This window comes from Pontibacter akesuensis (assembly GCF_001611675.1).
GTDB classification, from domain to species: domain Bacteria; phylum Bacteroidota; class Bacteroidia; order Cytophagales; family Hymenobacteraceae; genus Pontibacter; species Pontibacter akesuensis.
The window spans coordinates 3,975,378-4,033,048 of sequence record NZ_CP014766.1; the positions used below are offsets into that span (position 1 = coordinate 3,975,378).

Sequence of the window (57,671 nt, forward strand, 5' to 3'; positions counted from 1 at the left end):
CGCGTAAGAAGCCGTTCAGTACTGATCAAAGCACTTTTGAGGCCATACTTGGTACAGCAAATGATGAAGTAGCCGTAGCGCCGGGCGCTTTAAAACGAACCTGGACAAAAGGTGACCGCCGCTACTTCCACTACAAAGCTAATGTACCTATTGGTGGGGAGTTCGCCATCTTATCCGGAAAATATGCGGTGCAGCAAAGTAAGTGGAATGATGTCGCGATCAGAATTTACTATCATCCAAACCATGCTCAAAACATAGGCCGAATGCTTAGGAGCGCAAAAGCGTCACTAGCGCATTTTACTGAGCAGTTTGGGCCTTACCCCTTTAAGCATTTCACGTTGGTAGAGCGTGCTGGTTCCGGATTTGGCGCAACTGCGGATGCGGGCATCGTCTATTATGGCGAGCAGTATCCGCTTATGAATCCAGATGACAGTCAGGATGGCTTTGACCTTCCTTACTATATTATGGCGCATGAAGTGGGGCACCAGTGGTGGGGGATGGCCCGATTAACACCAGCATACGTCGAAGGAGCCGGCGTCCTGATTGAAGGTCTTGCCGTTTACGCCGGCATGCAGGTTCTGGAGAAGAACTATGGAGATGTCCATCTGCAGCAGTACGTGAATTTTCTGCACTCGACCTATGAAATGCCACGCTCTCTTGCCACAGCCTCTTTGCTGCAGGCAGACGAAGATTTTTTATACTATCGAAAAGGGGGGCTTGCCCTACATGCCCTGGCAAGATACTTAGGGAAAGACAAGGTCAATGGGGCGCTTCGGAACCTGCTCCAAAAACGCACTGCGGGAGAGATTCCCCATCCAACAACCCTGGACCTTTATCAGGAGCTGCAAACAATTACCCCAGACTCCTTGAATTACTTGTTACACGACCTGTTTAAGGAGAACACGTACTGGCGCCTCAAGACAAACCGATTTGAAGTAGAACAAACAAAAGAGGGCAGCTGGCAGGTAACGCTGGAGGTGCAGGCTCAAAAGGCGATAGTGGACCGTACAGGTTCTGAAAGGGAAGTGCCGATGAATGATTGGCTGGAAGTTGGTATTTATGAGGAAGGCAAAACATTAAGGGAGCCGCTCTACCTTCAGATGCACCGCATCCGGTCTGGAGAGCAGACCATAAAAGTGACAGTGCCCCGAAAACCTGACCGCGGCGGCATAGATCCGAACCACCTGATGATTGACCTTAGACGGGATGATAATATTAAGTGATTGTACAGGGGAAAGGCCCAATCCACAGCATAAACTTGTACTGAAGTCGAACTTCATCAGCACAGCATATGCCGCGCTGGCCTTGCATCTAGCAGTGGGAGCGTAGAGTACCTGTCTGTCCTGCTGAACATGTGGGGCTTTAAGTCAGTACTTGTTCTCTGTTTCTTACTTAACTTAGTATTATGCCGCAACTACTTCATAAGCTACCACCATTACTTGTCATGAGTAATTACTGCACAGCATAACAATTCTTCACCCTGTCATGAAATAAAAAAGAAGCAGAAAGCAGTATTCCAAGTGTCAGTTACCGTAACAGGAAATACTATGTTTGGAGTAAGTGATATACCGAAGTTTTTTCTCGCCTTCTTTCTGGTGCTTCCTATCATCTCATTTGTGCACGAGGCAGGGCATGTTTTCTTTGCCTGGCTGATGGGTGGCAGGAACATCAAAGTAACCGTTGGCTCCGGTGATGTGCTGTTTAGAGCTGGGATGCTGGAGATACGCAAGTACTATTTCTGGTACGGCCTCTGCTCATTTGACAACCTGAAGCGCAATCACCGCTTTGCCAATATCCTGATCTTTGCCGGGGGAGCGCTGTTCAACGCCATTGCCGCGGTGGTGGTGATTTACCTGATAGAGAACAATATCTTAAAGCCTAACTTGGCCACTTACCAGTTTACCTATTTTTCGCTTTACTATATTTTTTTCGCGCTTCTGCCAATGCCATACCCTGGTGGAAGCGCCAGCGACGGTAAGATTATACTTGACCTGATCCGAAACAAAAAGCAGCTGGGAGAGAGAACGTATCGTGTACAGTGGAACGAGGAAGAGAAGCAGTGGCATGTGTTGAACGACGACCACGAACTGGTGCAGGCGTTTGAGGATGAAGAGCAGGCCCTCACTAAAGCACATGAGGTAGCCCAAAGCAACCGCCCCAGCCGCTTGGTTAACAGCCAAAACGGCAAAGAAGTGGAGGTACAGAACTACCCAAGAATTCCTTTATAAGTTTTTTTAATGGAAGTAGTTCTTGTATAAAACACTGTAGGGTTGCAGGTTACTCCTCTCCAGAAGATGGTCTGGAAGTATGATGGCATCGTCATAAAAATCTATACTGGCAGTGCTCCGTAACAAAAGGACGTCAACTCATACCTGAATCTATGATTGCAGTCATCCTTAGTTTCCTGGTCATGCTCAACCCCTTCGCTCTTTTCCTGTACCTGAAACCTGTTATGAACGATTTATCGGACGCAGATTTCCGGGCGGTGTTTCTGAAAGCAAGTATGATTACCTTCTTTATCTACCTGGTTTTCCTGCTCTTTGGTGACATCGTTTTTCAGAAAGTGTTTCGCATCAACTTTGAGTCCTTTCGCATATTCGGTGGGATTGTGCTCTTCTCTTTTGCCTATATCTTTATCGTGCAGGGCAAAAAAGCCTTTATCCAGATAAAAGGAGATTTGCACGACCTGGCATCAGAAATAGCCTTGCCTTTTATGGTGGGGGCAGGCACCATCTCTCTCACTATCCTGATGTCGGAGCAGCTCGTGCTGTGGCAGGGCGTGGTGTCGCTGGTGCTTATCATGCTCATTAACTTCGGTATAATAATGGGACTCAAGCAAATACGTCGCGGAATGCGCTCTAAAAGTGTCCAAACCGCATTCGACAAGAACATGGAGCTGCTGTTGCGCATCAACGGCTTTTTTCTGGGTGCCATCGGTGTCGACATGGTGGTGACCGGAATCAGTAACCTCGTGACCGCGGCGAGTCAGGGTTAGGCTATAGCGTGCCGCCTTTTACTTGATAACTTCCTCCGAATACACCAGCCAAAGCGGAGTGTCAATGTCCATGTTATAAATTTTTGTTGGTACGCTGCCCAGGCTAAGCGACGGGATAGGGTTGTTTCCCTTTAAACCTAGCACCAGCAGATCGTGCTTTCCTTTACGCAGCTGCAGGCTAATGCGCTCTGCCGTGCTTTTCCCGGCGGCACGAACTAAGGTATAAGGCACTCCAGCTACTTCCGTGTGTCGTTTCTGAAGCTCCTTGAATTTTCCGTTTACCACCTCTTCCGCCTTTTTAATGGCTTTCTCTTCTGATATCAGCGGGAAATACTGCGTGGGCAGTTTATAAACATGCATAATCTCCAGGCTAAGCCTAAGTTCATCAGCGAGGCTCTTACTAAGCCGTAGCGCGTGCACCGAGGCGTCGGAGAAGTCAATAGGTGTCAGCACCCGTTCGATATTAAAGCTGGCTGTCTCCGGAAATACCAGTATGCTGCAGGGCAGGATGCGCAGCAATTTGGTGCCCAGAGATCCTGTACTTTTGTTACTCATCCGCTTGCCGAGTAAGGTCAGCTTTACGTCATAACGTTTCACCAGGTCTGCCATCATCACCTCTGTATTCGGTTCTTCGCTTACGAGCACCTCATGGTCGCAGCCCCCGGCAAAGTGCTCTGCCACGATGTCGGATATGTTGGCCTCCACCTCTTTGCTCAGGTCTATGTCACCGAAGGTTTCCCTGAAATCCTCGCTCAACTCTGATGTCTTGATGTTATGTACAAAATAAACCTTTTTTACCGGCAGCCGCTGGCATATTGAACGGGTAAAGGCCACCAACTTCTCGTCTATGTCGCTCAGGTCAAGGCAAACCATCATGGCGTCAATTATAATCATGTCTCTGCTGTTTTAAGTTATAGCGTGTCGTTTCTTTTATCTTCCGGAGTAAACGTCTGCTGCTTTGCGGCACGTTTTGCCAGCAGTTCCGTAATCTGCTGCTGGTAGTCTTTCCGTTGCTGTGCTAAGCCCAACCTTTTTTCTTCTTCCAGCTCCTCGCTCAGCCCTTTGTACAAACTGTAGCACATAGAGAGCAGAATAAACGCAAAGGGCAGACCCGTGATGATAACGGCTGTTTGCAGGGCCTGCAGACCGCCGCCAATCAGCAGCACCGCCGCTACAGCTCCCTCTGCCAAGGCCCAGAATATGCGCACGCCTACTGGAGAGTCCGGTCTTCCACCCGATGTCAGGCTGTCGACAACCAGAGAGCCAGAATCGGAGGAAGTCACAAAAAAGCCTGTGATCAGAATAATGCCGATGATAGAAAGCACCGTGGAGAAAGGAAGCTGCTCAAAGAAAACGAATAGGGCCGTAGATACATCGGCAGCCACTGCATCAGAAATAGCAGTTTCGCCAGCCAGTACCTCCCGCAGGGCAGTGCTGCCGAACACGGTCATCCACAGAAAGGAGAGCAGGGACGGAACGATCAGTACTCCCAGCACGAACTCCCGAATGGTGCGGCCTTTGGAAACACGCGCAATAAAAATGCCCACAAAAGGCGCCCACGAAATCCACCAGGCCCAGTAGAACACCGTCCAGCCCCCCTGCCAGTTTCGGGTGGAGTAGGCCTCGTTCCAGAACGACAACTGCAGGAAATTGCTAATGTAAGAGCCGGTATTCTGTACATAAGACCCAAGTATAAAGACTGTCGGTCCTAAAAAAAGAACAGCCAGTAGCACCAGCAGGGCAATGCGGATGTTCCACTCGCTTAAAATACGAACACCCTTGTCTACACCCGTTACCACGGAGACGGTGGCGACGCCGGTTATACCTGCAATTAGCATCACCTGCGTCGTTACGTCACTCGAAATGCCGGGGAACACGTGGTGCAGTCCGGCCGCCACCTGTTTCACGCCCAGCCCCAGGGAAGTGGCCAAGCCAAAGACTGTTGCCAGCACAGCCAGGATGTCGATGATATCCCCGATAAGCCCGTGGATGCGCTCCCCCAGGAAAGGGTAAAATGCCGAGCGGATGGTTAGGGGCAATTTGCGGCTATAGGTGAAATAGGCCAATGCCAGGCCTACCAGTGCGTAAATGGCCCAGGCATGGAAACCCCAGTGCAGAAAAGTGAAGTTCATGGCCTGCCTCGCCGCAGCAGGAGTGCCCGGCTCCCCGAGCGGTGGCGTTTGAAAGTGATTGATGGGCTCGGCAATGCTCCAGAACAAAAGCCCGATACCCATACCCGCGCTAAAGAGCATGGCAAACCAGGAGGAGGTGCTGAACTCCGGCTTCGCCTCCTTGCCGCCCAGCCGGATATCACCGAACTTGCCGAAGGCCATGTACAGGCAGAAGGCCACAAATATATTTACGCTTAGTATAAACAGCCAGCCCATGCTGGAGGTAACAGCCGCCTGTACATCGCTAAAGAACGTTTCGGCACCCTCCCTGAAAATAAGGACAAGCGCTATACTTATGATCAGGATGATGATAGAAGACCAGAAAACAGGCCCGTTCACTTCCAGCCCCAGGGACTTCTTTGTATCACTTCTTGCTACTTTACTCATCAATCAGAAATTTTAAATCAGAAATAATACCCCATGTTCATGTTAAAACGCATGTGCCAGTCCGTGTCTCCGGGTGTTCCCAAGGCAAGGGAGTTTGTCCATTCAGGGCCAAGCCAGGGCTGGTTATAGCCAAAGGCCGCATCTGTATAAATGTACATAGGGCCTGCGGTAAATAAGGCTCCCAGCACGTTCATGTGGGTGTTTTCAAAGCCATCTACCTGCTTGTTATAGTAGCCGTAGTTGTTGTAAAAGGTAATGCCCTGCAGCAGGCGGGTATCGATGGGCAGGTGATAGGCTACGCTGGCGGTATACATTTCGCCTCTGGTGGCTACGTTGTAACTTGCGCCGTAGGCACCCATTTCTACAAAATCCAAGTCTGCCCCGGTTGCATAGCGTGGGTTTATGCGGTAGAGCATGGCTTGTAACTTTACATTCCAGGGGCTGTAGATTGGTTTATACTCATAATGCAGAGCTGCAGCGTACCTGTTGCCGTTACGCTCTGTGTCCAGGTTGTACAGGAGCCCGCCCTGCAGGGAGGCGCCCAGTTCATGGGCAAGGCTGTCGCCCATGCGCCGTACCAGCTTAAAGTTAAGCTGATTGTTCTCTTTGTTGCGCCCGGTGATATCGTAGGAATAGCGATTGGGGCTGGGCTCCGCAAGGCCAAATAAAAACTCCTCGGCGCTTTTGTAGTAGGCTGCCTGCCATTGCCACCGGCCGTTGTCGTGTATGTATTTCACTCCCATGTCATGGTCATCCTCAAAACCAAGATAGTAGGTGATGTTGAAAAACCAGTTGTTGGAGTTGTACTGCTGAATACCAAACGGTACCTGGTTCAGCCCGACCTGTACCTGTGAATTCTCAGAGAAGTCGTGCTGGAACCAACCCTGTTTTAGAAAGCCTCCGCCAAAAGCCTCGGAATAGTAACGAAACTCAGCGTTAAGTTTTATACCCTTATAGGCTGATTCAACATTGAGGCGGAACACATCATAACCAAAATCACCGCCTCGCTCAAGCTGGTCTTTTTTCCAGGTGGAAAGGTTGTAGTTGAAACGCAAAGCCCCGCCTATTTTTAAAACTGGCTCATCAGGGTCTTCTTCCGGATACTGTGCATAGCACAGTGTGCTGATGAGGCAGGTAACTATAAGTAAAATAAATTTTTGCATATAAATGACATTGCCACAAGTATGAAATCTTCCATTTGTTTGACGGGTTCAAAGCAGAAATGTTGTTCCAAGGCTGATTTCAGGTGTTTCTTTCCACTGTTTGAGAGCTTTGATACCTTGATGATCTATGAGATGAGGGTGCTAATAAAGTACAGCTTCCCTTTGTTTCGATTGCCATCTCTAGAGTCAAAATAATGATTATGATATTGCTGGTGAGGCCATTTGAGCTAATTAAAATGAGCTTGCCGAGTATGACTACTACATTGGGGTAAGAAGCAAGCTGATGGGGCAAGCGAACTTAGTGCGTATCGGGCAGATTTATCTGTACCCGAACGGTTTCATCACTTTGTCTACTGGTATCCTGGCAGACGACCCAGTTATCATAACTGCAGGCGCATCGCTAGTAAATGGGGGATATCCATCTTTGTGAAAGCCGTTGCACTTGAAAAAGGAGTTGGGTTACCTGGTGTGGTGGAAGGCACTTATCAATAAAGACTAAAACATTAAGCATTATTCAACCCCGAGGCGCAAAGTTATCAACGGGTATGTGCAATGTATCAAAGGAAGAGGGAATGGCGAAATAATCAGGATCTACGAATAGTGTCCGAAGCAAATAAAAAAAGGCCTTCAGTGTTAGCTGAAGGCCTTTCGTGTAGACCGAAGGAGTGAATTATCGAACTTTATCCACAGTGATTTAGTGGCTGTGGAAACTTATCTTCAGTTAGGAGAGGAAGTTTGATATACATTCGCCTGTTGAACATAACTGTTGGTATAGGTAGCACATGGCTCTTTTTCACAGTTAGAAAGATTTGATAGCTAATTACGGGAGCCTGTACAAAGTAACGCTTTTACTCCGCCTTGCTTTCGGGGCTGGATTATGCTTGTTGTCATAGATTGTGGTAGATGCTGTGTCTAGGTTACTTTATCTGCCTTCGCAGCAGCTGCGCGTTGACGGCGACAATAACAGTGCTGAGACTCATCAGAGCGGCCCCGACAGCCGGGGATACCATGATGCCCTGGTTATACAGTACGCCTGCCGCCAGCGGAAGTGCTACAATGTTGTAACCTGTGGCCCAGATAAGGTTCTGAATCATCTTGCGGTAAGTGGCTTTGCCGAAGAGGATAAGGGAGGCGATATCCTGCGGGTTGCTGTTGACCAGGATAATGTCGGCTGTCTCTGCCGCCACGTCCGTTCCGGAGCCTACGGCGATGCCCACATCAGCCTGGGCAAGGGCAGGGGCGTCGTTCACGCCGTCGCCTGTCATGGCCACGAACTCTCCCTGCTGCTGCAGCTCCTTTACCTTCTCCTGCTTCTGGTGCGGCAGCACGTTGGCCAGGTAGCCGTCCATGCCCAGCTTGTCGCTCACGCTTTTAGCCACGCGCTCGTTGTCGCCGGTCAGCAGCAGGTTCTTGATGCCGTTCTCCTTCAGCACTCGGATGGCGCCGGCAGACTCAGGGCGTATCTGGTCCCGCAGCGTGATGTAGCCTGCCACCTGCCGGTCTACCAGCACATACACCACCGTCTCCACGCCTTCCTCCGCCTGGCTCTGGGGCACCTGCACGTTGAATTCTTTGATATAGTTAGGCCCTACCACCTTCACGTCTCTTCCCTCCACAAGGCCTTCCAGCCCTTTTCCTGGCAAGTAATTAAAGGAATCTGAGGCAGGGACTGCGATGCCTTCGGCCTTTGTTTTCTTGAGGATTCCCTGTGAGATATAATGCTCCGAGTGCTGCTCCACACCGGCCGCTAAACGGAGTAGCTCCTGCTCATTAAATGCCTGCTGAAACACCACTACCTGGGCCACCTCGTGGGAGCCTTGGGTAAGGGTGCCCGTCTTGTCAAAGATGATAGTGGTGATGTTGCGGGAGTTCTCGAAGGCAGTTCGGTTGCGGATCAGCAGGCCGTTGTTGGCAGAAACTGCTGTGGAGATGGCCACCACCAGCGGAATGGCCAAACCAAGGGCATGAGGGCAGGAGATCACCATCACCGTCACCATGCGTTCCAAGGCGAAGTCCAGCTCGGCACCGGCTATCAACCAGGCGGCAAAGGTGGCAAAGCCAGCCGTCAGGGCCAGGTAGGCCAGCCATTTGGCGGCTTTGTCGGCCATGCGCTGCGTCTCTGACTTTGTCTTCTGGGCGTCCTGCACCAGGGTTATTACCTTGTTGAGGTAGCTGTCCTTGCCGGTGCTCTCCACGCGCACCTGCAGCGAGCCGTTGCCGTTGATGGAGCCGCCGATCACCTGGTCGTCCTTTGCCTTCTGCACCGGCTTGCTCTCGCCAGTCAGCATACTCTCGTTCAGGTAGCTATCGCCCTGCACGACCACGCCGTCAGCAGGCACTTTCTCTCCCGGTTTCACAAGGATGATGTCTCCCTGCCGCAGTTCCTCCACCTTTATAGTATAGGTTTGCCCGTCCCGGATCACCTGCGCCTCGGCGGGCATCATGCTCACCAGTAGCTCCAGCGCCTTGGAAGCACCTAGCACCGAGCGCATCTCGATCCAGTGGCCCAGCAGCATCACCACGATCAGCGTGGCCAGCTCCCAAAAGAAGTCCATGCCCTCCAGGCCGAAGGTGACGGCCGTGCTGTAGATATAGGCCACGGAAATGGCCACGCCGATCAGCGTCATCATGCCTGGTGATCCCTTCTTCACCTCCTCAACAAGCCCTGTGAGGAAGGGCCAGCCGCCGTAGAAGTAGATGACGCTGGAGAGCACGAAGGCGATGTACATGCTGTAGGGCACGTCGAGCGTGTAGCCCAGGATGTGCTGCACCATGGGGCTTAGCACAATCACCGGCACTGACAGCGCGAGCGATACCCAGAAGCGCTTTTTGAAGTCCTCGATCATCATCCGGTGGTGGTCGTGCCCATGCCCGCCGTGCCCCATGTGCTCCTCATGCGGCGGGCGCGTCCCTTCCCCGTGCGGCATGGCGTGGGAGTGGCCGTGGAGGGTTTTCTCCTCCAGCCGCTCCGCTGCTTTACCTGCTATGTCCTCAATCTTCCTGCTTGGACTTTTGTGGTTATGGCCATGGAGCTTGTGGTCGTGATGATCGTCTTGCATAGCTTTTAAACAGTTAAAGGTATGGTTTACAAATACTCGTACAGGAGCAGATTGGTTAGTTACCTAACAGCAAATATCGGAAAGAGGCAAAGTTGGGCAGGTACCCAAATGGGTAGATACACAAAACACATTTATATTATGAGCTATATACTTCCTGCCAGGACCAGCCGTCCATCTCCAGCAGGGAGGAAAGCATCATCTGCCGGTGCCTTTTGTCCGGGGACTGGCTCTGGCTTGTTTCCTCAGCGTTGCGCAGCGGTACTCCCTTCTCCTGCAGTTGCCTCACATCTGTTGTTGGGGCCTGCTGCTTGGGTAAGTGGCCTTTTACGGTTCCCTTCAGCACGTCCAGGTAGGTGTCAAGCGCGGTTTGAAGCATCTCTATGCCCGTGTCATCCTTCACTGCTCCCTGGGGCACCCGGTACCTGAGGAGCCGGTGCGCCTCGTACAGCTGCACGATAGCCGGTATGGCGGCGCGGCCCGGCTTGCTGTTGTGGAAGTAGTGGATAACCGGGTAAGAGTGGTGGTTCATGGTGTGCTGCATCAGCATCTGGCACAGGTTTGAGGTCTTGCCGAAAAAGGAGGAGAAGTCCTTCCCGTTCCAGCCGTTGGCCAGCATCTGCTGGGGTGTTTTGCCCATGCCGCTGATGTAGAGGCTGAGCGTGCTCTGCAGCCCCACGGCAGAGAGCACGGGCACAAAGTAGGTGATGGAGAGCGTAAGGGAGGCGAAGCCGCAGAACGCCGCAGCGCTGGTGACAAGGCGCCACGCATCGCTGGATGCCTTGTAGTCCCCCATGCCCAGGGTGGAGAGGGTAAAGCCGGCGTAGTAGAGCTTCTCCAGGGGCCCGGCACTCACCAGGGTCTTGCTGTTAACGACGGAGCCCGGATCGGACAGCAGCACCAGGAACAGCCCCGACCAAAGGCCGAGGACCCAGGTCAGCAGGATGGACACCAGGATGGCAGGGCCGGAGTAGCTTAGCAGCTTCGATGTGCCGCTTTTCCCCGCCATAAGGAAGAAAACCTTCCATACCCCCTTTGTCACGGCGTTTGTCACCCTACCTCCGCCGCTGGAGGAGAGCGCCGTCTTGATGATGTCCAGTATGATTAAGGTAAATACAAGTATGCCAAGGCACAGGTACAGGATGTTCATGATTCGTGTAGCAACAATGGTTTGTTCTAATCAACGAGGCTGCTGCTGCTTGGGTTAGGAAGCTCAACGGACAAGAGGCGAAGAGAGCAGTCAGAGTGGGTTTTAGTGGGGCCTTGGCGGAAATTATGTAACGAATATCTAAAATTGTATAAAACCCCAGGCGCCTGTTCGGGTATAATACAGCATACATGAACATTTAAACATATAAACATCAGAACTATGAACAAGGACTTGATAAGAACACTGGCCGAGTGCGCCGCCGCCTGTAACAACTGTGCCATCTCCTGCCTGGGAGAGGACGATATCAAAATGATGGTGCCCTGCATCAGGCTGGACCTGGACTGCGCCGCCATCTGCAAGGAGGCCATAGACTACGTGTCGCGCGACTCCCGCTACGCAGGTGAGATCCTGCAGCAGTGCGCCAAAATTTGCAGGGACTGCGGCCAGGAATGCCAGCAGCATGAGGCACAGCACTGCAAGGATTGCGCCGAGGCATGCTTCAAGTGCGCCGAGGCTTGCGAGCAGTACCAAACTGCTTAAGCCTTAGGAATAAACATAGGTAAGGCAAGAGCGCCTGCGATGATCGCGGGCGCTCTTGCTTTTTGAGCCTTATTTCACCTGGTAAGGAGAACTTTTTCCGCCTCAAGGTTTCTGTAGCTTTCCCAACCTGTTGCTGTTCTGGTATCACTACAAGAAGAATTGATGCGAAATACCCTCTTGTAGGGGAGTGCTTTTAAAACTGCCGGTTAATGTGTTAATTAGCAGCCTGAAGCCAATCTACTGTAAGTCAAACCCGCACATGAATAAAGGACTCCACCACTGCCTGTTCGCTCTGGCCTTTTGCTTTTCACTCTCTTCTTGTAGCCAACAGGAGGCAAACCGGGAAGCGCCGGAACAGGAAAACCAACATGCTGCCCATGAAGCCAAAGCAACGGAGGGCACGCTGGCCATACAGGCGCAGTCCGAGCCGGACACTTTGAAAGGGAGCCTGAAGGCCGAGGCACACGGGATGATAGGCCCTGCGCATCTGACCATCGCCTATCATTCTCCAGCTGTGCGGGGCCGAATGGTATGGGGTGGTTTGGTGGCTAATGATCAGGTGTGGGTAACCGGTGCCCATTCAGCCACCAGCTTGCAGACAGACCACCCGATCATGCTCGGTGACGAGGTGATAGAGGCAGGAAAGTACGCGCTGTTCACCATTCCGGGGGAAGAGGAGTGGACGGTAATCATCAACAAAAACTGGAACCAGCATCTTGCGGACGACTATTCCGAGGCAGAAGACGTGGTGCGGTTCAAGGTAAAGCCGGAAATTCTACAGCAGCATCAGGAGCGGCTTCGGTACGAAATCCTATCTCAAGGAGAAGAGCAAGGTGCAGTTGTGATAACTTGGGACAAGCTAAAACTGGCGGTTCCGGTGAGTGCGCCTTCCATATAGACGAGTGCGTGCTGGAGAGGACTAACCCTCTCTGCTGTTTATTACTCTCTTCTACGCCTTGTGGTGTCCCAGAAAAAGGCCGTTTTAGCGATACTGGTAAGCAGTATACAAGTTTTGTGTATAGTGAGTCCCAATTTGCCGTCTCATTAATCAAACCGGTATTTTGATTAATGAGATGAGTTGGTGATACAGTAGAGCGACTTTACTTCTAGAGCATATCAACGAACATTCAATAGAGAGGGGAGGCCAAGAGAATAGGAGCAGGTTGCGCTGGAAGGTGGAAAGAAAAGTAAAGAAACATTAGCTCCCGTTAATGGTCAATTCAGCCTACTTATGGGGAGCGCATGACAGAGATGCGCAGCTTTAGTGTCCGAATAGTGTCCGAAGTACACGAAAGGCCTTCAGGGTTAACTGAAGGCCTTTCGTGTAGAACCGTAGGATTGAATTATCGAACCTTATCCACAATGATTTAGTGGCTGTGGAAACGTATCTTCAGGTAGGAGAGGAGGTTTGAAACACACTCTCTTGTTGAACATAACAGCTGTTATAAACCTCCTTTAAGGACAATCAACCTTATGCTAAAGGCGGAAAAGCTGTAGAGCCTGATAGAACTTTGACCTAAAGCAGCGCCTTAACTGTCAACCATGCCCAATGCGGATCTTTATACAAGCGTGGCTTCTGCACATTAATAATAACGACACTTATGCTCGGCAGAGATAACCGGCTTCTAGATGCATTACAAGTCTAAGAACTTCCTGTTGCACCTGGTGATGATAGCGGGTATTCCGGCTCCGGACTTCATGCCGACTTTGGCTGGCTTATTCGGATTTACCGGCAAGAATACTTCTCAAGAAGTGCCCGTAAACAGAGATTCCTGACTCCAGGGAAGCGACGGGTATGCGCTCATTTGAGCTGTGGATGGTGCGCAGCAGCTCCTCTGTAAGGTAAAGCGGCAGCAACCCATAAGCGGGAACCCCGTGCGCCCGGAAGTGGCTGTTGTCGTTTGAGGCCGGAAAAAGGATCGGCACCACCACCGCGTCCGGGTGTACCCGCTTGACCGCATGGCTCAGCGCATTGAAGAAAAAGCCCTCTGGCTTCGTGAACGGCCCCTCCTCAAAGCCCGACAGGACCTCAAGCTCAATTTCCTTGTTGCCGAGCGTATTTCTAAGTTTGCGCATAAAGCTCCGCTGGGTTGTTCCCGGCAACAGCCGGCAGTCCAACGTGGCTGTCACGCGCTGTGGGATCTGATTCACGCCCAGCCTGGGGTTTGAGATATTGGTGACAGTGGCCGTGTTGGTGACCAGGGCCTGGATGAGGGGCTCCTGCCGCAGGTACCTGCCCCCGAACAGCTTCAGCAGCCACGTGTGGCGCATGGCAACGCCCCTTAAGCCGCTTTCGTGCTTTCCCAGCGCCTCAAACATGAGCTTCGCAGGGTCTGAGAGCTTTATGTCCGGGTCCCGGTCCAGCAGCCTGCCCAAAGCGGCCACCATGGCCTTGTTGGCGTAATCGTGCGGGGGCACGGAGCCGTGACCGGCAGAGGCCACGCGAAGGCTCAGCCGCACCCTGATGCCCCGCTTCTGGGCAATCTCTATTCCAAAGACCTGCCTGTCCGGGGCAGACTTCAATACACCGGAGACGCCGGACCCTCCCTCTCCCAGCACCAGGACCGGGTTAAGTTCCCCTAAGTACCTGTCGGCAACAAGCCCGGCACCAAGCGCTCCCCCTGTCTCCTCCGACGAAACCGACAGCATCGTCACGTTGTAGGGCAGGTCACGGGCGGCGGCAAGCCCTACCAGGTCCGCCACCGCCAGCAGCTGCATGATGGCCATGCCCTTGTTGTCCAGGGCGCCCCTGCCCCACACCATGCCGTCGGCCACGGCCCCCGAGAAGGGAGGGTACAGCCAATCAGCGGAGTTGCCCGCCACGGGTACCACATCCAGGTGGTTCAACAGGATGATATTGGGTTTGCGGCTTTCCAGGGGATAAAGAGAGGCTGTGAAGTTATACGAGTCGGGTGCGGAGGAAAGCACTTTCACATGCAGGCCTTTGCCCCTGCAAAGCCCGGAGAGGAAAACCCCGGCCTCCTTTTCCGATCCCGTCACGGAGGCCAATTGAATGTATTGGTTTAGGAGTGCGGCAGGCTCGGGAAGCTTCGCTGCGCTGCCTTGTGAAAAGGCAGCGGGGTGGCACGCGGCAAGCAGGCAAGTCAGCAAAAAGAGTGTTCGTGTCATATCTTCTTTCCCTTGGGTAAGCGCAGCCGGCGTCAGCGCAAGGGTGCGGCACATTTGGGAAGTTTATGTAACTGCTGCTTCGGGCAATAGGTTTTAAACTCTGCCTTTGGTACTCCCGTTTGAAGCTTTACCCGGTTGTCAGAGTCGGTCAGGGCTGCGGGGGAGCTGTAGCGCCCTATCTACGGGGTACCCGGCAAACAACCTTAGCCCGTCTTCTAAAACATAACAAACCTCTTAAAATGGAGATACTAGTACTAATCGTATTAACCCTGCTGAACGGCTTCTTTGCCCTCTCCGAGCTTTCCATCATTTCGGTCAAGAAGAGCCGCATGGAGCAGGCGGCCCGGCAGGGCAACAGCAACGCCCGTACCGTCATGGACCTGCTCCGGGACCCCGAGGATTTTCTTTCCGCCATCCAGGTGGGCATTACCCTCATCGGGATTGTTTCGGGCGCCTACGGCGGGGCGGCTTTGGCTGACGATGTGGGGGGGTGGATGCGCAGCGTCGCTTTTCTGGCACCGTACGCAGACACGCTTTCCCTGGTGCTGGTCATTGGGCTGATCACCTATTTCACCATTGTCATCGGAGAGCTAATACCTAAAACCATCGCCCTGGGAAACGCTGACAAGATAGCCCTTTCCGTGGCTCCGCTCATCAGCCTGTTCACCAAAGCCACCATGCCGCTGGTCAAGCTGCTTTCAGGCTCCACCAACCTGGCTGTCCGACTGCTGGGGGTAAAGGAGCCGTCGGAGGAGAAGATGTCGGAGGAGGAGCTCCGGCAGATTATCCGGACGGCGGGAAAGCAAGGGATACTAGCCAAGGAGGAGAGCGAGCTGCACCAGAACATTTTCATCTACGCCGATCAGCGGGCAAAGAACCTGAGAACCCACCGCATGGAGGTGGAGTGGGTGGATATCAACGCACCGCTCGAGCTCATCAAGCAAACACTGCAGGCGAGCGCGCACTCAAAGTTCCCCGCCGCCGACGGCAGCATTGACAACCTGGTGGGGGTGCTGCATGCGCGCGACTTTTACGAGTACCTCATCTCAGGGGCGCAGGGTTCCCTGACCGGCATCCTGCAGCAACCGATTTATGTGCCGGAGTCAATGCTGGCCAACTCTGTGCTGAACACCTTCAAACGGCAGAAGCAGTACATGGGCATCGTCATAGATGAGTTCGGCGCCATAGAGGGCGTCATCACACTCCACGACATTCTGGAGTCGATTGTGGGCGACTTGCCGGACCTCGATGAGGTGGTTGCGCAGACAATTGTCGAAAGGGAGGATGGATCCCTGCTGGTCAGCGGCGCTGTCCCCATCCGCGAGCTGAACCGGGAGCTAAGGCAGGAATTTATCCCCAAAGACACGGACGGCTACGACACCTTGGCCGGATTCATTATCCAGTACCTGGACAGAATTCCTGTGGAGGGGGAGAGGCTGGTGCACAAAGACTTCACGATGGAGATTGTGGACATGGACGGCGTTCGCATAGACAAGGTGATCCTGATCAAGCGGCCAACTGAACAAGCAGGGGAGGGGTTAGGGAGCGGTACGTAAGTTCCTGATGCAAATTCTTTATTGAGGAGGTAAAAGGTTGTGGCGCACCTCAGCGTGCCATGTACACAGACTTAGCAAAAGAAGGGGGAGGATAGCCTGAAAACGAAACACTAGTACATTAGGAACACCTTCAGCAAAGCGCCTGTAGTCGGTTCTCAAAAACTGTAACCCGGAAGCACTGCAGGCAGGCACCTCCCGTTTCAAAACCAGAGGAAGAGGGGAACTACCTTCTGAACATCCTGAGTATGAAGTACCCGATGGCAACGATGATGGCAATGATGATGATGGCGGTCCAAAACCCGAATTCCAGCACGTCACCGACAAAGTCACAGCCTGTGAGTGTGAGGGAGAAGGTTAAGAAGAGCAGGCTAAGCAGCCAGTTGAGGTTTAGTTTTTTCATAACTTTATTTATTTCGTTCAGGGACAGACACTTGCCACCCTTTGATATATACCCGCATGGGGCCTGACGGGTTGCATTGCCCAGTCCTTGCGTCGGGCACGGCACATGTTGCAGGGTTAGCGAATAAGGGAGTACCACGAAAAAGGAATCTTTGCGCGCTGGGTAACTAACCTTCACAACATAGCTTTGTGCCTATACTCAATTTACTAATCGCAGATTTAACTATTGAAGGCAGTGGGGCCTCGATAAACTAACACTTAGAGACCCCGTAGACTTTAATAAGACCAAACAAACCAAACTATGAAAAAAAGTACCATCATGATGATTTTAGGAGTTGCGGCTTTTACAGCCTGCAACGACCCGCAGGGAAATGTAGAGAACGATACCATGGCCGATGCGACGGCCGATACAGCCGTTGCTTACCAGGATGAACGCGGCGCAGTAGAAGCTGACGGCGTGCAGATAAAAGACGTTGGAGAAGACTTCTGGGCAGGCATCGACTGGGATGCGCCTGTTGTAGAGGATCCTGAGATGACGAACGCCGGCGTGGAGGTAAGATCAAACAACCAGTACAACATCTATACGATGGATGACCGCGTGCTGTTTGACACCGACAAAGCACAGATACGCTCAGAGGGTGAGCAGAAACTGCAGGAGATCGCGAATGAGATAAAGAACCTGCCGCAGAACGGACAGATCCGCATATTTGGCCATGCCGACGCCCGGGCCAGCAACGAGTACAACAAACAGCTCTCCGAAGAGCGCGCAAGAGCTGTGCAGGACTGGCTTCAGAACAACGGGGGCATCGACGGGAACCGTTTATCAGTAGAGGCGATGGGCGAAACCGAGCCGAGAGCCACAAACGAAACAGCCAGGGGCCGCCAGCTTAACCGCCGTGTCGCCCTGGTGGTAGTTACCCAGCAGCAGTAGAATACTTGCAAGCCAACAGAAAAGCCGCTGATTGAACATCAGCGGCTTTTCTGTTGGCTTGAGGCTAAGCATTTCAAGTGATTCCGGTAAATGGTACCCAGGCTAAGCCTTCTGACAAAGCGGTTGATCTGAGGGGCAGTCCGCCTTACAGGCTGTCAATCCACTCTTTCACCTCGTGCTTTGCCTTGCCGAGCTTCTGCTGCAGCTTGCCCAGCCACTCATCCTGCTTGCCCTCCTCGTAGGTAAGGTCGTCATCGGTCAGGTCGCCGTAGCCCTGCTTCATCTTTCCCTTCACCTCGTTCCAATTGCCCTTTGCTCTATATTCTATCTTGTTCATAGTTGTTATAGTTTGTTTGTATGTGATGTCTTGTTAAAACTATCGCGGCGTGGCCGCAAAAGTTTGACCGCTCACGATCCTAAGCGCTCCGGGCGCGAGTGACGTTTAGCTGAGCAAGATGCTTCTTTTCAAAGACTGCAGCTACCTTCCCCGGAACTTCTTGGCGACGAAGTAAACGAGCAGGACAAGGATGACGATGATGACAAGGGCCGTCCACATACCCAGCTCGAAGACGTCACCGACAAAGTCGCATCCGCCCAGCGTAAGGGTGAACAACAGGAACAAAAGGCTGTAGAGCCCGTTCAGAGATAGCTTTTTCATAGTTTATACTTTTTAACAGTTTTTCTTCACAAGGGCTCTCCTTCTGACTTTCAGTGGGTACCCTTTCTAAAGATACCCTTTTCAGAGGGTGTAGGTTATGCTCCTCCCCCTAAGACGCCCCTTGCCCAGGTCCCTGTGGGCTGGCCAGCAGCTCCAGGTTAAGGCGGCCTTTGACAGGGGAAGCAGCAAAGTTTCCTGCTACGTGCGGGCAGGCTTCCGCAGGGCCTGGGAACGTATAAATTAAACAATTGGGTTTGGCTCCCGTTACTTATAGTACATCACATGCAGCAATGAACATGTCTGCATGTAACTTTTTGTTCCACTTTTCACACTAATGACGAGAACTATGAAAAAGATATTTTCACTTGCAATCATGCTAGCCGCTGGCGCTCTAAGTGCCTCGGCCCAGGTTACGGACGAGGTGCTGGACCGACGGCCGCAGACCACGGCCCCGGTGTCAGGGGAGGCCATCCAGCAGGGCAACTGGCTGGTGGGTGCCGAGATCGGCAACATCGGCCACAACTTCAAATCGGAGACCTTCACGCTTGACTTGGCGCCGCGGGCGGGCTACTTCGTGAGCGACAACGCCGTGATCGGCGCATCAGTGCAACTGGGCCTGTCCGTGTATGACGGCGGGGAGTCCTTCCGCTACGGCCTGACGCCTTTCGTGCGCTACTACTTCCCGGAGGGCGCCGCCCCCACCCACCGCTGGTTTGGTGAGGCCGTGCTTGGACTGGCGGGCAGCTCCGAGGAAGACAGCGACGGTGACGCCATTTTCTCCAGGGTGTACGGCGTAAAGGCAGGGTATGCCCACTTCGTGGCCTCCAACGTTGCCCTGGAGGGAACCCTCAACCTGATCCGCAGCAGCGCTGACATTGACACGGGCAATTCATCCACCGGGCTTTCCCTGGGGCTGGGCCTGCAGGTGTACCTGCCGGGAAGGAACAACTGATAGCCCCTGTTTCCTGCAATCATTGAAGGGCCTCCCTTACCAGGGGTGGCCCTTTTTTGCCCTGGATTCACTTTAGCCGCATGCTTGCGGGTAGGCTAGAGAAGGAGGTTGTTCTAAAATGCGAAGAAGTATGGGAATGACTCCCCTAGAACACCGGCTTCAAGGGAAAACAGCCGCAGGGACATTAGTAGTATGGTTACCTTCCCCTCCTTATTTTCCGGTCCGCCTTCTTTAAATCAGCTTTGTCTCCCTGTGGCCTATCCTGCGCATTATCCGTAGCGAGATGAGGATGGGGAAGTGGTCTGAGCCGAAGCTGTCCAGCCGCTCCATCCAGATGAAGCCGAAGTCGTCAGAGAAGAAGACGTGGTCCAACGGGTAGCGCAGCAGCGGCACCTTTGCGTTAAAGGTGTTGTACATGCCGCGTCCCTGCCTGGGGTCCAGCAGGCCACTGTAGCGCTGGAACAGCTCGGAGGTGCGCGACCAGGCCACGTCGTTCAAGTCACCCGCCACCACGGCCGGGCGGCCCCTCTCCCTGACCCGCCTGCCCACCAGCAGGATCTCGGCGTCCCGCTCGTAGGTGTCCGTTCCGGGCTTGGGCGGGCGGGGGTGCAGCCCGTAGAAGTCAAAGTTATCCCCCGAGGGAAGCATTACCTCGGCAAATACCGACGGCACGTCCGGCTCAACAAGGAAGTTCAACTCCTGCTCCCGTAGTGGAAGTCGGGAGTAAAGAATCATGCCGTAGGTGTTTCCAAGCGGGTGCTTGATGCTGTAGGGATAAGCCTCGCCCAGCGGCTGCAGCTGCCGCTCCCACCAGTCGTCCGGCTCGTTTATGAGCAGTATGTCGGGGTTGTGGCGCCTGACCAACTCCAGAAAATCACCTGCCCTGCGGTTGTCCATCAGCACGTTGCTGACCAGCAGGCTGAAGCTGCGCTGCTCCGTGGCCCGGTCGCTGTCAAGCGCCTGCTTGACATAGAGCGGCATGTAGACGATAATTTTGCTTGCCTGGTACAGGAAAGAGGCTGCCAGCAGCAGGACCAAGCTGAGCTTCAACCTCGGCCTGACCTCCAGGAAAACAACAGACAGCACGAACGCCACCAGGGAGGCGACGGCGACCTGGGTCCTTGGGTAGTCGAACACGCGCACCCACCACTGCGGACCTGGAACCAGGGACAGGAGCGTGGCCAGTAAAGATAGGCCGCTTAGCAGCAGACTAGCCCAACTTAGGACTTTCGATCTGTTTTTCATTGAGTTACTTTATTTTTTTCGCGGGTCGTGCTGACTTACCGCCTGAGGCGCCTTTCGGGGAGGCTCATCGTCTGTGGCCCTCCCGGTCGAAGAAGTTCACCTCGGGCTTTTTGCTGGTCTTGTCCTTTGTCTCCGGGCCAGCTTCGATCCTGGTCCCGCGCGGGGTGTCGTACACCCACGTCTTCCTGCCCCAGCCCTTCACCTTAGAGGAGTCGTAGACCTCGTCCTGCCCGCGGCCGCCCACGATCTTGACCTTTATTCCTTTGTCCGCCTCGCCTGACACGCGGAACACGTCGTTCTCGGCCAGCCCGTGCAGCACGATTTCCTTTGTCTCACCGGGATAAAACACCCTGTGGTAGCGCACCTCCCCATCCGAATCCCTGCGCACCGTCACCTCAGTCTCTCCGCCTTGTAGGCGCCTTACCTCGAAGATATCCTCCCTGTCGGTTCCCACCACAAGCACTTCCTTCGAGAGGATTTTGTAGAATTCCCGGGCCGCCTCGTCCAGCTTGTCCCTTCTGCTCTTTAGCTTGCGCACCATCTCCTCTCCCTGCTGGCGGTATACCGGCTCCGGCAGCCTGAGCACGGCCCGCTCGATCACTTCATCGGTGATCTGCTGCTGCAGCACATGGGCGATGGAGTCGAACTGCGCCCGCGTGAGCTCGGGCATGGCGCGGGCGTCGATAAAGGCGGAGTTGACCATGAGAGCCTTCACGTCGCGGTAGTCGGCGGTGAAGCTCTCAAACTTGCGGAAGGCCCACCTGCGGCTGAAAAGCCAGGAGAACAGCCCGTCTCCGAAGCGGTAAAAGGCGTTGTCGCGGTCCTTGGGGATGGGGCGGTATAGGTGCTCCCCGTTCTCTTTATACTCGGCCCACTCCCACTGGCCCACGTGCCGGTCCCAGTCGCCGATGAGCAGGTCCAGCAGGCGCGCTCGGGCGAAGGCCTTCTGGTCGATGAAGTGGTCGTCCTTCCCGTAGCGGTGGTTGAGCATCTTGTTGGGCCCCGCGATGTCGTGTGCACGCTCCAGGTCACCGACCAGTGCCCGCTTGTCGTTGTACTTCTCCTCGAGCATGTAAAGCTGGTCGCTTAGCCTTTGCGCGTGCTCGCCCAGCGCCTCCTCCTCCGGCAGGACGTACACTAGCCGCGGGGTGGCGTGCGGTAAGCCCGCCGCCTCGGCGAGGGGGGCCACCACCAGCGCCCCATAGGGGTTGAGCGCAGAGGCCTGGTCCCGCACCAGGTTAGCCACGAAGGTTTTGCGGAAGGGGAGCGGGAGCACCTTCTCCGAGCGCTTGTCCACTGTGCGCAGGGAATAGGTCATGCCGTCCCCGCCCTCCATGGCCGCGTTGATCGTCTGCATGCCCCCGCCGATCTTCTCCACCTCCAGGCCGCCCTTTGCTGTGTCCAAGTCCAGCACGGGCACCCGCACCGGTGTGGTCCAGGCCTTGCGGTTCCTAGCTCCCCAGAGCGTCCGGTGCAGCAGGCCGCGCCCGTAGTGGCTGCCGGCCTGCACCGTCACGCTGTCCACACCGCCCGCGCCGCCCCTGAGCTGGCGGTAGGCTTCAGGGTCTGCGACGGGGGTGTCGGCATAAAAATTCTTCTTGGCGCAGCCAAAGGGGAGAAGTAACAGAAAAAGGGAGAACAATATGTTGGATGCGCTTGGAGTGCGCTTGTTTGTGTCGGTGCTCATGCTGTTTATAAACGATGCTTGGCGGAATTGTTTTCTTTTAACTCACCGCTGGTTGTGAGTGCCTACTTTAAAAGCCTTAAGTTGAATGCAGACATAACCTGCATCCTTGACTTGGGGAATGGACAGTAACACAGAGGGTTTGGGACGGCTTCTCCGCTGGCCCCGCGCAACCAGGTTTTCGTGTCGTTTTCCTGCTTCGGATTAAAAGATAAACCCGGGGTTAAGGCCAAAGGTAGGCGGTTAATGGGAGGGGCGTGTCCTACTATAGACGTATTTCCTAGACTACGCATGGGCAGCCATAAAAAAAATACGAACCAGTTAATTTATTTTGGGGTAGACTGTAAGAAACGACCATTAGGCATGCTGATAGAAAAGAGAATCCCCAAGCGCTATATTTTCAACAAAGTGAAATACGACTTGCTGCGGGTGTTGCTTTTTTCGGTTGCCTTTCACCTGCTGAAGCACTTTTTCTCCGAGCACCTGCCCCATGTCCCGTTCCAGCTGCCCGCCATCCTGGGCACCTCCATCTCTTTGCTGCTGGCTTTCAGGCTAAACCAGTCGTACGACCGCTGGTGGGAGGCCCGCAAGGTGTGGGGTGCCATCGTGAACGACTCGCGCTCCCTGGTTTTGCAGCTGAAGGCCTTCATCAAGGATGACTTTCTGCACCTGGAGGAGGGCAATATTCTGCTCCGCCGGATGGCCTACCGGCAGATTGCCTGGTGCTACTGCCTGGGCCAGTCGCTGCGCGGCCTGGAGCCCGTTTCCCAAGTGCAGGAGGAACATTTGCCGGCGGAGGACCTACGCTTTATCAAGGGGCAGAGCAACAAACCCTACGCGCTGCTGATGCGGCACATGGTCGATCTGAAGTACCTGCACCAGCAGGAGGCAATAAACGCCTTCCAGCAGGTGCAGCTGGACAATACCCTGGTCCGGCTGTGCGACTCCATGGGAAAGGCCGAGCGCATCAAAGGCACCGTCTTCCCGGTCACCTACAGTCTGTTCGTGCACTTTTTCATTTACCTGTTCCTTGTCGTGCTGTCGCTGGCGCTGGTGGAGACCATCGGCATCTACGAGATCCCGGTGCTGATGCTCATTGCCTCCACCTTCTTTCTGCTGGAGAAAACTTCTAAGCACCTGCAGGAGCCCTTCAGGAACAAGCCAACAGACACATCGGTCACTGCTATCGCCCGTACCATAGAGATCAACATCAAGCAGGTACTCCAGGAGTCCGACGTGCCGCAGCCGCTTGCCCCGGAGGAATTCTACATCATGTAAACCATAACCGACAACATATGAGAACACACACAAAAGAAACGCAACAGAGTTTGACGCCCGACAAGGCCCTGCTGTTCCTCAAGGAGGGAAACCAACGGTTCGTGGGCAACCTGAAAGCCAACAGGAACCTGCTCCAGCAGGTGAACGAGACCTCCGAGGGACAGTTCCCCTTTGCCACCATCCTTAGCTGCATAGACTCCCGCACGTCTTCCGAGCTTATATTTGACCAGGGGCTGGGGGATGTTTTCAGCATCAGGATAGCGGGAAACATACTGAACCAGGACATACTGGGCAGTATGGAGTTTGCCTGCAAAGTAGCGGGGTCCAAGCTGCTGCTGGTGCTCGGGCACACCCGGTGCGGCGCCATATACGGTGCCTGCAACCATGTGGAGATGGGTAACCTGACGGCGCTGCTGGAGAAAGTGAAGCCGGCCATGGACGCCGAGCGGGAAACACCGCCGCAGGAAAGAAACGGGGGCAACGACAAGTTCGTCTACAACGTGACGGTCAACAATGTGCACTGCGTGATCGACAGGGTCAGAAGGGAAAGCCCGGTATTGGCAGACATGGAGAAAAACGGAGAGATAAAGATAGTGGGCGGCCTGTATGATGTGGAGACGGGGCAGGTAACCTTCTACGGGGAAACTGACGAGGGAGGACAGCCCGCATAAACAGTGCGGAACGGCGGCAGCGGTTTTGTGGCAGCTGCCGGCCGGTAAATCAGGGGGTGCTACCCGAAGGCAAACTGCAGGGGCAGCAGGAGGTACGCCTTCTGGATGGCCGAATGCCTGCGCAGCAAGTCCATTAGGGACTTCTCGGCCTTGTCCGACAAGTCCAACTTCTGCTCTATGGATCCCGTCGCCGATGAGATCTCCAGCGTTTTATCAGTTGACAGGAAAAACAGCACGCAGAACACGGCCAGGCTCACAGAGGAGAAGGCTACGCCCTCTGGTCAGTTTAGAAGCAGTGACACCGGCGCAAGCGTGAGCGCCGTGGCCATTCCCACGACCCAGGATGCGTTTCTGCGGTGCACAACCTCACACCCGTAAACCTGCTTAAGAAAAACATGATTCCCGTAAGTTGGGGGGATGTCACTCGTTTTTTGACTTACCCTAAGGTTTGTCAGGATCAGTTCTTGCTTGGGTGTGATCAGTAGTATCTTTTCTCCTTCAAGTAGCTTCATAGCGTTGGTTTTTGCAAAGCAAGCCTTTCGCCCCACCCGCTGTTTGGGTCAGGTAGCACATGGCAAAGATTGATGGGCCCTGCAGCCCGGGGCCTTGCTGTTGTGGCTGTACGGCACGTTCGCGACTGTTGTACTTCCCTTACAGGAACCCTGATGCCAAGGTTGTATCAGGTTGCGCTGTTATCAAGGGAGCGGGGAACCAAAGGCAAAAGAGGCGCAGGGGCTTACCGCATATTGGTCTTTGGAAACATGACCTTGTCGGGCTGGCGCCTGAGCTCCTCCATCATCCTGGTGAAAAGCCTGCCTTTCACCGCGCCCGACTGCTTCGGTTCCACCAGGTAGCGCACCGTCACCTGAATCCAGGTGTTGTCGTGGGCGCTGAAGGAGACGGATCCTCCCGCACGCACCTCCACCTCATCCACAGGCGTCTCCAGCAGGATACTCCGGTAGAGCTCCACCCGGTGGGCCATCTCCGGCCCGATGCTTTCCTGCACGACTTTTTTCAACGTATCGGCGACCCACCCCAGGTCGCTCTCATAGGATACGAACAGCTTTATCTCTTTCCAGATGTAGGGGAACAGCGGCCAGGAGTAGTTGATCACATAGTCACTGAAAACCCTGGAGTTGGAAAAGCGGATGATTCTCCCGCTGGGGTGGTCCCCGGAGACGTAGTCGCCGCTGAACTCCCAGAGGGTCGTGTCCAGGTACCCCAGCTCAATCACATCCCCCGTGGCATTGCCGATCTTGATGCGGTCCCCCACCTCGTAGGGCTTCCGGACAAGGATGTAAACCCAGCCGAAGAAACTTGTGATGGGGTTCTGCAGCGCCAGGCCCAGCACCAGGGAGGCCACCCCCAGCGACACGGCGGCAGCGTACCAGTTGGCAAACAGTATGGAGACGAAGATAAGGAAGATTAGCAGGGAGACGGCAAGGTCCATGATCCGCCCCAGGTTGTAGCGGGTGGCTGCGCTTTCCAGCCTGCGCTCCAGCAGGAAACGAATCAGGCGGGCAGCCGCCAGCACCACTGCCGTCAGCATGGTGCCCGCCATCAGGTTCTGCAGTAGCGGGAGGTAACGGCTCCTGATGGGAAAGGCCTCTAGGCGGAAGAGGTAGTAGAGCACACCGGCAACCAGCAATAGGGCACCGTATACCCAGAGAACCGAACGCTCCCGCCCAGCGGTTATGGGAGCGCCCTGGTGCCCGTCCCTCTTTGGCCGGTACTCCCCAAGTGCCTGCCGGACACGCGGGTTTTCCCGAAGCGTCTGGGCTTCTGTTACCTTTCTTTTCTCCAATTTCCTTGAATCCTGTCTTTGCCCTCCCACCAAAAGAGCCCCTGCCGGGGCGGGGACTCCTTCACTATGGGTACTGGAGTTAACGCGGCACCCCGCTGCGGGTTTCGTTTTGAACTTGCGGGAACCCTTCTGTTGCTTTCCAGCAAGTTCAAAACCAAGCAAAGGCGAAAGGAGTAGGACATAGGGGCAGGACTGCTTTGCCGTACCTTATACTTAACACCATCCCTATGACTGATATCTACACCTTCTCCAAAAAGGCTGCCATCACAGCATTTATTGCGCTGCTCATAGCGGCGGCGGCTTACCTGTTGACCCAGCACGGGCACTTCTTCCTGCTGGTGTTCTCCGGGGTCCTGATGGCTGCGATGTTCAGCGGCATGGCCGACTGGGTAGCGGCAAAGACAGGATGGAAGCGTTGGGTAGCGCTGTTGCTCTCGGTGCTGTTCTTCTTCGGTGCGCTGGTAGCCGCCTTCTGGCTCCTGGCCCCTACGGTGGGGGAGCAGGTGAGCCAGATGCGGGAGACGCTTCCGGAGTCAGTCGACAAGGCACGGGAGTGGCTCGGGGAGCGGGGCTGGGGGGAACGGGTGTTGGAGCGGGTGCCCCAGAGTGCGGAGGGCGTGCTTCCGGAGCGTTCCAGCCTCGTCTCAGGACTTGGCGGCGCCTTTTCCTCCACACTGGGGATACTGGCGGACCTGCTGATCGTCATCGTCACTTCCCTTTTCCTGGCCTCCAGCCCATCGCTCTACACGCAGGGGCTGGCCAGGCTTTTCCCGGTCCGCAACCGGTCAAGGGTGAAAGAGGTACTCGGCAAATGCTATGACACCCTAAGAAAGTGGCTGGTGGGGATGCTGTTGGCCATGGCCGTCATCGGGGTGAGCACCGCCGTCGGCTACAGCCTGATAGGCCTGCCGATGGCCTTTGCCCTGGCCTTCATTGCCTTCCTCTTTGCCTTTGTGCCCAATATTGGCCCTTGGATCGCTGGTATTCCGGCCGTCCTGATAGGGCTGATGGAGGGAGGTCAGATGGCGCTTTACGTCCTCCTTATCTACGGGGGCATACAAATGGTGGAGAGTTACGTGCTGACTCCTATCATTTTCAAGCGAACAGTGAACCTGCCCCCCGCCCTGCTGCTATTCTTTCAGGTGCTGCTGGGGCTGCTGCAGGGCGGGCTGGGACTGCTGCTGGCGGCGCCTATCCTGGCTGTGCTGCTGGTGCTCGTTGAGGAGCTGTACGTGAAGGACGTGCTGGAGGCCCAGCCGCTGGACGCGGGTGCTGCCGATAACCCAACGGTCATAAGGTAACGGCAACAGGAATCCATGACTGACATCGCATCCATTTTCCCCTCTGTTCCCCACAAATGGACCAAGCGACTCGCCCGCGTAGGCCTTGCTGCCAAAGGCGCCGTCTACTTCCTGCTGGGGGTGTTGGCTCTTATGGTGGCCTTCGGGCTTGGCAACGGCAGGGGTGTCAGCAGGAAACACGTCTTTCTCTTTATAGAGGAACTAGCCTTTGGTAGGCTCTTGGTGGGGCTCTTGGCCATCGGTCTTGCGAGCTACTGCGCCTGGAGGCTGCTGCAGGCCTGTGCTGACACGGAAGGAAAGGGGACTGACTGGAAAGGCATCCTGTACCGGTTGCGGTACGCGGCCAGCGGAACGTTTTATAGCCTACTTGCCTTTGGGGCCGGCAAGCTGGCTCTCGGCGGCGGCGGGTCCGGCATCAGACAGGCCGTGATCGGGCAGCTGCTGCAAAGGCCGCTAGGACTGCTGCTGGTGATAGGGGGTGGCTTGGTCGTCGCGCTAGCCGGTGTTTTCCAGATCTACCAGGGCCTTTCAGAGCATTATACCACCAAAGTGCGGGAGCAACAACTTAGTCCAGGGGTGGAGGAGACAATGATTAAAACCGGCAAGGTAGGCTATGTGGCCCGAGGGACTGTGTGGGGCATCGTCGGTTATCTGCTGCTGCGGGCTGCCTTTACGGCACAGCAGCGGCCAACCGGAGGGGCTTTCCAATTTCTAGAGAGTATGCCCTATGGGTCCTATCTTCTGGGGACCGTGGCCGTGGGCCTGATCTGTTACAGCTTTTTTGTTTTCATACAGGCAAGGTTCCGGTACAGCAGCAAGTAGGATGGTGCTGTTTTCCCAGATCATGCTCAATCTTAGTAGCCGATCATCCAAGTTCATACTCTTTGTTCAATGTTTAGCTTTATTTGATACAAAGCACCCTTACTCTTTTTATTGTTACTATTTCATGGATGATAACATTTACAAGCGTTTGATTAATATTGGTTGCTGTAGTAACACACAAACAGAAAAGAATTACTACCCGTAGACAATAAAGTAGTAAGTTTGACTTGAAGCTTACTATTCAATTGTTTACCACTTTACTAGACGTTTACAGCTATGAAAAAAGGCAAAGCAAAACTTTTGGCCATCGCAGGCACCATAATTTTGGTTTCTTCCTGTGGAACCCCTTCCGACTTGCGTCCTGAAGACAAGGTTTCGGTGGAGTATGTAGAACCCGGAACACGCAGCACTTATAATATCGGTAAAGTAAACGAAGTGCACCCACCCTCGGATGAGGGGGAGGTTATGCCTGACCGTGACTTAGGGGGCAACCACATGGTACAGCCTAATGACAGCATTAAAGAGACAACTGAAACCAACACAGTGTTAGGTACAACCAAAGAGTAAGCCTTCCTAAGGACCACATGTTGCTGCAAACCATTTAACGACAGGCGCTATTGTGCCAACAAATAAGCAGAGTGGTGACTTGAGCCAGCACTTCGTTAGCCGTCTGTGGAGAAAGGGAACGTTGTCTAAAATTCCATAAGTGAAGATTGTAATATGCGGGGAATAGGTGTATGTTAACTTAACAACTAATGCTGCCTTGTTGACAGGCGCTGTCCCAAGAGCGGCCATTTTCCCACTACAGGTTTTGAAGGTCATCCCCGGTATTGCTTCCGCTTGCTCCTGCTTGTTTTTGCTTGCCTATGCTTGTTATTGCTTGCTCTTGTCCCGGAAAAATGAGGGTTAAATGAGACGAATTGGGTGAGGGCTTAGCATAAGAGAAATTTCAATTACAGCCTCTAAAAACTAATATGGTACATTATATATAGGTAAAGTAGTCAGGGAATTTGCCTGGCTGCTTACAGCCTACATAAAAGACTAACAGGCTTTTTACCTGAGAAATATCTTGAATTTACTTCCTTCCCCTACCTTACTTTCAACTTCAATTTTCCCGTGGTTGCCCTCTACTAGTTTAGCAACCAGCCCCAAGCCTACTCCTGTCCCTTCCACTACAGTATCATTGTCCACTCTCTGGTACATTGAGAAAATCCGTTTCTTATCTTCCTCTTCTATGCCCATGCCATTGTCAGCCACCTCCAGCAGTGTGTACCCTTCGGTCAGAGACGTTTTGATGCTGATTTCAGGCTTTCTTTTTGGGGACTTATACTTGATGGCGTTTGTAATTAGGTTCTGCAGAATACTGCGGATATGCTTTGTCGGATACCTGACAAAGGGGGCCTCGGCATAGTCTTCATGGAAGACAGCCTGGGCGGTTTTAATATCATTGCTCAGTAAGAGCTTAATATCATCTACCACATCCTTGAAGGACTGGTAGGTGTAATGCTCACTCTCCTCTTGAGCGGCCCTGGCCATGTCGGTAATTACGACCTTGAACTTCAGGGCGGATTGGTGCATCAGCTCCACGATCTTTGAGATCCCGTCATCACTTACCTTGTTTTCAAGTTCACTCTTCAGCAGCAGGGAGAGTCCCTCTATGTTGTTGATGGGGGCCTTCAGGTCGTGCGAGGCAGTATAAGCGAAGTTGTTGAGATCGGCATTCATCCTCTTGAAATCTTCTATCTTACTCTGCAACTGGTCATGCAGCTTCTTTTTCTCAGACTGGTCCTGGGTTATCTTCACATAACCTACAAACTTTCCGCTGTCATCTGTAATCTTAGTCAGCACCACAAACGCCCAGAAAAGCTCCCCGCTTTTGGGCCTTCTCCAGTTCTCCGTCTCATACCGGCCTTTTTCTTTTGCTATTGCTATCTCCTTTTCAGGCAAATGTTTATCTCTCAGGAAACTGGGGAAAAGCATGCTGTAATTTTGGCCGATTACTTCTTCTGCTTTGTAGCCTTTCATAAGTTCACACCCAGGGTTCCATGTAAGAATTACCCCATCCTTGTCCAACATGTAGATAGCGAAGCCTTTGACTTTGGAAACTACATTGGGAAAATAGGACTCAAGAGGTTTATCTGCCTTTGCCATGCCGGTTGAATATTATATAGTGCGTTAATCAGGTGTGCTAATATACTTGCCTTACACAATTAGGTTAGAAGCCCATCGGTAGACCTTACTGGTGAGCTGTCTTTCTGCCGCCACTTGCTTAGGCGGTCAGGATCATTTCCTATAACTCATCGACTACCTCTTTCACTGATCCCCTCACATAGGAGAGGTCAATGGCCATCCGCTTGAAGGAGGCATCAAATACACTTCTGAAACTACCTGGCAGTGCGATCGGTTGCTCCAGGTTGCCCGTGGTTGCTGTCCGTTGCCCACGGTTGCTCTGCGTTGCTCTCGGTTGCCCTTGGTTGCTCCTGTCCCAGTTTTGTGGATGCAAACAGCTGCCCGAAACCGAAAACGGCTGTCGCACACCTGGTGCTGCCCCTTTCCGAAGCTGTTTCAAACGCTTTCCACCCGAAAGCAACAGAATGTTGCTACCTGTTGCCTGGAAAAAGGCCTATATAAAAGAAGGGCTCCCCGCCTGGAGAGCCCTTCTTTTATGATAAGTACTTAAATACTTTTCAACTTTTAGCCGTGTCTTTGTACGCTCGCGCTTTCGCCGTGGTTGCGCAAACAGCGGAAAAACAGTGCAATTTTCCGGACCCGCTCACTCATGCGGGCAAAAAGAAAAGGGCAGCCAGCGGCCGCCCCTTCGTCATGTAATTCACCTTAACAACTGTGGTCCTATCTTGGCTAAAAGTTGAAAACCACAGCAGCCATACACGCAATCGGCGGTAATGATTCCACGTTTTCCGGAATATTTGTCGCCTCCGCGGAGAATCATACGCTTTCGCTGGAGGAGTGCAATCCGCTGGCCCCCGGCAGGACTGGGAAGCGGTGTTGCTTCCTTGTTGCCAACCGTGTTGCTAGTGGCAACAAAGCATTGGCAACACCGGATTTTTGCGAGTACACATCTATTCCAAGACACTTAAATACTGCCCTGAAAACCCTTTTGGCGCAGTATAGCGTGTGAAAGAGGGGAAGCACCCGCATTTTATGCGCGTTGCCGGTCCTGTTGCCATTTTGTTGCTTTCCCGCGTTGCCGCCTGTTGCTACTACTCCGCCTGAGCGAGGTAGCGGTAGCAGGTGGCCCTGCCAATACCGTGGTGCAAACTCACGAAATCCACGCCCTGCCGCTGGAATATATAGACCAGGTCGATCTAATACTTTAACGCTAGGTCACAAGAGAGAAGAAAATTCTAAAAGGAAGCTCAAGCAGATGGCCGTGGATCTCAGCAAGAGCAGGGATCAATTCTTTAAACTGGGTATACATGCCGAGCTTACGTACCGCTGGCGCTCGGAGCACCTGGAAAAGCCGGAGGGCAGCATAACAGGCCACGGTAAGGTCAGACATATTGTAAACCGGAGTGCTAGCTAGCAGAAGATAAGTTACCATGATTCATCCTAATTTTTCTATATTGCCTTAGAAAGCAGACACTCCGCAATGCAGCACACAGTACTACGGCCGAAGCAGGCACTAAACAAGGCATACCTCCGTAACAAGACATCACGCACTGAGATGGAGCAGTTCAAGGAGGCGCTCAGCACCCTGCTCGACAGCATCGACTTGACCGAGAGCGAGGAGCACGTAAAGAACCACCTGCGCGACTTCCTGAAAGGCACGTTCTACGGAAAGCACGGCGTGAACACCAAAGGCAAGACGGACCTGGTGATACACACCGGCGCCAATACCAAGAGCCCTGCCGGCGTGCTGCTGGAGGTGAAGCGGCCTACTAACAAGGCCGACATGCCTACCCGCGAGAGCCTGAACTGTAAGGCCATGCACGAGCTGGTGCTGTATTACCTGCGCGAGCGGGTGGAGCACAAGAACAACGACCTCAAGCAGCTCGCCATCACCAGCGTGCACGAGTGGTTTGTGTTCGATGCCCTGGAGTTCGACCGCCTGTTTTACCGCAACGGCCAGCTGAGGCGGGATTTCACCGACTGGAGCCAGGGCAAGAAGTCCGGCAATAGCACCGACTTCTTCTACAAGGAGATAGCCGCGCCTTACATAGCCAAGCTGCAGGAGAGCATCACCTTCACACATTTCAACCTGAAGGATTACGAGAAGCCGCTGCGCAACAAGGACCTGAAGGACGACGTGAAGCTGGTGGCGCTGTACAAGCTGCTCTCGCCGGCGCACCTGCTCAAGGAATCCTTCACCAACGATGCCAACTCACTGGACCCCGGCTTTTACCTGGAGCTGCTGCACATCATCGGCCTGGAGGAGGTGAAGGAGGGTGGCCGTAAGCTGATCCAGCGCAAGGCAAAGCCCGACGGCGGCTCACTGCTGGAGGCTGCCTACCAGAAGCTAAAATCCGAGGATTTGATCAGCGGCCTGGATAACCCCTACAGCTACGGCAGCACCCGCGAGGAGCAGCTGTTCAGCGTGGCCCTGGAGCTGTGCATCACTTGGATGAACCGCATCCTGTTCCTGAAACTGCTGGAGGCGCAGCTGGCCAGCTACCACCACGGCGACAAGGCCTACGTGTTCATGCGCCACGATAACCTGAAGGAGTTTGACGATTTGAACGAGCTGTTCTTCGACGTGCTGGCGGAGCGGCCCGAGAACCGCAGCGCCAACGTGCGCCACAAGTATAGCCACATCCCGTACCTCAACTCTTCGCTGTTCGAGACCACGGCCCTGGAGAAACGCACGCTGCGTATCTCCAACCTGAAGGACAACAGCCGCCTGCCGCTTTACGCCAAGACCGTGCTGCGTGACGTGTCGGGCAAGCCGCTGATCAAAAGCCAGCCCGACATGCGCACGCTGGAGTACCTGCTGCGCTTTCTGGCCAGCTACGACTTTGGGGCCGAGGGCAAGGAGGAGATACAGGAGGAGAACAAGACGCTGATCACGGCCTCGGTGCTGGGGCTGATCTTCGAGAAGATAAACGGCTACCGCGACGGCTCCTTCTACACGCCCGGCTTCATCACCATGTACATGAGCCGCGAGGCTATTAGGCGGGCCGTGGCGCGGCGCTTTGCCGAGAAGTATGGCTGGGGATCTGGTTCGGATAAAAACGGACTCACGTTCGAATCCCTGCAGCTCCACATACACCAGAACTACAGCTTAGAAAACATAAGGGAGTACAACCAGCTCATCAACGGCATCCGGGTCTGCGACCCGGCCGTGGGCTCGGGGCACTACCTGGTGAGCGCCCTGAACGAGCTGATTGTGATAAAGCATGAGCTGAGACTGCTGCTGAGCCGGCAGGGAAAGCCGCTGCACTATGGAGGCATAGAGGTGGCTAACGACGAGCTGATCATAACCGACCTGCACGGCGATCCTTTCAGCTACACCGTGACTGACCATGCAGACGGGCACCGCACAGTAAACCCTCAGGTGCAGGAGCTGCAGGAGGCGCTTTTCCATGAGAAGCAGACCATCATCGAGAACTGCCTGTTCGGCGTGGACATCAACCCGAACTCGGTGAAGATATGCCGCCTGCGCCTCTGGATAGAGCTGCTCAAGAACGCCTACTACCAGCAGCAGGAAACAGGCAACTACACCCAGCTGCAGACGCTTCCCAACATCGACATTAACATAAAGCAGGGCAATTCGCTGCTGAGCCGCTACCCGCTCTCGGCCGACCTGCAGGAGGCATTCGGCAAGAAGGGCCACAGCCTGCAAGCCTACCGCGAGGCGGTGCTGAAGTACAAGCACACCAACTCCAAAGATGACAAGAAGCGGCTGGTGGCTTTCCTGGACGAGATTAAGCAGGGCTTCAGAACCTCTTTGTCTAACCGCGACCCGCTTCGCAAGGCTCTGTCCAAGATCAGGGGGGAGCTGGCCATGCTGGACAACAACATCGACCTGTTTGGCAACAAGTTTAAGAAAGAGGAGGACAGGGTTTGGGAGAAAAAGCGGTTGGTGAAGCTACTGGAGCAGAAGGAAAAAGAGGTGGAGGACATAGAGGCCAACGCCATGTTTCAGAACGCCTTTGAGTGGCGGTTTGAATTCCCGGAGGTGCTGGACGAGCAGGGTAGCTTTACTGGTTTTGATGTGGTGATCGGAAACCCGCCGTACATACGGCAGGAGGAGCTAGGCAGCTTTAAAGTATACTTGAAGAAGGCCTATAGCACCTTTGCTGGCACCGCCGACCTGTATGTTTACTTTGTGGAGCGTGGCATAGAGCTGCTGCGCGAGGGCGGGCAGTTCAGCTACATTTTGCCTAACAAATGGATGCGCGCCGGTTACGGACAGTCGCTGCGAACCTGGCTCCAAAACCATACGTTGGTGCAGCTGCTGGACTTCGGCGATCTGCCTGTGTTTGAGGAAGCCACCACATACCCGCTCATACTTGCCGTGGCAAAGTATAAACCTGAGGCTGGCTATACTTTTGAGGCCGCCACTATAAACACCCTAAAGTATGAGCAGGGGATGGAGGCATACGTGCAGCAACACAAGTATGAAGTGCAGGCCGACTTGCTGCCCGACTCCGGTTGGACACTCTCCGATAGCACCGCACAGCAACTGCTGGAGAAGCTGAAAAACACCGGCACGCCGCTTGGCGAGTATGTGGAGGGTAAAATTTACCGTGGCGTTCTGACTGGCCTTAATGAGGCTTTTGTAATTGATGAAGCCACCAAAGATCGCCTCATTGCTGAAGACTCGCGAAGTGCAGAAATCATAAAACCATTTCTGGCTGGCCGTGATGTGAAACGGTATCAGCCACCTAAGTCGGATAAACATCTTATACTTTTTCCTGCTGGATTCACGAAAAGTAAGATTGGTAACGCGAATGAACAAAAGGCTTGGGAGTGGATACAGCAGAACTATACTGCTGTAGCTCGATTTTTGGCCCCCTTTGCTGATAAGGCAAGAAAGCGTGCTGATAAAGGTAATTACTGGTGGGAATTGAGAGCCTGTGCATACTATGACGAGTTTGAGAAGCCAAAGATTCTTTTTCAGGAAATTGCCACTTTCAATGCTTTTGCTTGGGATGTATCAGGCGCTTATTCCAACAACAAGACTTTTATAGTTCCGGATGCTGATTTATACTTGCTTGGTCTGCTTAACTCTAAAGTAGTTTGGTACTTCATAAACCAGATTGCTTCAAAACTTCAGGGTGGAGCTTTAGCCATGCAAACACCTTATACTTTCCAAATTCCTATAGTTTCTGATGACGAAGAATCGAAAGTAAGTATAACGCAGCTGGTGGAGCAGATACTAAGTATAAAACAAGCCGATGCCGCTGCCGACACATCAAAACTGGAGGCTAAAATAGATGTGCTGGTGTACCGCCTCTACCACCTCACCTATGAGGAGGTGCTATTGGTAGACCCCGGCTTTGCCCTCAGCCGTGACCAATATGAGTTTGCTCCGGCCTTTGTGGCCAAAGTTTAGGTAACATGGCTGTGAAAAATCTATAAAATACCCAAGTAGCAGGGGCAATATGTCAGGGCAAGCTGCACCATTACATAGAAAGGGCTAAGAGCGCCGGCAAATATGCATGGCCGAAGGGTTTTGAGGAGGCCCTGTTCTTTACAGTTTTAAGCAATACACCACAAAAAAATATACAAGAACACCGTTATTTAAACGGTGGCCAGCAGGAAGTCGGCTATATCCAAACCCTCCTGCCTTTGCCGCTCGTTGGCAATCCGCTCCAAAAGGTCAGAAACCGTTAAGGAAACGATATTTTGTAGCTCCTGCGCTTTCTGGCGCCACTTCTCGTAACCTCCTAAATCCGGGAAGAGCGTGACGTCCCTGCCCTGGAGCACACTGCACCGCTCCGCCGTCAACATAAAGAGGCCGCCCAACGCCAGCCATATGTACCTTGGCAGCATCAATGAGCAGATAATGGCCGTCTTCTCGCTCTCCACCACGGCCACCGGCTTTTTGGGGAACTGCCGCAGCAGGTGCTCTCCGAACAGGCACTGCCTGAGGCAGTAATCCTCCTGCTTAAGATGCCGGTGCGCCCAATCGATGTGGTCATACGGCTTCTTGACCCTTTTGCCCGTAATCTTGTTGTAGAGCATGATCTTTCCCGTCCTGATTTTTCCCTGTTGGTCGATCTGCCAAAAAACCGTGGCCCCGGGCCACCTTTTGGAGGTGCCGATATGGTATAGCGAGACAAGTTTTTCGGCTGTTTCTACTCCTAGCTTGCTTATGAGATACTGCACAAAGTTATTCTGCCCGTAGTGCCTGCGGCTTTCCTGCAGCACCTCCAACGGCACGCAGGAGGGCTGTTGCGCTTTGTTGCTTTGCGCAGACAGCGAAGCAACAAAGTGTTGCCCGTTGTTGCCACTAGATGGTTTCTGGTGTTGCCGACCTCTGACAGCCATGTTGCTTTTTGGCAACCGGTCTGTTGCCCCGGTGTTGCCGCTCTCGGCAAGCCACGGGTTATCCTCATAGAACTGCCTCGGCGAGTAGCTATAGCCGCACTTGCTCTGCCTGTTGCAGCTCCCCACCGTCTCGTGCACGTAATTGCCCGTGTCGGTGTCTATGTAGCGCGTGAACTCCCTTTTCTTTCCGCAGCCGGGGCAAGCGTGGCGTGTGTTCCGGCCGCTGCCGTAGGGCTCAAGGATGTATCTGTACCGGCTCATTGCTTGTTTTCCTCTGCTTTGCCCGTTGCATTTCTTGCACTTTGTGCACTTTACTCCTGCAAAGTGCACAAAGTGCAAGAAATGCAATGTTGTTAAAGCTGCTTTTCATACTGCCCGTGGCTTACCTTGGTGAAGAGCGTCTTCTCCGACAGGAACTTCTTGAACGTCCGTTCAGGCATTCCGTGCCGCTCGGCCGCAAGCAGTCCCTCGGCCGTGGTGAAGTGCTGCGGCAGCTGCGCGTAAAGGTTTCGCTGCCCCTGGCTGTAGCGGTCGAGCGGGTCCTCGTTGCGCACGATGCGCTGCACCACCCTTGCCGTGGCGCGGAAGTACTCGGCCAGCAGTATGGCCCCCTCCACGGCCTTCAGCTCTATCGCCTCCTTCCCGTCCTCGTTGCAGGCCCAGGCCATCAGCTGCAACACCAGCGCGAAGCGGATGGCGTAGGACTCCAGCTTCGTGTAGACGCCCTGCAGTGCCTCGCTCTCGGCTGCGTTGCAGAGATCCGTGTTCACCGCCTGCCACTCCTGCAGCCTTGCCCAGGCGGCGGGGGAGAAGCGCAGCTGGCGCGGCACGGGCGTATCCCACTCGTCCTTCTCCAGCCTCAGGTCCGTCAGAAACGAGATGCACTTTTCCCAGTTGTAGGCGTGGGCCGCGTCGAGGGTGAGATCGCTCCACCTTTCCTTGCGTACCTGCTGGGGCATGGCGAAGAGGAACCTGTCTATAAAGCCGTTGTCGGACTTGCCGTCCCTGGCCAGCTGCAGCAGTACCCCATTCTGGATCGTTCCGACTATGGGGATGAAGGGCCGCTTGATGCGCAGCGAGATGCGCGAGAGGCGGTCCACGCTCACGGTCTTGCCGCTCCAGGCGCTGAGCCAGAACTCCACGTCGCCGCCACTTGTGTAGCGGTTGAGGTTCTTGATGAAGCCGGCCAGCTCGTCGGCCACCACGCACACGCCCCTGGGGTTGTGGCTGTGCGCCTCGGTCAAGGCCTCCTGGGTGAAGTCCGACACCAGGTTCTTGCTTAGCACCGGCTTCTCGATTTCCTCCGCCGCAGGATCACGCTGCTTGCGGCTCATGCCCTGCAGCATGTCGTACTCCTTCCGCTCCTGGGCGTAGCGGTGGTAGGACTCGTCGTCGCGCTTTGCCAGGGGTGCGAAGGCAAAGGTGAGCGGATGGCTCTTGTTCGAGCCGGGCGGGGCCACGAGCGCAGCGTACAGCACGGCGCCCTCCTGCCATCCCGGCATCACATAGGCCGTGTGCGTGTTGCCGATGGCCGTGGCCGCCGCAGTGAGCATGGAGGTGGCGATGAAGTCCAGCGGGAAGCGCAGGCTCTCGTTGGTGGCGCGGATGATCCGCTGCACGGCCTGCGGGAAGGCCTGCACCGGGAACGGGTTTGCCGCCGGGCTCTTAGCTTTTGATGCCGCGGGTGCGGGCTCCTTTCGCAGCTCCTCTAGGATAAGGTCCGCCTGCGTGAAATCGGGCGTCAGCGTGTCCGGCTGCGCCTGTGTGTCTTGTTGTGGTTGCTCCATTTGCATCGGTGTATTTGGGTGAACGATCGATGCAAAACAAGCGGGTTTTAGTCGGAAAAGCGTGCCGGTAACGGCATTGGTAATGACTTTGGTAATGAATAGGGGAGTGTAACCGCCTTATTTCCTTTTACTTGAGCCGGGCCTTTGTTTGATGCCGTCGAACTTGGGCCTGTAGGCGGTGGTGTACACGTCCGGGTACACAAAGCCGCGACTGGGCTTGACCAGCTGGCGAATCGTGTCACCTTTGGTATAGGCGGCGCTGATTGTCCTGTGCTCGATTTCCTTGATCCATCCCTTTCGCTTCAGCTCGATGTGCATTTCCGCCAGCTCCTTCTGTGTTCCGAGCCACTCAAATTTGTTTAACCCCAGTGCCGTCACGTCGAGCGGTACGTGCAAGCTCTCCGTTTCGCGCGTGTCCTCCTTCTCCCGTTGCGCAGTTTCGTTCAAAGCCGACTGGAAAAGCTCTGGGAATAGCCTGATGCCGATGGCCTCCACCGCATTGAAGTCCCGCAGCCCCGGCTCAACGTTGTCTATCTTCGCTGCCTCGAGCTGTATCTGCTCTTGTGTGAAGGCGGGCTCCAGCCTCCTCACCTGGCTTGTCAGGGTGTGGTACACTATAAGGAATTTGGCAACGGCGCTGTCACCTTCGGCAGTGCCTGCTGCTGTTTGGCTTTCCAGGCGCTGCACCCAGCGAAGCCAGTAGCGGAAGGCTTCCTCGCTCACGCGCTCCAGGTTTGCGATAGTGCCGTCTGCGTGGAGGGCGGCAAGCTTGAGCATCCCTGACAGGCTTACCTCCCTTGCCTTGGCGATGCCCGCCGAGGGCGCAGATCTTCTGTTAATAGAGAAAGCGCCCTCGAATACGGTGATGATCTCTTGCAGCCGAGGCGTTTTCTCAAAAGACTTCCTGAGCGCGCCAATGGACAGGAGCTGCAGGTAAAAGGCCAGGCCTTTGTGCCCGACCTCTTCCAGGCTTGTTCTCACTTGCTGCAGCGCGAAGCTTTCGTACCGCTTCTGAAGTGCCCAGAAGCGGCTGTCACTGTATGTCGGTGCTGTGTTGCTCATTGTTGCTACTTGTTGCTACTTGTTGCTGTTTGTTGCCAAATATACGGCTTCCGTTGCGGCTAAGGAAACGATGCCCTGGCCCGTCTCTGGCGCTTCGAAAAAAAATTCTAGGGCTGCCTTGTTTTACGGATGTCTATTATATTACCTTTGGGTAACAAACTAGATAAGCAATGAGCGTTGTAGACACCCTTCTTAAGTTCATCTCGCACCGGGACCTGCTCTGGGGCTCACAGGGGGATTTCCTGGCTTTCATGGCTCACTACCACAGCCGCCTTTTCACCGTGCGCGACACGCTGGTGACGCCCAAGCGCTTCCACGACTGGCTGCACGAGGGCCTGCTGCCGCTGGAAGTGCCCGAGGGGAAAAAGAATATGATGAGCCTGCCCGAGTTCGTCTGGGTGAAGCTCATTGATAAGCTGCGCCAGGTGGGAACGCCCCTGGATCACATCAGGGAGCTGAAGGGCTTCCTGTTTACAAAGGTGGACCCGCAGCACCTGAGGCAGGCGCTTTCGGAGCAGCAGGGGGCGAGGGCGGCGATGATGCGCCAGCTCGGCGGCCTAGGCCTCGGTAATGAGGAGCGCGAGGCGGTGGAGGATAGGCTGGAGGAGGGTGACTTCTTCTCCGTGCTGGAGGGCATCGGGCAGACGGTGCTGGACTCCCTGCTCATACGCCTGCTGCTGACCCCGGACGAGGCGGGCGTGATGCTCATGCCGAGCGGCTACTTCCGCGTGTGGCTGGAGAGCGCGGGCGAGCCCCGGATGAACCAGACCCATGTGTACCTGTCCATCTCCGAGGAGCTGAGTCTGTTTCGCAGCAACAGCCTGCGGGCGCAGAGCCCGGGGTCGCTCAACGATGTGTCGGACGAGGAGTGGCAGGTGGTGTGGGCCATCCGCGACAGGCGGGCCCGGGAGGTGACGGTGAGCTTCGTGGAGAAGGGCGAGCGGCGCCAGATAGACATTACCACCACCACCGACCACGTGTTCGACAAGGAGAAGGACGAGCAGGCCATTCAGCGGATCACGCAGGGCAAGTACCTGGACGTGCGCATCAAGACGCAGGACGGCAAGACCCTGTTCATCGAGCGCAAGAAGCGAAAGCGGGTGTAGAAAGCGCGTGAATGAAGCGCTGGACCACAAAAGCAGCCCAAGAACAAGCAGAAGCAAGCACCGGCAAGCAAAAGCAAGACAAGCCAAGCAAAAGCAATACAAAACAAGCAGGACCAATACAGAGCAAGCAGAAGCATAAGCACAGCAACCGGAAGCAACCAACAGCAACGCAGAGCAACCAAGAGCAACCGGAAGCAACGCTGGTCAAGCATAAGCAAGACAAAACAAGCAAAAGCAAGACTGCGTGCCAAGTAAACGGCACTGAAGACCTTAGGCCGATAGAGAGCAGGGCGGCCGTACCGGAAAAACCGGACGGCCGCGCTAACGGAAGAATCCGTGAACACTTCAACTATAACCAAACTAAAAGAGCATTCAGAGAAAAAGCAGCGCCCGAAGGGGCAGAAAAAGAAAAACAAACCGGCCGCTAACCCTCAAAAGCCTGGGGAAGCCGATCCGCAGGAGGAGGGCCTGTACGCGCAGGTAAGGCAGGACGAGGCGCTTCGGGCCTACCACACCGCAAGGCTCCTGGAAACACCCGGCTACGGGCACCTGGGCGAAGGCGGGGCAGGTGAGATGGTCGAGCAGATGCTCCGGCTCTCCACGCTCCTCTACGAGATGCTCCTGGAGGAAAGGAAGGAGGCAATCCATGAACGGTGAAAGCGGGAAAAGGCAGCGGGGCGGCAAGCAGGCATCAATAGTCAGGAAAAGCAACCGTGGGCAACCAACAGCAACCGGGAGCAACCAAGAGCAACAACAAGCAACGCAGGACAAGCAAAAGCAAGACAAAACAAGCAAAAGCAAGACAAAACAAGCAGGAGCAATACAGGTCAAGCAGGAGCAACGCACAGCAACCGAGGGCAACCATGAGCAACGCAGAGCAACCGGGAGCAACAAGAAGACGAAAAACGGCAACAAAACAGCAACAATGGGCAACAGCAAAGCAACAGGCAGGACGATGGCAAATAAGCAAAAGGCAACAAGCGGCAACACGCAGGCGGCAACAAAAGGCAACACGGACCTAAGCGTATTCGCCCGGCCGCAGCTGGCAGGCAAGAAGAAAAGCAAAGCGGCCGTAAGGGGAAAGGTGGCCGTGATCTACACCCGCGTCTCCACCAAGGAGCAGGCCGAGACGAACCAGAGCCTGGAGACGCAGCTGGAGCGCTGCCGCGGTTATGCCCAGCGCCACGGCTATGAAGTCGTGAACGAGTTCGGCGGCACCTACGAGAGCGCCAAGAACGATGAGCGCAAGCACTTCCAGCTGATGCTTGACTTCGTGAAGAAGAGCCGCCACAAGGTCGGCCACATCATCGTCTACTCCCACGACCGCTTCTCGCGCTCGGGCTCCAACGCCATCTACATCGCCGACCAGCTCGCGCAGCTGGGCATCTCGGTGGTGGCCGTCACCCAGCCGGTGGACACGATGACCGCCTCGGGCAAGCTGCAGCAGGGCATCCAGTTCCTCTTCTCCCAGTTCGACAACGACCAGCGGCGCGAGAAGTGCGTGACGGGCATGGAGGCCAAGGTGCGCAAGGGCTACCTGATGGGCAAGGCACCCATGGGCTACGACCAGCTGCGGGTGAACGGAGAGCAGGTGATAAAGCCGAACAAAGACGGGAAGCTCATCCGCCTGGCCTTCCAGCTCAAGGCCGAGCAGGGGCTAAGTAACACCGACATCATCAAGCGGCTGAAGGCGCAGGGCCTCTCGCTCTACAACCAGACGCTCACCAAGATCTTCAAGAACCCGTTCTACTGCGGCCTGATCACGCATGGCTTGCTGGACGAGGGCGAGGTGATCGTGGGAAGGCACGAGCCGCTTATATCGCGCGACGTTTTCCTAAGGGTGAACGGCCTGCAGGCGCAGAACGCCCACGGCTACACCCAGGTGAAGGAGGACGAGCAGCTGCCACTAAGACATCACGTCAAGTGCGGCAGCTGCCAAAAGCCGCTCACGGGCTACGAGATGAAGAAGAAGGGCATCCACTACTACAAGTGCAACACCAGGGGCTGCTGCCTCAACAGAAACGCCGGAAAGATGCACGAGCTGTACGGTGATCTGCTCAAAGAATACCAGATAGACCCCATGCTTTTGCCGCAGGTGCAGGAGATGATGTCGCAGGTGTTCAAGAAGCTGGGCCAGGACCATGAGCAGCAGGAAAAAAGACTGAAGCTGCAGCTATCGGAGTTGGAAAAGAAAAAGGATACGCTCGAGCGACGCTACGCCTACGGCGAGATCAACGGGGAAATATTCTCAAAATTCAGCGGTGAGCTGAAAGGGGAGATGGGGGAAATAGAGGTGAACATGGAAAAACTCTCCGGCCCCTTATCGAACCACAAAACGCTGCTGGGAAAAGGGCTTAAAATGATGCTAAGTCTCTCATCCACATGGGCTAAGGCTGAAGTGTCGCAAAGGAAGAGGCTGCAGGCGTTGGTGTTCCCGGACGGGGTGGAATATGAGCGCGAAAAGCAGGCTTATCGAACCACCCGCGTCAACTCCTTTTTCGGCCTTGCCGCGGAGATTTCACAGGAAATGGGGCAAAAAGAAAGAGGGAAAAGCGATCCTGAAAATCACTTTTCCCTCCTGGTAGCCCGTAGGGGAATCGAACCCCTGTTACTAGAATGAAAATCTAGCGTCCTAACCCCTAGACGAACGGGCCGTTCTGTCTGATTGTGGTGCAAATATAGAGGGGGCATTTTACTTGTGCAACAGCGCAGGTAAAAAAAATATGGCTGTAGCTTAAAACGGCTGATTTACAGCCGCATAATTTTTTACTTCTCGAAGGTTATTACGCTGTAAAGTTCTGGCTCCAGAAATGGGCCGCCTGGATGGGAGGCAGTATAATCGAAATTAATCCAAAGGTCGTCTCCTGTTTCATGGAAATGGATTTTACCCCCAGCCACCTCATCTGGAAAGAGCGTACGCACCGCATAACTCACTTGCTCCAGGTCATCTACAGATCCCATTTTCACCTCGGTGTACATGTGGGTCGGCGATATCACCACGCGGGCCTCGCCTCCGATGGCCATTACTGATGAAGCCATTAAGATAGCGTAGTCGTCACAGTCGCCGGCAAGCAGGCTCATACTTTCAGTAGGAGGAGAGTAGTAGTCCATGCCGAGCGGGTCGTTTACATATTTCCAATTAAGGCGAATGTGCTTGAAAAGCGAAAAGTAGCGGGTAAGTTTACCGAACTTGCGGTAGTACTCGTCATGAAAGTAGCGTGTGGAGTTCTCAACGGCGAAAGCCCGGACCTGAGGGTGCGTGGGTTGCATGGCGCTTTTCACGCGTTGGTTCTGAAAATAGGTGCCGCGCACAGGCTTGAAATAAGAAACCTTATGCGGGTTACTCGTCATGTTCACCATCATGGCATTGTAATCATCGTAAATGCCATCAAACGTCTGGTCTTCAAACGTGCTGTTAAACCAGAACATGCCCAGGATGCCGAAGAACATGACAACAATAAGCTTGCGGCTATACTTGGTTACAACTACAGAGATTGCAGCTGCCAGCATCAGGCACAGCAGGAAGTGCAGCTCATACTCCATCGAATTGTAAGGGTGAATGTAGAAGCTGAGCAGCACGGCCATTGGGAACACAATGATGATTTGAATGAACCGCACGGTGAACTTCAAAAAATTATGTCGTAGAAACTGCGTCATTCGGGTACTTCTTTAGCTAGTGTGCAATGTGCATCCAGCACGAACGGATATGCTTTTGGTACTGGAGGCCTTTCCTGTAATGATAACGCAAAATTCACGCCTTTTCGCTCCATCAAGTAAAGGTTTTTCCGAATATTTTTTGTTTCACCCAAGTTAAGGCATCCGACCAACTTTTTCAATAGCCTTGCCTTCTGAAGGTTAGCCTCTTTTTGCGAAGGGAGTATCAGGTAAGCACTAGAGGAAAGAGGCTTTCGAGCGTTGTGAAGCCTTTTATCTTAAAAAGAGGAGGAGTGGGGGATGGAAATAACTAAGCCAATAAAAAACTCGCCCACATGAACCTGAGCAAGGTTCTATGCGGGCGAGTCATACTTGTGCCTGCCGCTTCCTACTGGTACTGAATGTACAGTGGCGACGGTGTGAGTGCGGCGATTTCCTCAGGCGTCATCAGGCGCGAGTTGTTCTTCAGGTCGTTTTTGTAAAACACCTTGAAGCCCGTGAACTGTACCGGCTCATTCTTGATATACCTGCGGTACGTGTCTTTTTTCAATGCGGGAGGTCCCCAGCCGTCCATGTGCATGACCACCTGCACTTCCGGCCTTAGCGTGATGTTTTCGCTGTTAGTGATCATGCCTTGGGTAAAGCGGTGCACGATAAGTAGCTTGGGCGGCAACTGGTGTTCCTTCACCAGGCTGGCCAGGTAGCCAGTGGCATAGTCAATGTCCTTGGCATCGAAAGTGCCGATCTTGCGCCCGGGAACGCTGCCGTTCTTCATCGAGAATTCAGCATCTATCCCTAAGTGCACGTGGGGCAGCAGCAGGTATTTCTCCAGTGCCGGCAGCTCTTCCTGCAGGGTGCTATGGCCTACCTGCACATCCAGGAACACGATCGCATCGCGCTTTTTGGCCATAGCCAGCACATCATCAATCATTTTATCAGTCATGCGCAGCCTATACTTGCCTCCAGCGCTCGGGTGGCCCTGGGCTGTTACAACAATGGCATGCAGTGCCGGTTGCACGGGGAGGTTGGGGTCTACTTTGTTCCAGTTGGCTACCTCCTCATCCAGCCGGGCCAGCATCTGGTCTACTGGCAGCTCGCCAAGTATACCCATGCGTTTTGAGAGCGGGTTTCCGTAATACGCCACAATGCGCTTGCCCGGAAGGATGGCCCCAGCCAAAGGGGCAGGCCCTGGGTATTCGGGGGCAGCGGTGGTATCAGGGGATACAATAGCTCCTGCAGTATCAGGGGGGGCAGCGGCTACGGGCGTGGAGTCCGGTTGCGCCACAGCGGGCGCTTCTGCCTTGGCAGTGGGAGTAGTGCTTGGGGCTTCCTGATTACAGGCACTTGAAAAGACCAGGCTGCAAAGTATAGCAGTGGCCCAGGTAGTATGCTTTTTCAAAAAAAGTTAAGCTTAAGGTGAAAGTGTTTGGTTGTTGAATCCGCCAGCAATGCCGTTAACTGGCGCAGCAAACAGGCTACCAGAACCCGGCAAAATAACAAGCTCAAGATAAGCATATTTCAGACCTGTACCTTACACCTCGAAAAAATCTTAGCGAAAATCTCAGGTGTGGGTGTAATGGCGCTTTAACCACTGGCTCAGCCCTGTAAGACCTGGGAAAAGTACGCGCTCCGTAATATTCGCCTGGTCCAGTTTGTCGCGCACCTCCCACTTAAGTTCCTTTGGGATAATCACGCGGTAGTACAGCTCAGGGTGCTGCCCCAGCCACTGGGTTAGGTCCGCTTTGGCGTGCGACATCATAGAGAAGAGCGCGTACTGGTGCATGATGCGGGCATCGAGCGTGGGAGGCTCCAGAAACACCACAAATTCATCCTCCTGCAAACTTTGTAGTTCTGAAAGCGAGGAGCAAACAGGCTCCAGCACCTCCGGCGTAAATACATTGGAGCCTTCCTTGGTCAACGCGTCCTTCATGGGTTTCGGCAGTTCCTCCTTTGCTTTCACGTAATTGATACACCACACAGCCCCGTCTTCGTGGTACCTGTTCAGGTCCGCTGTGGCAAAGTGCAGCGCTACGTACGGAGAGTATGTCCAGTCGAGGAGGCGGGTGGGCAGGCCATGGTGCTGCGCTACGGCCAGCCAGTTCCACACCGAGTTAACGGGGGTGGCGTTGCTGTGAGCGTATTTTTTGAAATTACGGAGTATGTGCGGCTCAAATTCATCGTAGCGGCTGCCAATCCGCGAAATGCTGGTATCCAGCCAGTACTCTTTACAACAGGCCCCCCTGAACACATACGATGACCTGAAGCGTCCGATCTCGCTGTTCCAGCTGTGTTGAAACAGCACTTCCTGTAAGTGCAGCCAGCTCTCGGCGATGATGTCGTTCTCTTTTCTCATGTGCTGTTATTGCTGTTCGTGACTATGAGAGGCTTGTGATTACTAAACTGACTTACATGCAGCAGGAAATTTTTGTTGTTCCTCTACCTGCTTTTAGGTGTTTATCCATCCTCAAATCTGTAGTTATAACAAACCAGGCAACCTATAAAAGGTGCTTTGTAGTGCCGGAACAGGTTAAAACGTTAAATTTCTAAAAGCTATTATGTAATTATTTAGATAAACAATTATAGAGTAAGGGTATGATATGATAGATTTTATCTAACAAAAAGTTATAACATGGATTTCCTGCGGCCGTACCTCTTCCTATGTATTACAACTTAATTTCCAAGCTATGTTCTATCATGATAACAAACTACAGTACAAAGTAAGAGTCGACAAGCCTAATCCCGCTTTCGCCAACATGCTCCAGCAAGCCATAGGGGGCATAGAAGGGGAAATCCGGGTTTGCCTACAATACCTGTTTCAGGCCTGGGGCTCCCGCGGGCCGCAAAAGTACCGCGACATGCTGATGGAGACCGGAACCGAGGAAATTGCACACATAGAGATGCTCGCCACAGCAGTCGCCCTGAATTTGGAGGGGGCGCCTATGTCGATGAAAGATGAAATGGCAAAAGACCAGGTAATCGGTGCTGTGATGGGTGGCATGAACCCACGGCACGTGCTCTCGTCAGGCTTGGCCGCTATGGCCGTAGACAGCAACGGGGTGCCTTTTAACGGTTCCTGGGTAGTGGGCAGCGGAAACCTTGCCGCTGATATGTACGCCAACGTAATGGCCGAATCAACCGGACGTTTGCTGGCCACGCGCCTTTGGGAAGCCACCGATGACACAGGCATGAAAGATATGCTAGCCTTCCTGATTGCCCGCGATACCATGCACCAGAACCAGTGGCTGGCTGTCCTCGAGGAACTTGGCGGCCTGAACGGTGTGCACCCGATTCCGAACTCCTTCCCGCAGACAGAGGAAAATCAGGAAAACAACTATAACTTCGTTTCTACCAGGGTGAACGATATGGACGGTACGGCTGAAAGAATGCGCAATGCCCGCTGGGGTAACGGAACATCCATGGACGGCAAGGGTACCTTTACGGTAACGCCTGCCATGCCGAAGGGTGATGTGCCGCAGCTGGCTCCCCCGGATCCGCGTGGCCATGCCCAGGTAGAGCAAATGACGGGCTCTGACGGTAGTTTGTTAGATAAAGCAAAGAATATTCTTTAAGTCCGCAACTTAAAATCAGTACAGAAGCAGCGGTAGCATTATGCTACCGCTGCTTTTATGTTTCAATGGAGGAGGGGGCCACTGACCAACGCTTCATGATAGTTAAAAAAAGTCCAGCTGCTTTCCTTTGCGCTGGCAGAAGTGAGTATAGTCGTAAGGTTTCATACTTCGGCCAGCCATGTACTTTTGCTTGCTCATCCGGAATAGTTTGGCGATGGCTTCGGCAAATTTGCCCTCGCCGCTCATCCGTACACCAAAGCGGCTGTCGTTTAGTTGTCCGCCATGGCAATCCGCTATTTGGCTCAGCACCTTGTCGGCCCGGTCTGGAAAAGCCTGCCGGATCCAGTCCTCAAAGATGGGCCCGATGCTGCCGTTGAGGCGAACAATAGTATAGGCTGCGTTGGAGGCACCTGCTTCGGCGGCGGCTTTCAGGAGCTGCGGAATCTCCGAATCGTTCAGGCCGGGTATGATGGGTGCCGTCATGACGTTCACCGGTATGCCTGCCGCAGCTAATTTCCGCACTACCTCCAACCGCTTGGCGGCAGATGCGGTGCGCGGCTCCAGTTTCTGCCGTAGGGCCTCATTAAGTGTGGTGATGCTAATATTGGCGTGCACCAGGTTATACTTGTTCAGTTCCTGCAGCAGGTCGAGGTCGCGGAGAATAAGTGCGTTTTTGGTGATGATGCTCACCGGATGCCGGTACTGCAACAGTACCTCCAGCACCTGCCGCGTCAACATTTTTTTTGCCTCGATGGGCTGGTAGCAGTCAGTATTGCCCGCCAGCATGATGGGCATCACCTGCCAGTTCGGACTTTCGAGTTGTTTAGCCAGGGTTTGCGCTGCATTTTCCTTGATGATAATCTTGCGCTCAAAATCAAGCCCGGCGCCATAGCCCCAGTACTGGTGGGTGTTGCGGGCATAGCAGTACACGCAGCCATGTTCGCAGCCCTGGTAGGGGTTGAGCGAATAAACCAGCCCAAGGTCCGGACTATCGATCTTGTTCACCACCTTTTTCGGATGTTCCTGCAGGAACTCTGTTATGGAATTGCTAAGCATGGGTTCATCCAGCCCTTCTACATGCTCCGCCACATACTCCTGTTTCAGGTAAGGGTTTTGGGGGTTGTACTGCGCTCCGCGTCCTTTCAAAAAATCTTCTGCCTTTATCATACATGGTTATACTTGACGCTAATATAATTAGTTTAACTAAATATATTAGCATTAAGTGGTGAGATAGCAGAAAGTATAAATTCATGCCCCGGCTTCAGCGATAGCCTTTTTATAGGTTTCCAGAGCTCTGTCGCGGGCCAGGCTGTGGTCCAGCATAGGTTTGGGATAGGAAGATGTGTCGTACTCGGGAATCCAACGTTTGATGTAAGCATATTCTTTGTCGAACTTATTGATCTGGCTGTCGGGGTTGAATACGCGGAAGTATGGCTGGGCATCCGCCCCTGTTCCGGCGGCCCACTGCCAATTCCCGACATTGCTCGCCTGCTCATAATCCAGCAGCTTTTCGGCAAAGTATGCCTCGCCCCAGCGCCAGTCTATCAGCAAATCCTTCACCAGAAAGCTTGCCACCACCATGCGTACGCGGTTGTGCATAAAGCCTGTTTCATTCAGTTCGCGCATGCCGGCATCTACCAACGGAAAACCAGTAGTACCCTCACACCACCGCTGAAACTCTTCCTCGATGTTGCGCCAGTTTATACTTGAAAACTTTGGGGAGAAGCTACTGTCGGCAGAGGCAGGGAAATGAAACAGTAGCTGCATAAAAAACTCGCGCCAGATCAGCTCCTGTAGCCACACATCGTTGTGCGCCAGCGCCTCTTTTACCGCCTCGCGTACGCTAACTGTGCCAAAACGCAGGTGCGGGCTCAGGCGGGAGGTGGCATCCAGGGCGGGTAGGTTTCGCGTGCTGTGGTAGGCGCTTAAAGTTTCAGGGGAGAGGTCGTGGGGGGGCACCTCAATCTTAGAGCGGGTAAAGCCTATTTCCTGCAAGGTGGGCAGATTTGTTTTGAAGTGGGGGAGAAGCTGCCTAAAGTACTCCCGGCAAGTATAAGGTGCTGCCATCTCTGATGTAAAGGCTTTCTTCCACGCGTTTTTGTAGGGCGTATATACTTTGTATGGCGTCCCGCTTTGGGTCATGATCTCACTTTTCTCAAAGATCACCTGATCCTTAAAGGTGCTGAATTCCACCTGGTGTTGCTGCGCCAGTTCAGCCATGGCTTTGTCACGCTCCTGGGCGTAAGGTTCGTAATCACGGTTCGTGTATATTCCCTCCACCTCATACTTGTTCAGTAGTTCAGAAAGCACCTCCAGCGGCTCGCCATACTTTACCAGTAGCGTACTGCCTGAATCCTCCAACTCCCGTTGCATTTTAGTAACCGTGTCATGAATAAAGGAGACTCGCGCATCTGCTTTGTCTTCCAGTTTAGCAAGTATGGCCCGATCAAAAATGAAGAGCGGCAGCACAGGTTTGCCGGAGGCAAGCGCATGAAAGAGACCGGCATTATCATGCAGCCGCAGGTCGCGGCGAAACCAGAAGAGGAGCATCTTAGGAATTATGAATTATGAATTAAGAATTATGAATTATGAATGAGAAAGGGAGCTACAATAGTTTGATAGAGCTCATGCCGCCGTCCAGGTGCAGGATCTGGCCGGTCATCCAACTGGAATCCTCGCCCAGCAAGTATAAAGCTGCGCTTGCCATGTCCTGAGTCGTGCCTACACGGCCCAGCGGATGCCGCTTTGCAGCTGCCTCCGTTTTCTCGGGTGTGTTTAGCAAGGGCTGAGCCAGCGGCGTGTCGGTGAGCGAAGGGGCAATAGCGTTAAAGCGGATGCGGGAGGAACTGTACTCGGCTGCAAGTGAGATTGTGAGCCCCTGCACGGCTGCTTTGGCTGTGGCAATGGAGGCGTGGAAGGGCATTCCCAATTGCGCCGCCACCGTACTGAAGAGAACTACGCTGGCCCCACCGGCCTTTTTCAGGTGCGGCGCTACAGCCTGCAGCACCTGCACGGCTCCCAGCACGTTCAGCTCCAGGTCGAGTCTGAAATCCTCCATCCTTATTCTTTCAAATGGCTTCAGCTTAATATTTCCCGGACTGTACACCAGTCCGTGCAATACCTCTGGCAGCGCTTCCGCAAATCCTTTGTCAAACTGCAGCACGTCCAGTGGCAGGTGCGCCAGGTTTAAGGCTTCGGACTCCTCAGAGGGTTTGCGGGAGGCGGTGATCACGTTGGCGCCTTTTTCCTGCAGCAACTTTGCCGTTTGCAGCCCTATACCGGAGCTACCACCTATTACAAGTATGTTTTTGTCTTTGAAAGGCATGTTACAGAGGGAATGATGGGTGATTGTTCTTGTCTCTACTTAACCCCTTCATTATCCTTTTGTTCTAACTAGTGAATTCCGGAAAGTTTAAGCCTGTTCGGGTGCCGCTGCTACTGTTACAGTTATGAAAGTATGTATAATACAGCAAATATAAAGTGCCGTCATCGTGGTGCCTTGGCATGTTAAAAAATGTCAAAAAAACGCTTAATAAGCGTCTGGCAAAGCATATAACCTTATACCACAAAATCATGTATTATCAGCAACTGCAGCATAATATCAATAATATTTAATATTTGTGATTGTTGTGCGGTGGCCGTAGCTTAAAGCTTGTTAAGCCGCTTGCATACTTTAGTGAATGCGAAACCCATGCACCTTAAACCAACTGAATCCCTAATCAAAGCTCACCTCCTATGAAGATTAAAAAAGTACTTGTTGCCAACCGTGGCGAAATCGCGATCCGGGTGCTGCGCGCCTGCACCGAACTCAACATCAAAACGGTGGCCATTTATACTTACGAAGACCGCTATTCGCTGCACCGCTACAAGGCTGATGAGGCTTATCAGATCGGTAAGGACAACCAGCCCCTGCAACCTTACCTCGATATTGAAGGCATCATCAAAATTGCCAAAGACAACGAGGTGGATGCCATTCATCCGGGCTATGGCTTTCTTTCTGAAAACCAGCATTTCTCCCAGCGCTGCGCCGACAACGGAATCATCTTCATAGGCCCGAGGCCTGAGGTAATGGCCTCTCTGGGCGATAAGATCGCAGCCAAGAAAGTTGCTATCAGCTGTGACGTGCCCATCATACAAAGTAACGACCTCGACCTGAACACCTACGAAACGGCACAGGAGGAAGCAGACCGCATTGGTTATCCGCTGATGCTGAAAGCGGCCGCAGGTGGCGGTGGCCGTGGCATGCGCGTGATCCGCGATGATGACCAGCTAGAGAAAGGCTTTTTTGAGGCGAAGAACGAGGCCCTGAAAGCCTTTGGCGATGATACGGTTTTCCTGGAGAAGTTTGTGGAGAACCCTAAGCACATTGAGGTGCAGATCGTGGCCGATGCCTATGGCAACATCACGCATCTTTACGAGCGCGATTGCTCGGTGCAGCGTCGTTTCCAGAAAGTAGTGGAAGTGGCGCCGGCCATCAGCCTGAATGAGGAGACACGCCAGAAGCTGTACGACTACGCCGTGCGCATTTGCAAGGCCGTAAACTACAATAACGTGGGCACAGTGGAGTTCCTGGTGGAGCCGCAGACAAACAACATTTACTTTATAGAGGTAAACCCGCGCATTCAGGTGGAGCACACCGTTACCGAGATGATTACGGGCATTGACTTGATTAAAACACAAATATACATTGCCGCCGGCTACAGGCTGGATGATGAAGAAGTGCTGCTGGGACCGGACCAGCAGATAAAGCCATCGGGCGTGGCCATCCAATGCCGCATCACCACCGAAGATCCGGAGAACGATTTCAAGCCGGACTACGGTACTATCATTGCCTACCGCAGTGCGGGTGGCTTTGGAATTCGAATCGATCAGGGCAGCGTGTACACGGGTGCCAAAATAACGCCTTTCTTTGATTCGCTGCTGGTAAAGGTATCCACGCACGCGCCAACGCTGGCGCATGCCGCCACTAAAATGTCGCGCACACTGGATGAATTCCGTATTCGCGGTGTGAAGCAGAACATCCAGTTCCTGCAGAACATCATAAACCACCCTGTTTTCATTTCTGGCGATGCGACGGTGGACTTTGTGAAGAGCTACCCAGAGCTGTTCGTGTTCAAGCAGCGCCAGGACAGGGCCACTAAAATGCTTACTTTCCTGGCGGACGTAGTGGTGAACGGCAATCCCGACGTGAAAAAGATCAGGCCTGACAAAGTGATGCGCAAACCAGACCTGCACGACCTGCACCTGGCCAAGCCCTACGAGAGAGGCACCAAAGATTTGCTGACGGAGCTGGGGCCGGAGGAATTCTCCAAATGGCTGCGCAACGACCCGCAGATCCATTACACTGACACCACCTTCCGCGATGCGCATCAGTCGCTGCTGGCTACGCGCATGCGCACGTTTGATATGATGAAGATTGCAGAGCCTTTTGCCAAAGACCACCCGCAGATCTTTAGTATGGAAGTATGGGGCGGCGCCACGTTCGATGTATGCCTGCGCTTCCTGCACGAGGACCCGTGGGACCGCCTCGCACAGATCAGAAAAGCCATACCAAACATCCTGCTGCAAATGCTCATCCGGGGCTCCAACGGGGTTGGCTACAAGGCCTATCCGGATAACCTGATCGAGGCTTTTGTGGAGAAATCGTGGGAAACGGGTATCGATATCTTCCGCATCTTCGATTCGCTGAACTGGATGAAGAGCATGGAGCCCTGCATCAACTATGTGCGCAAACGTACCAAGGGATTGGCTGAAGGCACCATCTGCTACACGGGCGATATCCTTAACCCTGCCAAAACAAAGTATAACCTGAACTATTACCTGCAGCTGGCAAAGCAGCTGGAAGATGCCGGCGCCCATATTCTGGCAGTAAAAGACATGGCTGGCCTGCTGAAGCCTTACGCTGCCACAGAGCTGATCACCGCGCTGCGCGATACGGTAAAAATCCCGATTCACCTGCACACACACGACACCTCTTCCATTCAATCAGCCACCTACCTGAAAGCCATTGAGGCAGGGGTGGATGTAGTGGATGTGGCCCTTGGCTCTATGTCTGGCCTGACGTCTCAGCCAAACTTCAACTCGATCGTGGAAATGATGCGCTTCCAGGAGCGCCACCGCGAGTTCGACCAGAAGAGCCTGAATCACTACTCCAACTACTGGGAAACCGTGCGGGAGTATTATTATCCGTTTGAGTCTGGCCTGAAGGCGGGCACGGCCGAAGTATACCGCCATGAGATTCCGGGCGGCCAATACTCTAACCTGCGCCCACAGGCAAACGCCCTGGGCCTGGGAGACAAGTGGGAGCTGATAAAAGAAACCTACGCCGAGGTAAACCAGCTCTTCGGGGATGTGGTGAAGGTAACGCCTAGCTCCAAGGTGGTAGGGGACATGGCGCTATACCTGGTGTCCAACGGCTTTACGACGCTGGATGTGCTGGAGCGTGGCGAGCAGATTTCATTCCCGGATTCCGTGCAGTCGTTCTTCAGGGGCGAGTTGGGCCAACCGGTGGGCGGTTTCCCGAAGAAACTGCAGGACATCGTGCTCAAGAAAGGCGAATCGTTTACCGACCGGCCTAATGAGCACCTGGAGCCAGTCGATTTTGACAAGGAGTTTAAGGCCTTTCAGGAAGAGTTCGGGCAGGACAAGAAGATGACAGACTTTCTCTCGTACCAGCTTTACCCGAAAGTATACAAAGACTACCTGACCTATATTGAGCAGTACGGCGATGTGGCCAAAATTCCGACGCGCCTGTTCTTCTACGGCATGCAGCCTGGCGAGGAAGCTATTATTGATATTGCCCGCGGTAAGTCCATTGTTGTGAAGTACCAGTCGATGGGGCCGGTAAACGAGGATGGCATGCGCACTGTGTTTTTTAAGCTGAACGGCCAGACCCGCAACATCGATGTGCGCGACCGCTCGGTGAAAGTGGAGCGCGTGGTGAACCAGAAAGTAGACAAGAACAACCCGAAGCAGATTGGGGCGCCATTGCAGGGCATGTTGTCCAAGATACTGGTGGAGAAGGAGCAGCAGGTGAAAAAGAACACGCCGCTCTTCATCATTGAGGCCATGAAGATGGAAACCACCATCACGGCTACCAAAGAAGGAGCCGTGGCCGGTATCACTTTGTCAGAAGGGGAGATGGTGAATGCCGACGATCTTGTGCTGACGCTGGAGTAGCCGATGCGAAGTATAATTACAAGATGCCGCTTTCCACACCTGGGAGGCGGCATCTTTTTTTTGCATGTGCCAAACATTTGAGGAGTTTAGCAAGTATCATTTGGCAGCATTTATTTGGAGTTGGCCAATAGCTGTTATACTTTTAAAAGCTAATCCATTTACTTTTTACCCATACTCCCCACCAGCTCTGTTTTATACTTCTGGTGCTCTTATTAATACCCTATGTTTATAGCACTTAGCACATTTGAGATTGCCAACGACATGGCACCCGAGGTTAAACAGGCTTTTGTTGATCGTCCGCAGCTGGTAAATAACGCACCAGGCTTTATTCGGCTCGACGTGCTAAGCCCGAAGGAGAACCAGAATGAAATCTGGATGATGACGTTCTGGACAGATGAGGAAAGTTACCAGGTTTGGTACAAAAACCACATGCGTGAGTCGCACCAGGGTGTACCGAAAGGACTGAAGCTGGTGCCGCACAGCTCAAAAGTGCGCTTTTTTGACCACGTGACAGCTTAAGCAAGTTATAGCCTAAGTATAAAGTATAAAAGAGGGGCAGCATATTATTATGCTGCCCCTCTTTTAAATAGCAAGTATAACTGGCGCAAGCGTCCGCTTGTGCCTTGCGGCGGCAAATTTATACTTGTCCAGCACATGATATACTTTGGAACACCTCCACTATTGTCATCTCGACGATAGGAGAGATTTTTTACAAATTCCGGATAGATTTCTCGCCCTGCTCGAAATGACAGTAATATGGAAGTATTTATTTACCAGGTTGATTGGTGCACGTCAGCACAAGCGAATGCCTACACCAGAAATAGCCAAGTATAAAACTTATGCTATGTGCTAGAGCCAAGCCCTTTCTGCCACTTTCCAGCCACACAAGTATGGCAGCCATTTTGACTATAGAATCGCCTTCCAGCAAAATAAGTATAACTTTTTAGGCTTGTAACAGTTTTAAATATAGCATTTGGAATTATGCTGCATGCATACTATTTTTGATGCAGGCGGTTTGAAAAGACTGGTAGCCGATTAGTCATCTTCGTAATCCAGGCCCATCATTTTGTTATAGGCTTGCTGTAGTTCAGAGAACGCGTGCATGTTGCCTTCCTGCCGGCTAATCTGCATTCCTTTTTTATAAGTACGCTCTGCTACATCGCTTTGGCCCAGCTCTTCGTATAGCTTGGCAGCGTGGTAGTAGGTGCCCACATAGTTCTCGTGTTCGGCCAGCAGCTGCTCGTAGTATGCCAGCGCTTTCTGCGGATTTTCTTTACGATATTCTGTGGCGATGGCGTATAACGTAAAAGCGTCGTTCGGGTCATCTTCCAGGAACTTGAAGAGCTGCTCTAATCTGCTTTGGTTCATTTCGAATTGGCTATATTTTAATTAACTTCGCACAAATCTAAATTTAAAAGCTAACATTTCTAACCATGAAAATATTAGTTTGCATCAGTAACGTACCGGATACAACATCCAAGATCAATTTTACGGCTGATAACAAAGAATTTGACAAAAACGGTGTACAGTTCGTCATCAACCCCTGGGATGAGTACGCACTGACAAGAGCCATTGAGCTGAAAGAAGCCAAAGGCGGCACTGTAACTGTATTAAACGTAGGTGAGGCCGATGCAGAGCCGAACATTCGCAAAGCACTGGCCATTGGGGCAGACGATGCCATCCGCGTAAACGCAAACCCGAAAGATGCTTTCTTCGTTGCGCAGCAGATCACTGCCGTGGCCAAGGAAAACAACTATGACATGATCCTGATGGGCAAGGAGTCGATCGACTACAATGGCTCGCAGGTGCATAACATGGTGGGCGAGATGCTGGGCATTCCTTCGATTGTTCCTGCCTTTAAGCTGGACCTGGTGGATGACAACACTGCCGTTCTGGAACGAGAGATTGAGGGTGGCAAAGAAGTAGTGGAAGTGAAGCTGCCGTTTATCGCCAGCGCACAGCAGCCGATGTCCGAGCCACGCATCCCGAACATGCGCGGTATCATGACGGCACGCACAAAGCCTTTGGCAGTAAGAGAGCCAGTTGGTGCTGATGTGAAAGCAGATTACGTTAACTTCAGCAAGCCCGAGAAAAAGAGCGGGGTGAAGATGATCGACCCTGAGAATGCCGGCGATTTGATAAAATTATTAAGAAACGAAGCTAAAGTACTATAAGATATGTCTGTATTAGTATTTGTAGAAGGTCTTAACGGAGAAGTAAAAAAATCGTCGTTAGAGGCCGCATCATACGGTAGCCAGGTTGCGCAGCAGTTGGGCACCACCACCACGGCCATTGCCATTGGCGATGTGCAGGAAGCAGCGCTTGCCAAACTAGGTGAGCAGGGCGTAAGCAAAGTGTTGTACGATGGCGACAGCCGTCTGAACCAGTTTATTGCCGATGCTTATGTAAAAGTGATCGCGAAAGCGGTGCAGCAGGAAAATGCCAAAGTACTGGTGTTCTCTAACTCCAACATCGGCGCTGCCGTGGGAGCAAAGCTTGCCGTACGCCTGAATGGCTCATTGGCAACCAACGTAACGGCCTTGCCTACTATTGATGGCGGTTCGTTTGTGGTGACCCGTGGCGTGTTTTCCGGCAAGGCGTTTGCCGATGTAGCCCTTACTTCGGATCTGAAGATTGTGGCTATCAAGAAAAACTCTATCGACATTACTTCCGGTGGCGGATCAGCTACGGTAGAAAACTTCTCTGCTGACCTGGCCGATGCTGATTTTGCTGTGTCTCCTAAAGAAACGGTGATGCAGGACACGAACGGTGGCGTACTGCTGCCAGAGGCTGCTATCGTGGTTTCCGGTGGCCGTGGTCTGAAAGGACCGGAGAACTGGCACCTGGTAGAGGATCTTGCAAAAGAATTAGGCGCTGCCACGGCCTGTTCCAAGCCCGTATCTGATATGGACTGGAGACCTCACCATGAGCACGTTGGCCAGACCGGTATTACCGTAAGCCCCAATTT

Annotated in this window: 47 protein-coding genes, 1 tRNA gene and 1 pseudogene (2 of these 49 cut by a window edge); 22 read left to right on the forward strand and 27 right to left on the reverse strand. The window is 53.5% G+C overall.

The genetic code is table 11. The annotated features are described in order from the left end of the window. From A0W33_RS16780 to A0W33_RS16790, 3 genes are all read left to right on the forward strand, one after another. Nucleotides 1-1,223: the 3' end of an ABC transporter permease/M1 family aminopeptidase gene (locus A0W33_RS16780; RefSeq protein ID WP_068839247.1), read on the forward strand. The gene continues 2,356 nt to the left of window position 1, outside the view; the window shows 1,223 of its 3,579 coding nt (coding positions 2,357-3,579); the start codon falls outside the window, past its left edge; its stop codon occupies nt 1,221-1,223. A 324-nt stretch (nt 1,224-1,547) separates the two neighbouring features. Next, the gene (locus A0W33_RS16785) at nt 1,548-2,228 is read left to right on the forward strand and encodes a M50 family metallopeptidase (RefSeq protein ID WP_068839248.1); all 681 of its coding nucleotides are present in this window, start codon (nt 1,548-1,550) and stop codon (nt 2,226-2,228) included. A 152-nt stretch (nt 2,229-2,380) separates the two neighbouring features. After that, a complete protein-coding gene (locus A0W33_RS16790) occupies nt 2,381-2,995 on the forward strand; it encodes a MarC family protein (RefSeq protein ID WP_071890927.1) in 615 nt (204 codons plus the stop codon). An 18-nt stretch (nt 2,996-3,013) separates the two neighbouring features. Here A0W33_RS16790 and A0W33_RS16795 read toward each other — a convergent pair whose 3' ends face one another. From A0W33_RS16795 to A0W33_RS16815, 5 genes are all read right to left on the reverse strand, one after another. Continuing rightward, nucleotides 3,014-3,889 (reverse strand): universal stress protein, encoded by an 876-nt coding sequence (locus tag A0W33_RS16795; protein WP_068839249.1) that lies wholly within the window; start codon nt 3,887-3,889, stop codon nt 3,014-3,016. Between the two features lie 17 nt (nt 3,890-3,906). Next, a complete protein-coding gene (locus tag A0W33_RS16800) occupies nt 3,907-5,553 on the reverse strand; it encodes a BCCT family transporter (RefSeq protein ID WP_068839250.1) in 1,647 nt (548 codons plus the stop codon). Nucleotides 5,554-5,570: 17 nt separating this feature from the next. Beyond that, the gene (locus A0W33_RS16805) at nt 5,571-6,716 is read right to left on the reverse strand and encodes a hypothetical protein (protein ID WP_068839251.1); all 1,146 of its coding nucleotides are present in this window, start codon (nt 6,714-6,716) and stop codon (nt 5,571-5,573) included. Between the two features lie 917 nt (nt 6,717-7,633). Then, nucleotides 7,634-9,775 carry a copper-translocating P-type ATPase gene (locus tag A0W33_RS16810; RefSeq protein WP_068839252.1) on the reverse strand — a complete coding sequence of 714 codons (2,142 nt, stop codon included), beginning with the start codon at nt 9,773-9,775 and terminating at the stop codon, nt 7,634-7,636. Between the two features lie 136 nt (nt 9,776-9,911). Next, the gene (locus A0W33_RS16815; protein WP_068839253.1) at nt 9,912-10,922 is read right to left on the reverse strand and encodes an ion channel; all 1,011 of its coding nucleotides are present in this window, start codon (nt 10,920-10,922) and stop codon (nt 9,912-9,914) included. 219 nt (nt 10,923-11,141) lie between these two features. On the opposite strand from A0W33_RS16815, the gene A0W33_RS16820 reads away from it, so the two are divergent. Together A0W33_RS16820 and A0W33_RS16825 are read left to right on the forward strand one after the other, a co-directional pair. Continuing rightward, nucleotides 11,142-11,462 (forward strand): four-helix bundle copper-binding protein, encoded by a 321-nt coding sequence (locus A0W33_RS16820; RefSeq protein WP_068839254.1) that lies wholly within the window; start codon nt 11,142-11,144, stop codon nt 11,460-11,462. A 259-nt stretch (nt 11,463-11,721) separates the two neighbouring features. Then, entirely contained in the window at nt 11,722-12,360 is a 639-nt protein-coding gene (locus A0W33_RS16825; protein WP_068839255.1) for a DUF2911 domain-containing protein, read from the forward strand. Between the two features lie 818 nt (nt 12,361-13,178). Here the strand turns inward: A0W33_RS16825 and A0W33_RS16830 are convergent. Beyond that, nucleotides 13,179-14,591: a M20/M25/M40 family metallo-hydrolase gene (locus tag A0W33_RS16830; protein ID WP_172798133.1), complete on the reverse strand. Its 1,413-nt coding sequence runs from the start codon at nt 14,589-14,591 to the stop codon at nt 13,179-13,181. Between the two features lie 239 nt (nt 14,592-14,830). On the opposite strand from A0W33_RS16830, the gene A0W33_RS16835 reads away from it, so the two are divergent. Next, the gene (locus A0W33_RS16835; RefSeq protein ID WP_068839257.1) at nt 14,831-16,147 is read left to right on the forward strand and encodes a hemolysin family protein; all 1,317 of its coding nucleotides are present in this window, start codon (nt 14,831-14,833) and stop codon (nt 16,145-16,147) included. Nucleotides 16,148-16,370: 223 nt separating this feature from the next. Here A0W33_RS16835 and A0W33_RS20975 read toward each other — a convergent pair whose 3' ends face one another. Further along, nucleotides 16,371-16,547: a hypothetical protein gene (locus tag A0W33_RS20975; protein WP_157578074.1), complete on the reverse strand. Its 177-nt coding sequence runs from the start codon at nt 16,545-16,547 to the stop codon at nt 16,371-16,373. A gap of 300 nt (nt 16,548-16,847) precedes the next feature. Here A0W33_RS20975 and A0W33_RS16845 point away from each other — a divergent pair, with 300 nt between their 5' ends. Then, nucleotides 16,848-17,477, forward strand: a complete 630-nt coding sequence (locus A0W33_RS16845; protein ID WP_068839259.1) for an OmpA family protein — start codon at nt 16,848-16,850, stop codon at nt 17,475-17,477. Between the two features lie 145 nt (nt 17,478-17,622). Here A0W33_RS16845 and A0W33_RS16850 read toward each other — a convergent pair whose 3' ends face one another. Continuing rightward, the gene (locus A0W33_RS16850) at nt 17,623-17,814 is read right to left on the reverse strand and encodes a CsbD family protein (protein ID WP_068839260.1); all 192 of its coding nucleotides are present in this window, start codon (nt 17,812-17,814) and stop codon (nt 17,623-17,625) included. A gap of 141 nt (nt 17,815-17,955) precedes the next feature. Then, entirely contained in the window at nt 17,956-18,135 is a 180-nt protein-coding gene (locus A0W33_RS16855; RefSeq protein WP_068839261.1) for a hypothetical protein, read from the reverse strand. A 346-nt stretch (nt 18,136-18,481) separates the two neighbouring features. Between A0W33_RS16855 and A0W33_RS16860 the strand changes: the two genes are divergently transcribed. Next, complete coding sequence (locus A0W33_RS16860) at nt 18,482-19,087, forward strand: hypothetical protein (RefSeq protein ID WP_068840209.1); 606 nt, start codon at nt 18,482-18,484, stop codon at nt 19,085-19,087. 231 nt (nt 19,088-19,318) lie between these two features. Here A0W33_RS16860 and A0W33_RS16865 read toward each other — a convergent pair whose 3' ends face one another. Then, a complete protein-coding gene (locus tag A0W33_RS16865) occupies nt 19,319-20,332 on the reverse strand; it encodes an endonuclease/exonuclease/phosphatase family protein (protein ID WP_082815288.1) in 1,014 nt (337 codons plus the stop codon). Nucleotides 20,333-20,396: 64 nt separating this feature from the next. Continuing rightward, nucleotides 20,397-22,019, reverse strand: coding sequence for a hypothetical protein (locus A0W33_RS16870; protein WP_068839262.1), 1,623 nt, complete (start codon nt 22,017-22,019; stop codon nt 20,397-20,399). Between the two features lie 360 nt (nt 22,020-22,379). Here A0W33_RS16870 and A0W33_RS16875 point away from each other — a divergent pair, with 360 nt between their 5' ends. Continuing rightward, entirely contained in the window at nt 22,380-23,294 is a 915-nt protein-coding gene (locus A0W33_RS16875) for a bestrophin family protein (protein WP_068839263.1), read from the forward strand. A gap of 17 nt (nt 23,295-23,311) precedes the next feature. Next, on the forward strand, nt 23,312-23,965 hold the full coding sequence (locus tag A0W33_RS16880) for a carbonic anhydrase family protein (RefSeq protein ID WP_068839264.1): 654 nt from the start codon (nt 23,312-23,314) through the stop codon (nt 23,963-23,965). Between the two features lie 59 nt (nt 23,966-24,024). Here A0W33_RS16880 and A0W33_RS16885 read toward each other — a convergent pair whose 3' ends face one another. Further along, complete coding sequence (locus tag A0W33_RS16885) at nt 24,025-24,222, reverse strand: hypothetical protein (protein ID WP_068839265.1); 198 nt, start codon at nt 24,220-24,222, stop codon at nt 24,025-24,027. A gap of 479 nt (nt 24,223-24,701) precedes the next feature. Beyond that, complete coding sequence (locus tag A0W33_RS16895) at nt 24,702-25,769, reverse strand: mechanosensitive ion channel family protein (protein WP_068839267.1); 1,068 nt, start codon at nt 25,767-25,769, stop codon at nt 24,702-24,704. Between the two features lie 227 nt (nt 25,770-25,996). Between A0W33_RS16895 and A0W33_RS16900 the strand changes: the two genes are divergently transcribed. The 3 genes from A0W33_RS16900 (at nt 25,997) to A0W33_RS16910 (ending at nt 28,459) form a co-directional block, all read left to right on the forward strand. Then, nucleotides 25,997-27,070, forward strand: a complete 1,074-nt coding sequence (locus A0W33_RS16900; protein ID WP_068839268.1) for an AI-2E family transporter — start codon at nt 25,997-25,999, stop codon at nt 27,068-27,070. 15 nt (nt 27,071-27,085) lie between these two features. Beyond that, a complete protein-coding gene (locus A0W33_RS16905) occupies nt 27,086-27,892 on the forward strand; it encodes a DUF1206 domain-containing protein (RefSeq protein ID WP_068839269.1) in 807 nt (268 codons plus the stop codon). Between the two features lie 276 nt (nt 27,893-28,168). Continuing rightward, entirely contained in the window at nt 28,169-28,459 is a 291-nt protein-coding gene (locus tag A0W33_RS16910) for a hypothetical protein (protein WP_068839270.1), read from the forward strand. A gap of 486 nt (nt 28,460-28,945) precedes the next feature. On the opposite strand, the gene A0W33_RS16915 is transcribed toward A0W33_RS16910, so the two are convergent. Further along, nucleotides 28,946-30,043 carry a sensor histidine kinase gene (locus A0W33_RS16915; RefSeq protein WP_068839271.1) on the reverse strand — a complete coding sequence of 366 codons (1,098 nt, stop codon included), beginning with the start codon at nt 30,041-30,043 and terminating at the stop codon, nt 28,946-28,948. A 139-nt stretch (nt 30,044-30,182) separates the two neighbouring features. Next, a complete protein-coding gene (locus tag A0W33_RS20980) occupies nt 30,183-30,395 on the reverse strand; it encodes a hypothetical protein (RefSeq protein WP_157578076.1) in 213 nt (70 codons plus the stop codon). Between the two features lie 1,107 nt (nt 30,396-31,502). Here A0W33_RS20980 and A0W33_RS16925 point away from each other — a divergent pair. After that, nucleotides 31,503-35,408 (forward strand): class I SAM-dependent DNA methyltransferase, encoded by a 3,906-nt coding sequence (locus A0W33_RS16925; RefSeq protein ID WP_068839273.1) that lies wholly within the window; start codon nt 31,503-31,505, stop codon nt 35,406-35,408. Between the two features lie 188 nt (nt 35,409-35,596). On the opposite strand, the gene A0W33_RS16930 is transcribed toward A0W33_RS16925, so the two are convergent. From A0W33_RS16930 to A0W33_RS16940, 3 genes are all read right to left on the reverse strand, one after another. Further along, nucleotides 35,597-36,607 (reverse strand): DUF6371 domain-containing protein, encoded by a 1,011-nt coding sequence (locus tag A0W33_RS16930; protein WP_068839274.1) that lies wholly within the window; start codon nt 36,605-36,607, stop codon nt 35,597-35,599. Nucleotides 36,608-36,699: 92 nt separating this feature from the next. Next, complete coding sequence (locus A0W33_RS16935) at nt 36,700-38,133, reverse strand: DUF3987 domain-containing protein (RefSeq protein WP_172798134.1); 1,434 nt, start codon at nt 38,131-38,133, stop codon at nt 36,700-36,702. Between the two features lie 117 nt (nt 38,134-38,250). Beyond that, nucleotides 38,251-39,195 carry a hypothetical protein gene (locus tag A0W33_RS16940; RefSeq protein ID WP_068839275.1) on the reverse strand — a complete coding sequence of 315 codons (945 nt, stop codon included), beginning with the start codon at nt 39,193-39,195 and terminating at the stop codon, nt 38,251-38,253. Nucleotides 39,196-39,365: 170 nt separating this feature from the next. Here A0W33_RS16940 and A0W33_RS16945 point away from each other — a divergent pair, with 170 nt between their 5' ends. The 3 genes and pseudogenes from A0W33_RS16945 to A0W33_RS21340 all read left to right on the forward strand — a co-directional run. Then, complete coding sequence (locus tag A0W33_RS16945) at nt 39,366-40,301, forward strand: hypothetical protein (RefSeq protein ID WP_068839276.1); 936 nt, start codon at nt 39,366-39,368, stop codon at nt 40,299-40,301. A 336-nt stretch (nt 40,302-40,637) separates the two neighbouring features. Next, on the forward strand, nt 40,638-40,958 hold the full coding sequence (locus tag A0W33_RS20985; RefSeq protein ID WP_139237073.1) for a hypothetical protein: 321 nt from the start codon (nt 40,638-40,640) through the stop codon (nt 40,956-40,958). A 298-nt stretch (nt 40,959-41,256) separates the two neighbouring features. Beyond that, nucleotides 41,257-42,147, forward strand: a pseudogene (locus A0W33_RS21340) (recombinase family protein); the annotation flags it as partial. A 60-nt stretch (nt 42,148-42,207) separates the two neighbouring features. Here the strand turns inward: A0W33_RS21340 and A0W33_RS21225 are convergent. From A0W33_RS21225 to A0W33_RS16980, 5 genes are all read right to left on the reverse strand, one after another. Further along, nucleotides 42,208-42,444, reverse strand: a complete 237-nt coding sequence (locus A0W33_RS21225; RefSeq protein WP_068839279.1) for a hypothetical protein — start codon at nt 42,442-42,444, stop codon at nt 42,208-42,210. A gap of 436 nt (nt 42,445-42,880) precedes the next feature. Beyond that, nucleotides 42,881-42,955 (reverse strand) — tRNA-Glu (locus tag A0W33_RS16965). A gap of 112 nt (nt 42,956-43,067) precedes the next feature. Continuing rightward, entirely contained in the window at nt 43,068-43,958 is an 891-nt protein-coding gene (locus A0W33_RS16970) for a UbiA prenyltransferase family protein (protein ID WP_068839280.1), read from the reverse strand. A 385-nt stretch (nt 43,959-44,343) separates the two neighbouring features. After that, nucleotides 44,344-45,354 carry a hypothetical protein gene (locus A0W33_RS16975; protein ID WP_068839281.1) on the reverse strand — a complete coding sequence of 337 codons (1,011 nt, stop codon included), beginning with the start codon at nt 45,352-45,354 and terminating at the stop codon, nt 44,344-44,346. Nucleotides 45,355-45,516: 162 nt separating this feature from the next. Next, complete coding sequence (locus A0W33_RS16980; RefSeq protein ID WP_068839282.1) at nt 45,517-46,308, reverse strand: FRG domain-containing protein; 792 nt, start codon at nt 46,306-46,308, stop codon at nt 45,517-45,519. Between the two features lie 331 nt (nt 46,309-46,639). Here A0W33_RS16980 and A0W33_RS16985 point away from each other — a divergent pair, with 331 nt between their 5' ends. Continuing rightward, nucleotides 46,640-47,524, forward strand: coding sequence for a manganese catalase family protein (locus tag A0W33_RS16985; protein WP_068839283.1), 885 nt, complete (start codon nt 46,640-46,642; stop codon nt 47,522-47,524). A gap of 102 nt (nt 47,525-47,626) precedes the next feature. Here A0W33_RS16985 and A0W33_RS16990 read toward each other — a convergent pair whose 3' ends face one another. The 3 genes from A0W33_RS16990 to A0W33_RS17000 all read right to left on the reverse strand — a co-directional run bounded on the left by A0W33_RS16990 (nt 47,627) and on the right by A0W33_RS17000 (nt 50,849). Further along, on the reverse strand, nt 47,627-48,691 hold the full coding sequence (locus tag A0W33_RS16990; protein ID WP_068839284.1) for a PA0069 family radical SAM protein: 1,065 nt from the start codon (nt 48,689-48,691) through the stop codon (nt 47,627-47,629). An 81-nt stretch (nt 48,692-48,772) separates the two neighbouring features. Beyond that, nucleotides 48,773-50,074, reverse strand: coding sequence for a cryptochrome/photolyase family protein (locus A0W33_RS16995; RefSeq protein ID WP_308428459.1), 1,302 nt, complete (start codon nt 50,072-50,074; stop codon nt 48,773-48,775). A 55-nt stretch (nt 50,075-50,129) separates the two neighbouring features. Continuing rightward, a complete protein-coding gene (locus tag A0W33_RS17000; protein WP_068839286.1) occupies nt 50,130-50,849 on the reverse strand; it encodes an SDR family NAD(P)-dependent oxidoreductase in 720 nt (239 codons plus the stop codon). 410 nt (nt 50,850-51,259) lie between these two features. On the opposite strand from A0W33_RS17000, the gene A0W33_RS17005 reads away from it, so the two are divergent. After that, nucleotides 51,260-54,703 carry a pyruvate carboxylase gene (locus A0W33_RS17005; protein ID WP_068839287.1) on the forward strand — a complete coding sequence of 1,148 codons (3,444 nt, stop codon included), beginning with the start codon at nt 51,260-51,262 and terminating at the stop codon, nt 54,701-54,703. A gap of 222 nt (nt 54,704-54,925) precedes the next feature. Further along, the gene (locus A0W33_RS17010; RefSeq protein ID WP_068839288.1) at nt 54,926-55,222 is read left to right on the forward strand and encodes an antibiotic biosynthesis monooxygenase family protein; all 297 of its coding nucleotides are present in this window, start codon (nt 54,926-54,928) and stop codon (nt 55,220-55,222) included. 516 nt (nt 55,223-55,738) lie between these two features. Here the strand turns inward: A0W33_RS17010 and A0W33_RS17015 are convergent. Next, nucleotides 55,739-56,071, reverse strand: a complete 333-nt coding sequence (locus tag A0W33_RS17015) for a tetratricopeptide repeat protein (protein ID WP_068839289.1) — start codon at nt 56,069-56,071, stop codon at nt 55,739-55,741. A gap of 65 nt (nt 56,072-56,136) precedes the next feature. Between A0W33_RS17015 and A0W33_RS17020 the strand changes: the two genes are divergently transcribed. Together A0W33_RS17020 and A0W33_RS17025 are read left to right on the forward strand one after the other, a co-directional pair. Further along, entirely contained in the window at nt 56,137-56,877 is a 741-nt protein-coding gene (locus A0W33_RS17020; RefSeq protein ID WP_068839290.1) for an electron transfer flavoprotein subunit beta/FixA family protein, read from the forward strand. Between the two features lie 3 nt (nt 56,878-56,880). Further along, on the forward strand, nt 56,881-57,671 hold the 5' portion of the coding sequence (locus A0W33_RS17025; protein ID WP_068839291.1) for an electron transfer flavoprotein subunit alpha/FixB family protein. The gene runs 187 nt beyond the window's last position; 791 of the gene's 978 nt are visible here — the first part of the coding sequence; the start codon lies at nt 56,881-56,883; its stop codon lies off the right edge, out of view.

Excerpts from the sequence above, each read along its gene's own strand:
- A0W33_RS20975 (WP_157578074.1), bottom strand. The coding sequence starts at position 16,547 with ATGAAAAAACTAAACCTCAACTGGCTGCTTAGCCTGCTCTTCTTAACC.
- A0W33_RS16855 (WP_068839261.1), bottom strand. The coding sequence starts at position 18,135 with ATGAAAAAGCTATCTCTGAACGGGCTCTACAGCCTTTTGTTCCTGTTG.
- A0W33_RS16825 (WP_068839255.1), top strand. The coding sequence starts at position 11,722 with ATGAATAAAGGACTCCACCACTGCCTGTTCGCTCTGGCCTTTTGCTTT.
- A0W33_RS16815 (WP_068839253.1), bottom strand. The coding sequence starts at position 10,922 with ATGAACATCCTGTACCTGTGCCTTGGCATACTTGTATTTACCTTAATC.
- A0W33_RS17015 (WP_068839289.1), bottom strand. The coding sequence starts at position 56,071 with ATGAACCAAAGCAGATTAGAGCAGCTCTTCAAGTTCCTGGAAGATGAC.
- A0W33_RS16980 (WP_068839282.1), bottom strand. The coding sequence starts at position 46,308 with ATGAGAAAAGAGAACGACATCATCGCCGAGAGCTGGCTGCACTTACAG.
- A0W33_RS16935 (WP_172798134.1), bottom strand. The coding sequence starts at position 38,133 with ATGGAGCAACCACAACAAGACACACAGGCGCAGCCGGACACGCTGACG.
- A0W33_RS16805 (WP_068839251.1), bottom strand. The coding sequence starts at position 6,716 with ATGCAAAAATTTATTTTACTTATAGTTACCTGCCTCATCAGCACACTG.
- A0W33_RS16940 (WP_068839275.1), bottom strand. The coding sequence starts at position 39,195 with ATGAGCAACACAGCACCGACATACAGTGACAGCCGCTTCTGGGCACTT.
- A0W33_RS16800 (WP_068839250.1), bottom strand. The coding sequence starts at position 5,553 with ATGAGTAAAGTAGCAAGAAGTGATACAAAGAAGTCCCTGGGGCTGGAA.
- A0W33_RS16945 (WP_068839276.1), top strand. The coding sequence starts at position 39,366 with ATGAGCGTTGTAGACACCCTTCTTAAGTTCATCTCGCACCGGGACCTG.
- A0W33_RS16830 (WP_172798133.1), bottom strand. The coding sequence starts at position 14,591 with ATGACACGAACACTCTTTTTGCTGACTTGCCTGCTTGCCGCGTGCCAC.
- A0W33_RS16845 (WP_068839259.1), top strand. The coding sequence starts at position 16,848 with ATGAAAAAAAGTACCATCATGATGATTTTAGGAGTTGCGGCTTTTACA.
- A0W33_RS16790 (WP_071890927.1), top strand. The coding sequence starts at position 2,381 with ATGATTGCAGTCATCCTTAGTTTCCTGGTCATGCTCAACCCCTTCGCT.
- A0W33_RS16915 (WP_068839271.1), bottom strand. The coding sequence starts at position 30,043 with ATGGCAAAGGCAGATAAACCTCTTGAGTCCTATTTTCCCAATGTAGTT.
- A0W33_RS17005 (WP_068839287.1), top strand. The coding sequence starts at position 51,260 with ATGAAGATTAAAAAAGTACTTGTTGCCAACCGTGGCGAAATCGCGATC.
- A0W33_RS16900 (WP_068839268.1), top strand. The coding sequence starts at position 25,997 with ATGACTGATATCTACACCTTCTCCAAAAAGGCTGCCATCACAGCATTT.
- A0W33_RS16930 (WP_068839274.1), bottom strand. The coding sequence starts at position 36,607 with ATGAGCCGGTACAGATACATCCTTGAGCCCTACGGCAGCGGCCGGAAC.
- A0W33_RS17020 (WP_068839290.1), top strand. The coding sequence starts at position 56,137 with ATGAAAATATTAGTTTGCATCAGTAACGTACCGGATACAACATCCAAG.
- A0W33_RS16785 (WP_068839248.1), top strand. The coding sequence starts at position 1,548 with ATGTTTGGAGTAAGTGATATACCGAAGTTTTTTCTCGCCTTCTTTCTG.
- A0W33_RS16835 (WP_068839257.1), top strand. The coding sequence starts at position 14,831 with ATGGAGATACTAGTACTAATCGTATTAACCCTGCTGAACGGCTTCTTT.
- A0W33_RS16865 (WP_082815288.1), bottom strand. The coding sequence starts at position 20,332 with ATGAAAAACAGATCGAAAGTCCTAAGTTGGGCTAGTCTGCTGCTAAGC.
- A0W33_RS16905 (WP_068839269.1), top strand. The coding sequence starts at position 27,086 with ATGACTGACATCGCATCCATTTTCCCCTCTGTTCCCCACAAATGGACC.
- A0W33_RS16880 (WP_068839264.1), top strand. The coding sequence starts at position 23,312 with ATGAGAACACACACAAAAGAAACGCAACAGAGTTTGACGCCCGACAAG.
- A0W33_RS16860 (WP_068840209.1), top strand. The coding sequence starts at position 18,482 with ATGAAAAAGATATTTTCACTTGCAATCATGCTAGCCGCTGGCGCTCTA.
- A0W33_RS16925 (WP_068839273.1), top strand. The coding sequence starts at position 31,503 with ATGCAGCACACAGTACTACGGCCGAAGCAGGCACTAAACAAGGCATAC.
- A0W33_RS21225 (WP_068839279.1), bottom strand. The coding sequence starts at position 42,444 with ATGGTCCTGGCCCAGCTTCTTGAACACCTGCGACATCATCTCCTGCAC.
- A0W33_RS16820 (WP_068839254.1), top strand. The coding sequence starts at position 11,142 with ATGAACAAGGACTTGATAAGAACACTGGCCGAGTGCGCCGCCGCCTGT.
- A0W33_RS16850 (WP_068839260.1), bottom strand. The coding sequence starts at position 17,814 with ATGAACAAGATAGAATATAGAGCAAAGGGCAATTGGAACGAGGTGAAG.
- A0W33_RS16990 (WP_068839284.1), bottom strand. The coding sequence starts at position 48,691 with ATGATAAAGGCAGAAGATTTTTTGAAAGGACGCGGAGCGCAGTACAAC.
- A0W33_RS16870 (WP_068839262.1), bottom strand. The coding sequence starts at position 22,019 with ATGAGCACCGACACAAACAAGCGCACTCCAAGCGCATCCAACATATTG.
- A0W33_RS16910 (WP_068839270.1), top strand. The coding sequence starts at position 28,169 with ATGAAAAAAGGCAAAGCAAAACTTTTGGCCATCGCAGGCACCATAATT.
- A0W33_RS16795 (WP_068839249.1), bottom strand. The coding sequence starts at position 3,889 with ATGATTATAATTGACGCCATGATGGTTTGCCTTGACCTGAGCGACATA.
- A0W33_RS17010 (WP_068839288.1), top strand. The coding sequence starts at position 54,926 with ATGTTTATAGCACTTAGCACATTTGAGATTGCCAACGACATGGCACCC.
- A0W33_RS16995 (WP_308428459.1), bottom strand. The coding sequence starts at position 50,074 with ATGCTCCTCTTCTGGTTTCGCCGCGACCTGCGGCTGCATGATAATGCC.
- A0W33_RS16875 (WP_068839263.1), top strand. The coding sequence starts at position 22,380 with ATGCTGATAGAAAAGAGAATCCCCAAGCGCTATATTTTCAACAAAGTG.
- A0W33_RS17000 (WP_068839286.1), bottom strand. The coding sequence starts at position 50,849 with ATGCCTTTCAAAGACAAAAACATACTTGTAATAGGTGGTAGCTCCGGT.
- A0W33_RS16985 (WP_068839283.1), top strand. The coding sequence starts at position 46,640 with ATGTTCTATCATGATAACAAACTACAGTACAAAGTAAGAGTCGACAAG.
- A0W33_RS16970 (WP_068839280.1), bottom strand. The coding sequence starts at position 43,958 with ATGACGCAGTTTCTACGACATAATTTTTTGAAGTTCACCGTGCGGTTC.
- A0W33_RS16810 (WP_068839252.1), bottom strand. The coding sequence starts at position 9,775 with ATGCAAGACGATCATCACGACCACAAGCTCCATGGCCATAACCACAAA.